This is a genomic window from Nitratireductor sp. WH36-1 (genome assembly GCF_058725515.1).
Genome location: NZ_CM178970.1, coordinates 3,228,960 through 3,285,295 on the forward strand (window position 1 = coordinate 3,228,960; position 56,336 = coordinate 3,285,295).

53 protein-coding genes, 1 tRNA gene and 1 pseudogene (2 of these 55 cut by a window edge) are annotated in these 56,336 nt (G+C 60.8%); 23 read left to right on the forward strand and 32 right to left on the reverse strand.

Annotation, left to right across the window (positions count from 1 at the left end; all coding sequences use genetic code 11):
* The 4 genes in view from AC4PTT_RS15600 to AC4PTT_RS15615 are tightly spaced (at most 46 nt apart) and all read right to left on the reverse strand, a layout consistent with a single transcriptional unit that may run on beyond the window.
* Positions 1-724 carry the 5' portion of a glycosyltransferase family 4 protein gene (locus AC4PTT_RS15600; protein WP_492161590.1) on the reverse strand. The gene continues 587 nt to the left of window position 1, outside the view, so the window shows 724 of its 1,311 coding nt (coding positions 1-724); its start codon is at positions 722-724; its stop codon lies off the left edge, out of view.
* A 9-nt stretch (positions 725-733) separates the two neighbouring features.
* Positions 734-1,648, reverse strand: a complete 915-nt coding sequence (locus AC4PTT_RS15605) for a glycosyltransferase family 2 protein (protein ID WP_492161591.1) — start codon at positions 1,646-1,648, stop codon at positions 734-736.
* On the reverse strand, positions 1,638-3,902 hold the full coding sequence (locus AC4PTT_RS15610) for a GumC family protein (RefSeq protein WP_492161592.1): 2,265 nt from the start codon (positions 3,900-3,902) through the stop codon (positions 1,638-1,640). Before AC4PTT_RS15610 ends, AC4PTT_RS15605 begins: the two co-directional genes overlap by 11 nt.
* Positions 3,903-3,948: 46 nt before the next feature.
* Positions 3,949-5,289 carry a polysaccharide biosynthesis/export family protein gene (locus tag AC4PTT_RS15615; protein ID WP_492161593.1) on the reverse strand — a complete coding sequence of 447 codons (1,341 nt, stop codon included), beginning with the start codon at positions 5,287-5,289 and terminating at the stop codon, positions 3,949-3,951.
* A 337-nt stretch (positions 5,290-5,626) separates the two neighbouring features.
* Between AC4PTT_RS15615 and AC4PTT_RS15620 the strand changes: the two genes are divergently transcribed.
* The 6 genes from AC4PTT_RS15620 to AC4PTT_RS15645 all read left to right on the forward strand — a co-directional run bounded on the left by AC4PTT_RS15620 (position 5,627) and on the right by AC4PTT_RS15645 (position 10,905).
* On the forward strand, positions 5,627-6,826 hold the full coding sequence (locus AC4PTT_RS15620) for a glycosyltransferase (RefSeq protein ID WP_492161594.1): 1,200 nt from the start codon (positions 5,627-5,629) through the stop codon (positions 6,824-6,826).
* Positions 6,827-6,833: 7 nt separating this feature from the next.
* Positions 6,834-7,214: a hypothetical protein gene (locus AC4PTT_RS15625; protein ID WP_283799208.1), complete on the forward strand. Its 381-nt coding sequence runs from the start codon at positions 6,834-6,836 to the stop codon at positions 7,212-7,214.
* A 468-nt stretch (positions 7,215-7,682) separates the two neighbouring features.
* Positions 7,683-8,672, forward strand: coding sequence for a hypothetical protein (locus tag AC4PTT_RS15630; RefSeq protein WP_492161595.1), 990 nt, complete (start codon positions 7,683-7,685; stop codon positions 8,670-8,672).
* A gap of 119 nt (positions 8,673-8,791) precedes the next feature.
* Positions 8,792-9,637, forward strand: coding sequence for a 3-methyl-2-oxobutanoate hydroxymethyltransferase (gene panB / locus AC4PTT_RS15635; protein ID WP_206547202.1), 846 nt, complete (start codon positions 8,792-8,794; stop codon positions 9,635-9,637).
* The gene (gene panC, locus AC4PTT_RS15640) at positions 9,634-10,491 is read left to right on the forward strand and encodes a pantoate--beta-alanine ligase (protein WP_297563120.1); all 858 of its coding nucleotides are present in this window, start codon (positions 9,634-9,636) and stop codon (positions 10,489-10,491) included. Before panB ends, panC begins: the two co-directional genes overlap by 4 nt.
* Positions 10,492-10,665: 174 nt before the next feature.
* Complete coding sequence (locus AC4PTT_RS15645; protein WP_297558248.1) at positions 10,666-10,905, forward strand: hypothetical protein; 240 nt, start codon at positions 10,666-10,668, stop codon at positions 10,903-10,905.
* Positions 10,906-10,945: 40 nt separating this feature from the next.
* Here the strand turns inward: AC4PTT_RS15645 and AC4PTT_RS15650 are convergent, their stop codons facing one another.
* The 11 genes from AC4PTT_RS15650 to katA all read right to left on the reverse strand — a co-directional run bounded on the left by AC4PTT_RS15650 (position 10,946) and on the right by katA (position 21,266).
* Positions 10,946-11,308, reverse strand: coding sequence for a potassium channel family protein (locus tag AC4PTT_RS15650; protein ID WP_317089942.1), 363 nt, complete (start codon positions 11,306-11,308; stop codon positions 10,946-10,948).
* A 2-nt stretch (positions 11,309-11,310) separates the two neighbouring features.
* Positions 11,311-12,393: an AI-2E family transporter gene (locus AC4PTT_RS15655; RefSeq protein ID WP_206545788.1), complete on the reverse strand. Its 1,083-nt coding sequence runs from the start codon at positions 12,391-12,393 to the stop codon at positions 11,311-11,313.
* Positions 12,377-12,889: an HdeD family acid-resistance protein gene (locus AC4PTT_RS15660; protein ID WP_113154446.1), complete on the reverse strand. Its 513-nt coding sequence runs from the start codon at positions 12,887-12,889 to the stop codon at positions 12,377-12,379. The genes AC4PTT_RS15655 and AC4PTT_RS15660 overlap by 17 nt, the downstream gene beginning before the upstream one ends.
* 10 nt (positions 12,890-12,899) lie before the next feature.
* Positions 12,900-13,418, reverse strand: coding sequence for an HdeD family acid-resistance protein (locus AC4PTT_RS15665; RefSeq protein ID WP_224873405.1), 519 nt, complete (start codon positions 13,416-13,418; stop codon positions 12,900-12,902).
* A 20-nt stretch (positions 13,419-13,438) separates the two neighbouring features.
* Positions 13,439-14,986 carry a phospholipase D family protein gene (locus AC4PTT_RS15670; RefSeq protein WP_492161596.1) on the reverse strand — a complete coding sequence of 516 codons (1,548 nt, stop codon included), beginning with the start codon at positions 14,984-14,986 and terminating at the stop codon, positions 13,439-13,441.
* A 157-nt stretch (positions 14,987-15,143) separates the two neighbouring features.
* The gene (locus AC4PTT_RS15675; RefSeq protein WP_113154443.1) at positions 15,144-15,506 is read right to left on the reverse strand and encodes an ArsC family reductase; all 363 of its coding nucleotides are present in this window, start codon (positions 15,504-15,506) and stop codon (positions 15,144-15,146) included.
* A gap of 7 nt (positions 15,507-15,513) precedes the next feature.
* Positions 15,514-17,076, reverse strand: coding sequence for a glutamine-hydrolyzing GMP synthase (gene guaA, locus AC4PTT_RS15680; protein WP_113154442.1), 1,563 nt, complete (start codon positions 17,074-17,076; stop codon positions 15,514-15,516).
* 125 nt (positions 17,077-17,201) lie between these two features.
* Positions 17,202-17,843, reverse strand: a complete 642-nt coding sequence (locus tag AC4PTT_RS15685) for a 5'-methylthioadenosine/S-adenosylhomocysteine nucleosidase (protein WP_206993789.1) — start codon at positions 17,841-17,843, stop codon at positions 17,202-17,204.
* Entirely contained in the window at positions 17,840-18,307 is a 468-nt protein-coding gene (locus AC4PTT_RS15690) for a PaaI family thioesterase (protein WP_113154440.1), read from the reverse strand. The genes AC4PTT_RS15685 and AC4PTT_RS15690 overlap by 4 nt, the downstream gene beginning before the upstream one ends.
* Positions 18,308-18,341: 34 nt before the next feature.
* Positions 18,342-19,628 carry an RsmB/NOP family class I SAM-dependent RNA methyltransferase gene (locus AC4PTT_RS15695; RefSeq protein WP_299936665.1) on the reverse strand — a complete coding sequence of 429 codons (1,287 nt, stop codon included), beginning with the start codon at positions 19,626-19,628 and terminating at the stop codon, positions 18,342-18,344.
* Positions 19,629-19,760: 132 nt separating this feature from the next.
* On the reverse strand, positions 19,761-21,266 hold the full coding sequence (katA, locus tag AC4PTT_RS15700; RefSeq protein ID WP_492161597.1) for a catalase KatA: 1,506 nt from the start codon (positions 21,264-21,266) through the stop codon (positions 19,761-19,763).
* A gap of 140 nt (positions 21,267-21,406) precedes the next feature.
* Between katA and AC4PTT_RS15705 the strand changes: the two genes are divergently transcribed.
* Positions 21,407-22,318, forward strand: a complete 912-nt coding sequence (locus AC4PTT_RS15705) for a hydrogen peroxide-inducible genes activator (RefSeq protein ID WP_113154437.1) — start codon at positions 21,407-21,409, stop codon at positions 22,316-22,318.
* A 3-nt stretch (positions 22,319-22,321) separates the two neighbouring features.
* On the opposite strand, the gene AC4PTT_RS15710 is transcribed toward AC4PTT_RS15705, so the two are convergent.
* Positions 22,322-22,735 (reverse strand): MAPEG family protein, encoded by a 414-nt coding sequence (locus AC4PTT_RS15710; protein ID WP_113154436.1) that lies wholly within the window; start codon positions 22,733-22,735, stop codon positions 22,322-22,324.
* A gap of 95 nt (positions 22,736-22,830) precedes the next feature.
* Here AC4PTT_RS15710 and AC4PTT_RS15715 point away from each other — a divergent pair, with 95 nt between their 5' ends.
* Positions 22,831-23,511: an MIP/aquaporin family protein gene (locus AC4PTT_RS15715; protein WP_206545781.1), complete on the forward strand. Its 681-nt coding sequence runs from the start codon at positions 22,831-22,833 to the stop codon at positions 23,509-23,511.
* Between the two features lie 56 nt (positions 23,512-23,567).
* Here AC4PTT_RS15715 and guaB read toward each other — a convergent pair whose 3' ends face one another.
* Positions 23,568-25,070, reverse strand: coding sequence for an IMP dehydrogenase (guaB, locus tag AC4PTT_RS15720; protein WP_206547194.1), 1,503 nt, complete (start codon positions 25,068-25,070; stop codon positions 23,568-23,570).
* 302 nt (positions 25,071-25,372) lie between these two features.
* On the opposite strand from guaB, the gene AC4PTT_RS15725 reads away from it, so the two are divergent.
* Complete coding sequence (locus tag AC4PTT_RS15725) at positions 25,373-26,791, forward strand: DHA2 family efflux MFS transporter permease subunit (protein ID WP_206547193.1); 1,419 nt, start codon at positions 25,373-25,375, stop codon at positions 26,789-26,791.
* Positions 26,792-26,804: 13 nt separating this feature from the next.
* On the opposite strand, the gene AC4PTT_RS15730 is transcribed toward AC4PTT_RS15725, so the two are convergent.
* Entirely contained in the window at positions 26,805-27,524 is a 720-nt protein-coding gene (locus AC4PTT_RS15730) for an RlmE family RNA methyltransferase (protein WP_206993791.1), read from the reverse strand.
* Positions 27,521-28,855: a Ppx/GppA phosphatase family protein gene (locus AC4PTT_RS15735; RefSeq protein ID WP_297563139.1), complete on the reverse strand. Its 1,335-nt coding sequence runs from the start codon at positions 28,853-28,855 to the stop codon at positions 27,521-27,523. The genes AC4PTT_RS15730 and AC4PTT_RS15735 overlap by 4 nt, the downstream gene beginning before the upstream one ends.
* A gap of 234 nt (positions 28,856-29,089) precedes the next feature.
* Between AC4PTT_RS15735 and AC4PTT_RS15740 the strand changes: the two genes are divergently transcribed.
* Both AC4PTT_RS15740 and AC4PTT_RS15745 read left to right on the forward strand, forming a co-directional pair.
* A tRNA-Gln gene (locus AC4PTT_RS15740) sits at positions 29,090-29,163 on the forward strand.
* Positions 29,164-29,311: 148 nt separating this feature from the next.
* Positions 29,312-29,921: pseudogene (locus AC4PTT_RS15745) on the forward strand (integrase core domain-containing protein); the annotation flags it as partial.
* Positions 29,922-29,974: 53 nt separating this feature from the next.
* On the opposite strand, the gene AC4PTT_RS15750 reads toward AC4PTT_RS15745, so the two are convergent.
* Complete coding sequence (locus AC4PTT_RS15750) at positions 29,975-30,574, reverse strand: helix-turn-helix domain-containing protein (protein ID WP_492161598.1); 600 nt, start codon at positions 30,572-30,574, stop codon at positions 29,975-29,977.
* A gap of 149 nt (positions 30,575-30,723) precedes the next feature.
* Here AC4PTT_RS15750 and AC4PTT_RS15755 point away from each other — a divergent pair, with 149 nt between their 5' ends.
* The 7 genes from AC4PTT_RS15755 to AC4PTT_RS15785 are packed head-to-tail and all read left to right on the forward strand — an operon-like array spanning position 30,724 to position 38,554.
* Positions 30,724-31,866, forward strand: a complete 1,143-nt coding sequence (locus AC4PTT_RS15755) for an NAD(P)/FAD-dependent oxidoreductase (protein WP_492161599.1) — start codon at positions 30,724-30,726, stop codon at positions 31,864-31,866.
* Positions 31,863-33,146 carry a TRAP transporter large permease gene (locus AC4PTT_RS15760; RefSeq protein WP_113154419.1) on the forward strand — a complete coding sequence of 428 codons (1,284 nt, stop codon included), beginning with the start codon at positions 31,863-31,865 and terminating at the stop codon, positions 33,144-33,146. Before AC4PTT_RS15755 ends, AC4PTT_RS15760 begins: the two co-directional genes overlap by 4 nt.
* A 30-nt stretch (positions 33,147-33,176) precedes the next feature.
* Positions 33,177-34,151, forward strand: a complete 975-nt coding sequence (locus tag AC4PTT_RS15765; RefSeq protein WP_492161600.1) for a TRAP transporter substrate-binding protein — start codon at positions 33,177-33,179, stop codon at positions 34,149-34,151.
* On the forward strand, positions 34,127-34,678 hold the full coding sequence (locus AC4PTT_RS15770) for a TRAP transporter small permease (protein WP_113154417.1): 552 nt from the start codon (positions 34,127-34,129) through the stop codon (positions 34,676-34,678). Before AC4PTT_RS15765 ends, AC4PTT_RS15770 begins: the two co-directional genes overlap by 25 nt.
* Complete coding sequence (locus tag AC4PTT_RS15775) at positions 34,675-36,141, forward strand: M81 family metallopeptidase (protein ID WP_492161601.1); 1,467 nt, start codon at positions 34,675-34,677, stop codon at positions 36,139-36,141. The genes AC4PTT_RS15770 and AC4PTT_RS15775 overlap by 4 nt, the downstream gene beginning before the upstream one ends.
* 38 nt (positions 36,142-36,179) lie before the next feature.
* Positions 36,180-37,640, forward strand: coding sequence for an amidohydrolase family protein (locus AC4PTT_RS15780; protein ID WP_492162620.1), 1,461 nt, complete (start codon positions 36,180-36,182; stop codon positions 37,638-37,640).
* Positions 37,637-38,554, forward strand: a complete 918-nt coding sequence (locus tag AC4PTT_RS15785; protein WP_492161602.1) for a CobW family GTP-binding protein — start codon at positions 37,637-37,639, stop codon at positions 38,552-38,554. Before AC4PTT_RS15780 ends, AC4PTT_RS15785 begins: the two co-directional genes overlap by 4 nt.
* Positions 38,555-38,865: 311 nt before the next feature.
* Here AC4PTT_RS15785 and AC4PTT_RS15790 read toward each other — a convergent pair whose 3' ends face one another.
* The 10 genes from AC4PTT_RS15790 to AC4PTT_RS15835 all read right to left on the reverse strand — a co-directional run bounded on the left by AC4PTT_RS15790 (position 38,866) and on the right by AC4PTT_RS15835 (position 48,123).
* Positions 38,866-39,498, reverse strand: a complete 633-nt coding sequence (locus AC4PTT_RS15790; RefSeq protein ID WP_492161603.1) for a flavin reductase family protein — start codon at positions 39,496-39,498, stop codon at positions 38,866-38,868.
* A gap of 9 nt (positions 39,499-39,507) precedes the next feature.
* A complete protein-coding gene (locus tag AC4PTT_RS15795) occupies positions 39,508-40,455 on the reverse strand; it encodes a carbon-nitrogen hydrolase family protein (RefSeq protein WP_492161604.1) in 948 nt (315 codons plus the stop codon).
* Positions 40,452-41,342 (reverse strand): alpha/beta hydrolase, encoded by an 891-nt coding sequence (locus tag AC4PTT_RS15800; protein WP_492161605.1) that lies wholly within the window; start codon positions 41,340-41,342, stop codon positions 40,452-40,454. Before AC4PTT_RS15800 ends, AC4PTT_RS15795 begins: the two co-directional genes overlap by 4 nt.
* Before the next feature lie 2 nt (positions 41,343-41,344).
* The gene (locus AC4PTT_RS15805) at positions 41,345-42,040 is read right to left on the reverse strand and encodes an ABC transporter ATP-binding protein (RefSeq protein WP_492161606.1); all 696 of its coding nucleotides are present in this window, start codon (positions 42,038-42,040) and stop codon (positions 41,345-41,347) included.
* Positions 42,034-42,810: an ABC transporter ATP-binding protein gene (locus AC4PTT_RS15810; protein WP_492161607.1), complete on the reverse strand. Its 777-nt coding sequence runs from the start codon at positions 42,808-42,810 to the stop codon at positions 42,034-42,036. Before AC4PTT_RS15810 ends, AC4PTT_RS15805 begins: the two co-directional genes overlap by 7 nt.
* A complete protein-coding gene (locus tag AC4PTT_RS15815; protein ID WP_492161608.1) occupies positions 42,803-43,780 on the reverse strand; it encodes a branched-chain amino acid ABC transporter permease in 978 nt (325 codons plus the stop codon). Before AC4PTT_RS15815 ends, AC4PTT_RS15810 begins: the two co-directional genes overlap by 8 nt.
* 4 nt (positions 43,781-43,784) lie before the next feature.
* Positions 43,785-44,699: a branched-chain amino acid ABC transporter permease gene (locus tag AC4PTT_RS15820; RefSeq protein ID WP_204360788.1), complete on the reverse strand. Its 915-nt coding sequence runs from the start codon at positions 44,697-44,699 to the stop codon at positions 43,785-43,787.
* A 121-nt stretch (positions 44,700-44,820) separates the two neighbouring features.
* A complete protein-coding gene (locus AC4PTT_RS15825) occupies positions 44,821-46,005 on the reverse strand; it encodes an ABC transporter substrate-binding protein (RefSeq protein WP_492161609.1) in 1,185 nt (394 codons plus the stop codon).
* Between the two features lie 35 nt (positions 46,006-46,040).
* Positions 46,041-46,985 carry a fumarylacetoacetate hydrolase family protein gene (locus AC4PTT_RS15830; protein WP_492161610.1) on the reverse strand — a complete coding sequence of 315 codons (945 nt, stop codon included), beginning with the start codon at positions 46,983-46,985 and terminating at the stop codon, positions 46,041-46,043.
* Between the two features lie 16 nt (positions 46,986-47,001).
* Positions 47,002-48,123, reverse strand: a complete 1,122-nt coding sequence (locus AC4PTT_RS15835; protein ID WP_492161611.1) for a cupin domain-containing protein — start codon at positions 48,121-48,123, stop codon at positions 47,002-47,004.
* Between the two features lie 156 nt (positions 48,124-48,279).
* Here AC4PTT_RS15835 and AC4PTT_RS15840 point away from each other — a divergent pair, with 156 nt between their 5' ends.
* Together AC4PTT_RS15840 and AC4PTT_RS15845 are read left to right on the forward strand one after the other, a co-directional pair.
* A complete protein-coding gene (locus tag AC4PTT_RS15840; protein WP_492161612.1) occupies positions 48,280-49,005 on the forward strand; it encodes a GntR family transcriptional regulator in 726 nt (241 codons plus the stop codon).
* A gap of 172 nt (positions 49,006-49,177) precedes the next feature.
* Positions 49,178-50,289, forward strand: a protein-coding gene (locus AC4PTT_RS15845; RefSeq protein WP_492161613.1) for an IS3 family transposase whose coding sequence is annotated in 2 segments (ribosomal slippage) — positions 49,178-49,430 and positions 49,430-50,289 — 1,113 coding nt in all. Because the reading frame shifts where the segments join, the coding sequence is not laid out codon by codon here.
* A 164-nt stretch (positions 50,290-50,453) separates the two neighbouring features.
* Here the strand turns inward: AC4PTT_RS15845 and AC4PTT_RS15850 are convergent.
* Positions 50,454-51,215, reverse strand: coding sequence for an ABC transporter ATP-binding protein (locus AC4PTT_RS15850; protein WP_492161614.1), 762 nt, complete (start codon positions 51,213-51,215; stop codon positions 50,454-50,456).
* A 1-nt stretch (position 51,216) separates the two neighbouring features.
* Positions 51,217-51,999 (reverse strand): ABC transporter permease, encoded by a 783-nt coding sequence (locus AC4PTT_RS15855; RefSeq protein WP_492161615.1) that lies wholly within the window; start codon positions 51,997-51,999, stop codon positions 51,217-51,219.
* Between the two features lie 360 nt (positions 52,000-52,359).
* On the opposite strand from AC4PTT_RS15855, the gene AC4PTT_RS15860 reads away from it, so the two are divergent.
* The 3 genes from AC4PTT_RS15860 to AC4PTT_RS15870 form a co-directional block, all read left to right on the forward strand.
* Positions 52,360-53,301, forward strand: coding sequence for a sulfotransferase family protein (locus AC4PTT_RS15860; RefSeq protein ID WP_492161616.1), 942 nt, complete (start codon positions 52,360-52,362; stop codon positions 53,299-53,301).
* 643 nt (positions 53,302-53,944) lie between these two features.
* Positions 53,945-54,982 carry a glycosyltransferase 61 family protein gene (locus tag AC4PTT_RS15865; RefSeq protein ID WP_492161617.1) on the forward strand — a complete coding sequence of 346 codons (1,038 nt, stop codon included), beginning with the start codon at positions 53,945-53,947 and terminating at the stop codon, positions 54,980-54,982.
* Positions 54,983-55,078: 96 nt separating this feature from the next.
* Positions 55,079-56,336, forward strand: partial view of an NDP-hexose 2,3-dehydratase family protein gene (locus AC4PTT_RS15870; protein WP_492161618.1) — the 5' portion only. The gene runs 20 nt beyond the window's last position; only the first 1,258 of its 1,278 coding nucleotides appear in the window; the start codon lies at positions 55,079-55,081; the stop codon falls past the right edge of the window.

Below are 56,336 nucleotides of genomic sequence, written 5' to 3' on the forward strand. Positions count from 1 at the left end.
CCAGCCGCCCGACGAAGAAGAAATCACGCATCGCCTGCGGCCGCGCGCCCGACCGCAGGAACGGCTCGACCGGGTTGCGGATGGTCACCATGCGGCTGTCATCGATGCCCGAACGGGCGAAGTAATCCCGCATCTCCTCATGCACGAGAACGATATTGGCCGGCTGGCTGTGAAGCGCGAAGAAGCGTTGCATCATCATATGCCGTGCCGAGCGCCAGGCCTTTTGATGAAAGCCGCGCTTGTCGCATTGCGTGGTCAGGCAACGCAGCGACATGGGCGCAAGCTTGCACACCGACGCCATCGGGTAGTTGATGAAGCCGCCATTCGGGCAGGCCAGAAAATAGTCATGCGCATGCAGCACGACACGCCCGCGCACCGGCATCAACGCGCGGAAAATGGAGGGTGACAGGATCTTCGACCACCCATGCACGTGATAGATGGTCGAGGGTCGGTCGTGCGCCTCGATCCAGCCTCTGAGTGCGGCATGGGCGTTGCGATTGTAGAGCCCGCCGGCAAAGGCCGCGATCCGCCCGCGCTCCACGAGCGGCCTGTCGCCCAGATGCACCGCGTCTGGCTGGCCTGCCTGCGCAGGACTGTCGCCGGCAAAGAAGGTGACCGGCACGCCGGCCTCGCGCAACAGGCGCGCGGACAGGCACGAAAGGTTGGATGCGCCACCGATCTCGGCTGACCTATCATTGATGATGACGACACGTCCCGGACGCATGGCTGGCTCCTATTCCAGAACGGTGACGTTTTGCGGCGCCAGCCGGCCACGCACGAGATCCACCAGCGCGCGCATATTGCCCGAGAGCCGGCCACGCCGGTCCACCCAGGGTTCTGGCCGGAAGATCTTCACCGTGTTGGCGACAAGATTGCGCATGATCTGCGGCGCGGCATGGCGCGGGCTCATGGTCTTCTTGCGCATCAGATAGACAGGGTTGGCGATCTGCGAATAGCCAAGCCGGATGCCCGATGTGCGCCCCGTCTTGGTGCCCAGATGCACCCCGCGCAGCCTTTGTGAGCGCACGATGCGCCCATGGCGCGCAAGCTGCCGGCTGAAATCCACATCCTCCAGCCAGCCATAGAGCGGCAGGTTTTCATCAAACCGCAGCCCATAACCACGCACCGTCGACATGCGAACGGCCATGTTGCAGCCATAGCCGTTATAGACCGGCTGCTCGCCGCCGCTCGGCGGGGCGTCCGACCGGCTGCGGATGATCCGCAGCCCGTCTTCCAGCGGGATGCCCGGCCCCAGAATGCCGTCGGCATCCACCGTTCCCGTGCTCATGACCACATCCGGATATTGCCGGAAGATGCGCACCGTCTCTTCCACATAGGAGGGAGCGACGAGGAAATCGTCATCAAGAAAGAGCAGAGTGTCGGCCTCGCTCACACATTCGAGAATGCGGTTTCGCTGCCGGCACAGACCACGATCCGAGAAGACCACGCGGGTTCGCCCAGAAAGTGCGCCAAGTGCGGCGGGATCGACGTCATCATCGGCAGCCGCGCAGATGACGATCTCATCGACCGGCTGCGACTGGTGCATGAGATGCGGCAGGACCGAATGAAGGATCGGCCGCCGGCCAGTGGTTGCGATGCCCACGGCCACCCGATGGTGAATGCGCCCATGAGACTGTTCAAAAGCCATGACGCTCTCCCACGGAAACGGAATTCCTGCTGGATGGTCGCCACCATTGCCCGGATTTGCGCTTGTTGAAGACGACGCCCAGAATGCCGACGCGTGACTTGCCGAAGGTCGAAAGCGCATTCGCCAGCCATTCCACCGTCATGTTGCGGCGATTTCCAAGCACGAGAAGAATGCCGTCGACATAGGCGCTCGCCGCGCGCGCGTCGGCAGACGTGGCGAAGGTGGAGAGATCGACGATGATCACATCATAGTCTTGCCTGAGCTCTTCCAGCTTCTTCTTCAGCGCCGGCAGATGGCCGAAGCGGTGCCCCGGATGCGCGGCCTTTCGGATCTGATCGACAGTCAGGACAGGAAGGATCGGCGCTTCATCGTGTCGGGCATGCTTGTCGCCCTTGCGCTTTCCATCGGCAGGCGTGTCCGCCTCCGCCTCATCGCTAAAGATCGCAAGTCCGGCTTTCTGGCCTGCACTGGTCGCCTGGATGCTGAGATATGGTTTTTTGAAACTGGCGTCGACCAGCACCACCCGCAGCCCTTCATTGGCGTAGAGCTGGCCGAGATTGGCCGCGATGGTGCTCTTGCCCTCGCCGCCACCGACCGATGTGAGGCCGACGACAATCGGCCCGCCAGCAGGAAAGGCTGCGTCAATGGAGCTTTTCACGCCGCGCAGCGCCTCGGAGAAACCCGAATAAGGCGCATCCAGAACGAAGCGCAGCGCGCCCTTGCTGCCGGGGGCCTGGAAACGCGTGAAGGGCACATAGCCAAGCGTGGGCAGGCCCAGTTCGCGCCCCAGCCGCTCGCCGGAGCTGATGCGACGGTCGAGCACGTCGCGCAGCCCCGCAAGCCCCAGCCCGCCGGCAAAGCCAAGCATCAGCGCCATCGGCATGATGAGGGTCGTCTTCGGCCAGTTCTTCGCGAGCGGCGGCGTGGCCGCCGTCACCATGCGCGCATCACCAATCGGGAAGGACTGTTTCTGCAATGTGCTGATGAGCTGCTGGAGAACGCTTTCATACATGCGGCGATAGGTGGTCGCGCGGCTTTCAAGCTCCGTCAGTTCGACCCGTGCGAGGTTCTTTTCCGACACATTGCCCTTGATCGCATCGAGCTGCTTCTGAAGAAGCTGTTCGCGCGCCTCAGCCGTGTCGAGATTGGATTTGTAGACCCCCTGAATGCGCACCAGCTCGGTGGTGATGAGACCTTCAAGACGCGCGATCTCGGCCTTCGCCGCAAGCGTCGGCTCACTTTCTGCGCCATAGCGCGTCTGCTGCGCCTCAAGCCGGGTGCGCGCGGCGCCTAATTCGCTGCGCAGCCGGTTGATCTCGGTGTTGCTCAACGCCTCGCCGACATAGCTGTCAGGCAGTTCACCGGCGAGCATGCGGTTGATCGTGGCAAGCCGCGCGGCCTCGCCCGCTTTTGCAGCCTGCGCGGACAGCAACTGGCTGCTGATCTCGGTGAGCTGCTGCTGGTCGAGACCGGACGCGCCCACCTGGGCGATGTCGTTGCGGTTTCTGTATTCCTCGGCGCTGAGTGCGGCCTCATGCGCTTGCTGGCCGACCTCGACCAGCCGGTCCTCAATCCATTGCGCGCCCCGCGCGATGATCTGCGATTTCGCGTCGAGGCTCGACTGCATATAGGTGTTGGCAATGGCGTTGGCCGCCCGCGCCGCCTTGACTGGATCGGTGGAGGTGTAGCCGATCTCAAGCACATAGGACTGACCCACACGCCGAACCGAAACGCGCCCGAGGAAACCCGCCATGGTGCGGCGCATGATGTCTTCTTCATCGGGTTCGCCCGCGGCCGCAGCGCCTTCATCCCCCTGATCGAACACCGATAACAGGGAGGAGATCGCACCGCGCACCGCAGACCGCCATGAAGAGCTGGTCTGTATCTCCGGATCTTCGGTCAGGTTGAGCTGCTTGATCACCGAACGGGCGATGGCCTCAGACTTGACGATCTCCACCTCGCTGGCGATTTCCGCCGTCTCGATGATGATGGTGCCGGTGGAAGCATCCTGCGACGCGATGCGGGCCTGTTCGCGGTCGATCACGATGCGCGCAATGGAGGTGTAGGTGGGCTGGGTCTTGGCGATGTAGAGCGCACCAAGCGCAAGCCCCGCCGCCGAGGCCAGCGCGAGGATGAAGAAATGCCGGCGCAGAAACGCCCATATGTCGCGGAATGAGATGTAGTCCTGTTGCTGTCGGCTTTCCCTGGACGCCATGTCCGTCCCGGTCAGCTTTCTGATTTCCTGCACCACCATGTCCTGTCCCGCCCCGTCTTGTAGCGCCGCCTTAAGGCACGGCGATCTAGCGCGACTGCGCCTGCATGATTCCGTTTTCCAGCGAAGCGCGCGGCGTTGCGGCGCGCAGCAGATCGAGCTGCACGTCAAGAACGTCGCCCGGCTCCAGACGCGTCGTCTCGCTTGCCTCGACCCGCATTGACTGATCACCGCCACGCAGCACGCTGAAGCGCAGCGGCTGCTGTTCCACCGCGCGCTCACCGCGCCGCAGGAGCGAAGCGCCCGTTGCCTGAAGAAGCTGCTCCGTTACCCCGCGACGCAGTTCAAGATCGTCGATTTCCAGATTGACCTTCTGCAGTTCCGCGCCGATTTCGGTGCGCCGCACGCCTTCAAGACTGAGCGCGTCGCGCTCGGTCTCACTCAGCCGCTGCTGCGCGCGCATCGAGGCGACCGCCAGATCGAGGCGGCTTGCCTGCAGATCCGCCACGATGCGTTCAAGCCCGGTTTCGCGCGATTTCGTGACCGTGCCCTTCTTGACGAGCTGGGCCACATTGCCGAGTTCGTCCTGCGCGATCTGGATCTGCCGGTCCTGCGCGACCATCTTCTCGCCGAGGATCTTGATCTCCTCGCGAAAGAGCGTTCCAAGCTCCGAAAGCGAATTGTGCTGACGCTGATAGGCATTGCGCCGGGCCTCGAAAATGGCCTGCTCGTCCCGCACGAACTGGGCTGCATGACCCGCCAGCGGACGGCCCTGCAACGCCGTCTCGAAATCGACCTCGGCGTTCTCGACCAGCTCCGCCTCAAGGCGCGCACGGCGTGTTGAAAGCTGGAGAAGCTGAAGATCGATGCGGCCGATCTCGCCCGCGTAACGGATCTGTTCAAGCTCCGAATAGCCGCCGGACTGGTCGGTTCGGCGCACCCGCCCGCCCGCCATGGCGAGCGCCTGCAGCACGCTGAGCCCCGGTTTGAACTCGAACTCGCCCGGCCGCTCCACGCTGCCGGTGACGAAGACGGACGGATAGCGCACCACCTCCACCGTGGTGTCGGGCGGCGCGAGTAGACCGGTCTTTTCCTGAAGCGCCGCCGCAATCTCTCCGGCCAGCGCCTGCGGTGTCCGGCCTTCGGCCTCCATCGGACCGACCAGCGGCAGCGCAATGCGGCCCGAAGGCGAGATCGCATACTCGCCATTGAGCGCCGTCCATTCGCGATATTCGCCCTGCGCCTCCACCCACTCGACCACCGCGATCTTCACCCGTGTCTGCGGCAGGAGCCGAAACTCCTCGGAAGCGCGGGAAGGAGTGCCCGGCAGGAGAAGGAGAAGAGAAGCGAGGAGAAGCATGAGGGCCGCGATGACGCGCCCTGACAGATGGTCGGTGGAGACTGTGCACTTGATGCTGCGCTGCTTCATCCTGCCCGTTCCGAATAGATGCGGTTCTGGATTGATACGGTTCCGGGGAAGACGCGAGACCTCCTCCCCCACCGTCGATCATCGGGCGAAACGGCGTCAGGTAAATTCGGTTGAAATGCTGTGCGGCTAGTTCCTTTCGGCTAGGGCGTCTAAGCCCATTGGGCTTTTGAGGCAGAGCGGGCAGCCCCGCCCCTTTGCAACCGTCCGATCGGATGATGACCTAGCCCGTTTGCGCGTGGCGCTCCCTCGTTCAGACATGCCTTAAACCGTATTGTCGGCGTGCCCGCGCGCGCGCTTTCACAGCAATATCCCGGAAGACAAATCCGGGAGGAGCACCGTGCGCGTCGCCATTGTCCATTACTGGCTGGTCTCCATGCGTGGAGGCGAAAAGGTCGTCGAAGCCCTGTGCGACATGTACCCCGATGCGGACATCTTCACGCTGGTCTATGACGAGAGCCGGGTTTCGGAGAAGATCCGGCGGCACCGGGTCATCCCCTCGTTTTTGCAGAAAATCCCGGGCTCGCGTCGCCACTACCAGTCGCTTCTGCCGCTGATGCCCTTTGCGCTGGAGAGCCTTGATGTGTCCGGCTACGATCTGGTGATTTCCAGTGAATCCGGCCCGGCCAAGGGCATCACGCCGGGGCCGCAGGCTACCCATGTCTGCTATTGTCACTCGCCCATGCGCTATGTGTGGGATCACTATCATTTCTACCGCGCCAATGCCGGGCCGCTGGCCCGCCTCATGATGCCGTGGATCGCGCCGGCGCTGCGCACCTGGGATGTCACCACCGCCGCGCGCGTGGACGCATTTGTCGCCAATTCGCGCCATGTGGCCGACCGGATCGGGAAATACTATCGGCGCCGCGCAACCGTGCTCAATCCACCGGTGAGCGTCGATGATTTCGCGCCGGCTGCAAATCTTGGCGATCACTATCTCGTTGCCGGCCAGCTCGTCGGCTACAAGCGGGTGGATCTGGCCGTGCGCGCCTTCACCACGATGGGGCGCAAGCTCGTCGTCATCGGCGAAGGGCCGGAGACAGAGGCGCTGAAACGGCTTGCCGGTCCCACGATCACATTCCTCGGCCGCGCCCCCTTCCCGCAACTGAAGGAGATGATGGCGACCTGTCGGGCGCTCGTTTTTCCCGGCACCGAGGATTTCGGCATCGTGCCCGTGGAAGCGATGGCGAGCGGCAGACCCGTGATCGCCCATGCCAGTGGCGGCGTGCTCGATTCCATCGTGCCCGACCGAACCGGCCTTCTGTTCGAAGACCAGTCCGAGGCCGGGCTGATCGACGCCGTGCATCGTTTCGAAGCGATGGAGAGCGCATTCCGGCCAGACCTGATCCGCCAGCATGCCGAACGCTTCAGCGACACGCATTTCAAGGCGCGCCTCCAGAAAATCATCGATGACGAGATCGCCCGGCGAAAGCCCGCGCCCGTTTCGCCGATGCCGGCGCGACGCCCGCGCACACCGCTGCACCCAAGGCTTGCCGGCGTGAAGATGCAACGGGACACCCATTTGAGAAACGGAGCGTGACGGGACCATGTTTTCAGCTCTGCGCATACGCAACACAGAGCCCGACCGGGACAGCGATGCGGCGCGGTTCGCGCAGCTTCTGGCGAACCTTGAGGAGCTTGAGGCGGCTTTGCGGCACGAGCGACAGGGCCTCAAGGAACGCTGCGAGCGCGTGGCGGCCACTGCCGCCTTTGCGCAGGAGCGTTTCGAGGACCACCCCCGTGAGGCACGGCTCTCCACGCAGATCGATGACATGACCTGCGCCATGAAAACCTACACGCGGCGCATGGCGGCGCTGCAACGCCAGATCGGCCTTGTCGGGCAGCTTCGGCTGATGGCGCAGAGCTTTGTCGCCGACCATGACGAGACACCGTCCTACACGCTGGCGCGATCCGAACTGCGCCACTGAACCGGCGCCAAAGCCATGCCTTTCAAAATGATTAGAGGAGAACCGCCGATACGCTGACAAGATGAAAGGCATAAGACCTAAGCGCAGGGGATTTGCACCAACGTTCTATCTGCACGGCGCGCGCGGGCTTTTATGATTTCAGGCAGTTGCAGGCATTGCACAACACAAGTCATTGGGTGTTAAGCCACCGCCTTCATTGAGGTTTTCAGGGAGGCTTTCAGGCTTGACGCAATAGATAAACGAGGCTCCGGATCGTCACGCCGAGGCAATGGCGAGGGATGTCTCCCGGTTCAAACGGAGAGGAGCGAACCGGGGGAGCGGGAGGATATGCGAAACGATGGCAGTGAGCCGGTGTCGGCCAACCAGGCACCGGACGGCGGACCAGGAAAGGTCGGTGAACCGGGCAGAATTCTCATGACAAGCAGTGGCAGTTCAGAACGCGCAACTCAACAAACCGACACAGCCGACATGCTCGCGCTCATCGAAGAGAACATTCGCACCTTCGAGCTGAGCCTGTCGGGAATGCGCGTTGTGGTTCCCGTCGACAACGGGCTTCTGGCCGCCACCGCCACCATCGCACTCATGGCCGGGGCGAGCGCCGTCACCGCCATCACCCCGCCCGCCACGCGTTTCCAGCCTGCAGAAGAAGCAGCAGACGCAACGCGTGCGCTGGCCGAAGCAGCCGGACTTGCAGACGCCCTCTCCATTGAAGAGCGTATAGACGACGAGACCTGTCGAACCACCAACATTCTGGTGAACGGCCCATCCATTCGCCCCATCACACGGTCCCTGATCGAGCGCATGCACGAACACTCGGTCGTGGCGCTTCTCCACGAAGCATGGATGACGCTGACCGGCGAGGTGGATGTGGAAGCCTGTCTGGAACACGAGGTGCTCATTTCCGCCGTCAATGAATCCCACCCCCTCGTGGGCGGCAGGGAATACCAGAGCGCGCTTTGCCAAGCGCTTTTCAGGGATGCCGAAATTCCGCTGGCGGATGCGGACATCGTGCTCATCTGTGACAATCCCCTCTCCGAAAATCTGGAACAGGGCCTGCGGCGGGCCGGCGCGCAGGTGGCTGTCGTCGCCCATGCCAACCAGATATTCGAACACAGCTGGGACGCCATCCTTCTTGCCAAGCGGCCGCATGACGAACCCCGACTGGGCATTCAGGATCTCGGCTGGATCGCCAAGAGCGCTCCCAGTGCAACGGTTATCCAGTATTGGGGCGATGTGGACCGGAAGGCGGCGCGCTACTTCGAACTGAAGGTCTGGCCGCAGCGCACGCCTGGCAAGGGACAATGGGGCCTGCCGCTTGATACGCTCGGCCCCAGTCCGATGCTGCGGCGCATCACAGGCGGCCTGAAAGCGGCCCAGACCGTGCTCGCCGGCCAACCGATCGCACCGGGTGATCTGGCGCAAACCCTTACATCTCCCGACATTTTCAATGGCGATTGACATTCGCCAATCTGCGCCTCACGCCTTCGCAACTGCGAAAAACTGTGTCATATCCCTGTCGCTATCGCACGGATGCGACCTTTTCCGGATCGTCTGGCGAAAGCGAAGGGAGGAGTATATTGAGCGCCACCGCAAGAATTGCAGCTCTCACCCCGCCTGACATTCTGGCGAGAAAGGGGGGCGAACCGCTCGTCTGCCTCACCGCCTACACCACGCCCCTCGCCCGCATCGTGGACCGGCATTGCGACATCGTCCTTGTCGGCGACAGCGTGGGCATGGTTCTTCACGGTCTGCCAAGCACGCTCGGTGTCACTCTCGACATGATGATCATGCACGGGAAGGCCGTACGGCGGGGCGTGGAACGCGCTCTGCTCGTGGTCGACATGCCCTTCGGCTCCTACGAGGAATCGCCGGAGCAGGCCTTTCGCAATGCCGCCCGCATCATGGCCGAAACGGGCTGTTCCGCCGTCAAGCTCGAGGGCGGTGAGACGATGGAAAGGACCATCCGCTTCCTCACCCGCCACGGCATTCCCGTCATGGGGCATATCGGCCTGACCCCGCAGGCGGTGAACAGTTTCGGCGGCTACAAGGTGCAGGGGCGCGGCGATGACGCCTTCCACATTCTGCGTGACGCCGAAGCCGTGGCGGACGCCGGCGCGTTTTCCGTGGTGCTTGAAAAGGTGCCGGCCGCACTCGCCGACCGGATCACCGCCACCACCCCCATCCCCACGATCGGCATCGGCGCATCTGCGTCCTGCGACGGCCAGATCCTCGTCGTCGACGACATGCTCGGGATGTTCGATACGTTCCGGCCGAAATTCGTGAAGCGGTTCGCAGAGCTCGGCCAGACGGCGGATGAAGCCATTGCCGACTATGCGCGCGATGTGCGCGCAAGGCGCTTCCCCGCCGCCGAACATGTTTTCTCCGACACCGTCCCGGCGCTCCACAAGGGAAAGACCGAATGAGCCTCAGCATTCTCCGCACCGTTGCCGATCTGCGCGACCGGGTTCAGACGTGGCGGCGCGCCGGCGAGCGCGTAGCCGTGGTGCCCACCATGGGGGCGCTGCACGAAGGCCATCTGAGCCTGGTGCGGGCCGGCAGGGAGCGCGCGGAACGCGTGATCGTGACGCTCTTCGTCAATCCCAAACAGTTCAACAACGCATCGGATCTGGCAGCCTATCCGCGCACCGAGGCTGACGACGCGGCGAAGCTTGCGCCATTCGGCGTCGATATTCTGTTCGCGCCCGGCGTTGAGGAAATGTATGGCAACGGCTTCGCCACCACCGTTTCGGTCTCCGGCGTCAGTGAGGGCCTGTGCGGTGCGCACCGCCCCGGACATTTCGACGGCGTCGCCACCGTGGTCAGCAAGCTTCTGCTGCAAAGCGGCGCGGACTGCGCGCTCTTCGGCGAAAAGGATTTTCAGCAGCTTCTGGTGGTGCGCCGGCTTGTCGCCGACCTCAACATCCCGACAGAGATAATCGGCTGCCCGACCGTGCGCGAGGCCGACGGGCTTGCCCTCTCGTCGCGCAATGTGCGCCTGACGCCGGAAGAACGCCGCAAAGCGCCTGCCATCGCCAATGTGCTGCAGGAAACTGCCACGCGCCTTGCCTCGGGCATGGCGGCCGCGCCGGTTCTTGAGGCGGCGCGTTCGGCACTGGAAGCTGCCGGTTTCGACCGTGTCGAATATTTCGACCTGAGGGACGCCGAAACCCTGCTTCCGATTGAGCGCGTCGATCAACCCGCAAGGCTGCTCGCCGCCGCCTGGCTGGGTGAAACACGCCTCATCGACAATCTGCCGGTGATACCTCTGGGGAATTGAAGACCGGCTTTTGCTGATACGGATTTTGCAATAGCGATCACGTCACAGCTGCGTGATTTTCAATCCCAACCACTTGATTTCACAGTGATCGCCCGCCCTGCGATACTCCGCGCTTCGGCAAGTGTAAGATCGCGCCGAAGTCCGTAAAAAATCACCATCTACAGGGAGGTCGTTATGAAAACCCTCATTCTGACGGCATTGGCAACGCTGTTTCTCGCCGCGCCTTCAGTCGCCGTGGAACCGATCAAGGGAAGCCTGAATTACGAAACCAGCATGTCAACGCTGGACAACACCCCTATCGGCTCGGTGACCTTCAATGACTTCTACAACAGGGGTACCCACTACCGTGAAATCTACATCGTCGGTCCGGACCATCGCCTGAACCTGGTCAACCGCACGGTGGTCAGCGATTGATGCAACATTGTCTGTTTCCCAGCTAAAACGGCCCTGACATTCAGGGCCGTTTTTTTGGGTGCCTTGCCCGCCTTTTCCTGTCCGCCCCGTCTTCATCCTTGAGACGATGGGACAAGATGGCGGTGGCGACGGTGGTGGCCGTGGCAACGAAGACACCGAGGCCAATCAGCACATAGACGATGGTGAACATCTTGCCTGCAAAGGTTTGCGGGGAGAAGTCTCCATAGCCCACGGTCGAGATGGTGATGACCGAGAAATAGACTGCATCCAGAAAAGACCAGTCTTCAGCCCAGGAATAGAAGATCGCGGCACACAGAACGATGGTGCATGTGAAAGCCATCAGGCTCAGAACATTCCTGTCGGAAAAGGCCGCACGCACCCCCCGCCAGAGTTCCGCGATCATCCTCATTTTTCTTCGCCGTTTTGCAGCACTGCCTGCACGTCTTCGGCAAGAAGGAGTGCAATCGGTCGCGTGCCCTCAAAGTTTGCCAGAATGATTGCAAACATCGAAGTGAGCGGAATGGCCAGAATGGCGCCCGGAATGCCCCACAGGGACGACCAGAGCGCAAGCGACACAAGCACCACGAAAGGCGACATGTTGATCCGCCGCCCGATCATTCGCGGCTCCAGAGAATTGCCGACCCACATCTGCGCACCCGTGAGCAGGATCGCAACAACAACCGTCGTCTGGATCGAACCGAACTGCGCAAGCGTCAGAAGCACGGGGAAGACCACGCCAAGCAGCGACCCCACATAGGGGATGTAGTTCAAGAGGCCGATAAGCACCGCCCAGAACAGCGCAAAATCGACGCCAAACAGCTTGAGGACCGTAAAGGACATGACGCCCAGAATGACGTTCACAAGCGTTTTGACGGTAAGGTATTCGCCGATATTGCGGTTGATGTCGCGCACCATCATATGCGCCTGGCTGGCCCGCTCCTGAGGCAGGACAGCAGCGATCTTGCGCGCGAAGCCGCCACGCTCGGCCATCAGAAAGGTGGAATAGATCACGGCCATGAAGATCACGCCGGCCAGCGAGCCGACCGAGCCGATGCCGACAGCCGCAATCCGCTGCAGGTTGATCCGCCCCCAGAGCGTCTCGATCAGCGTGCTGAGATTGGGAATTTCTTCAATCTCGAAGCGGGCCGATATGCTCTCCAGCATATCCGTCAGGTTCTTCTGGTAGACGGGCAGGCGCGCCATCACCTGCTCTGCCGTGCCGACCAGAACGCTCGCCAGAAGCAGCAGCACCAGAACGAAAATCGCCAGCACAACGCCCCTGAGCGCCCATTCCGGCAACAGGCCGATCAGCGGCACCCGGGCAAGCGCCGCTGTCGCGGTGAGCAGGACATAGACGGAAATGATCGCGATGAAGATCGGCATCAGAACCGATTTCCCGACCACAAGTATCCACCCGATCAGGACCGCCAGTACGACGGCCATGACCAGTGTGGTGAAGGCACGAAGCGGATCAGCCTTTTGGAGCATGTTGTCTCAGACGCAGCGACAGAAGCACGAGTGCAGCGCCGCTTGCGAGCAGTTCGAGTGCAACGATCAGCCCGAAATTGAGGCTGAGGCCCATGAGCACGATCAGGCCGAGAACGGCCGATACGCCGCCCGCCACGAGCAGCGCGGGGAAAACCGTGTCACCGCGCAGGCTGCGCCCCATCCACACCTTGCCGAGGCCCGACGCGAGCAGGAACACACCCAGCAGGACGCGCAGTATGCTGCCATCGCCAAACGGTCCGAACAGAAGCGACACGCCGAGAAAAAGCGCGGCTGCCGCCAGCAGCCCTGCGCCGGTCATCGTGCGAACGTCCTTCGCCTTGTAGGCTGCCCAGCCCTGAAGGGCGCCGACGATGACCAGCGCCCAGCCACCCAGCGTGATCGTCAGGTTCGAGGCCGAGTTCAGGTTGAACAGGGCAGCCAGGCCACCGACCAGCGCCACAACGCCGGCCAGGAGCCACAACATCCAGTGCTTCATTTTATCTCTCTCACGCTGCCGGGCTTTTGCGGGAAAGCGCCAGCACAATCAGGGACACGCCATTGGAGATGAGTTCCACGGCGAGGAAAATGCCCAGAACGACCAGCGCCGACTGCGGGAAGTTCGCGAGAATCATGCCACCGAGCACCAGCGAGACGATGCCGGCCAGGATCATGATCCAGCGCAGACGCGAATCCGATGCGCCAATGCCCAGGAAAATGCGCATCACGCCCATGGCCAGAAGCATCGCAGCGACCACGAAGGTCAGTGAGACCATGCCGCCAAGCGGATTCGCGATCAGGCTCACGCCAACGAAAAGCAGCGCCAGCCCCAGCAGGATGGACAGAAGCCGTCCGCCCCACCCCTGATCGTTGAACACCGACAGGATCGTCAGAATGCCCACAACGATAAACACCCAGCCGGCCAGAAGCTCGGCCGTGAGCGTTGCGGCCAATGGATTGGCCAGCGCGATAAAACCACCGACAAGCGAGATAATGCCCGCGAGCAACCACCAGAACCAGTTCTTCATTTTACTCTCCTTGAGGCCGCCTAGAGCAGCCATTCCACCGGCAACCAGCCGATAACAACTGTAGCAATCTGCTGGAACCATGTAGCGCCAGGTTCTTCCTGATAGATTACCGGATCGCCCTGCCGCTTCTCCTCTACCCAGATCATCTTGTTTTCCGGTGTGAGTTCAGGCTGATAGCTTACCAGATCGAGCGGACCATCAAAGCCGGCGCTCACCTGCTGCGCCATGGACGGACTGTCGATCAGGAAACCCATCTCGCAATTCAGCATCGCCGAGCGCGGATCGAAGTTGAACGACCCGATAAAGACGCGCTCGCCATCCATCGCGAAGGTCTTCGCGTGCAGGCTCGCGCCCGAAAGCCCCAGCGGCTTCAACTGGATCGCCGATTCAGGCGTCACCCCGCCACGCAGCTTCAGCTCATAGAGATTGACACCGGCCTCCAGAAGCTCGCGCCGGTATTTGGCATAGCCGCTGTGAACGAGAAGCACATCCGTGGTGTTGAGCGCGTTGGTCAGGATGTTCACCTGCCTGTCGGTGCGCGCCAGATCCCCGAAATAGGCGGCCCCGATCTTTCCCGGCACGAAATAGGCCGAGATCAGATCAAGCCGCTCGCGCGTTTCGCCGAGAAGCGCGCCCAGCCGCATGATCATGAGTTGATCGCGCGTGGCGATGCCCTGCCCCTTGACCGGATCGTCGGCCACGAGCTGCACATTGGTCCATTCAAGCGCCTCGCCGCCCCCGGCATAACGCGCCGCACTGCTTTCCAGTTCGGCCAGAACCGCGCGGGCTTCCTCGCTGCCCTCCACCTCCGCGACACGCGTCTCGAAGCCGGCCATGTCGCCCGAACCATTGATGATCGTCTCGACGCCGAACACGGAAGCGCTGTTCCAGTATTGATCGAACACGGCCGCCGTCTGCGGCAGCACATGGCCCGTCGCCAGCACGTCCATGTCCACATAGAAGGCGTCGCCGATCTGGAAATATTCATCGCCGATGTTGCGGCCGCCGATAATCGCCGCCGCACCGTCCGCGATCAGTGCCTTGTTGTGCATGCGCCGGTTCATGCGGAAAAAGTCGAACGTATATCCGAAGAGCTTTGGCCGGCGCACCGTGGAAGGATTGAACAGCCGGATATCGAAATTCGGCAGCGTGTTCAGCGCGGCCATGTAGCCGTCGAGCCCCGGCACGCCATTGTCGTCGAGCAGGAGGCGCACCCGCACTCCGCGGTCGGCGGCCTCTTTCAGAGCCGCCAGAAGCAGGATGCCGGACGTATCGTCATGCCAGATGTAATATTGCGCATCGATGGAGACTTCGGCCCGCTCGATCAGCGCGAGCCGGCTCGCCAGCGCATCCTTGCCATCGGCCAGCGGAAGAACGCCGGTCTTGCCGGGGTGGCTCGAGGCCCCCTGCGCCATCAACCGCCCCAGTGGTGTGGCGGGATCGACCGCAATCGTCTTTTCCGGCGCGCGATTGGAAATGTCTGGGAGCGGGAACAACAGGCGCAGAACGATCACCGCCACGGTGGCCGCGATCGCGATGGAAATCAGAGTGAGTATCACCCGCTTCATGCGCAAGGAGCTCCCGGCCGCGTGGATAGAAGCCCCAATGTATCCCAACTATATGAAGAATTGGCAAGAAACCGGCTTTGCGTGTCGAGAAACGGAATGAAAAAGGGGCTCTCGCCGGTGCGGGAGCCCCTTGTTTTTCTCGCCGATGCGCCTTCGTTCAGGAGGCGAAGGCGGTCTCGTAGATTTCGGGCTTGAAGCCAAGGATGCGCTGATCGCCGAGATCCAGAACCGGGCGCTTGATCATGCTGGGCTGCTCCAGCATCAGCTTGACGGCCTTGTCGGCGTCGAGATCCGCCTTGTCCGCATCGGACAGTTTGCGGAACGTCGTGCCGGCGCGGTTGAGAACCTTTTCCCAGCCCAGCTCGCGGACCCAGGCTTCCAGCCGCTCACGGTCGATGCCGGCGGATTTGTAGTCGTGAAACGCATGCGCAACGTCATGAGCCTCAAGCCAGGACCGCGCCTTCTTCATCGTGTCGCAGTTCTTGATGCCGTAGATCACGACAGGGTTCGAAGCGTTCATCGCCGGATCACTCCCACTCGATGGTGCCGGGCGGCTTGGACGTCACGTCGTAAACGACGCGGTTGATGCCCTTCACCTCGTTGATGATGCGGGTCGCCGCGCGGCCGAGGAATTCCATGTCGTAATGGTAGAAATCGGCGGTCATGCCGTCGACCGACGTTACCGCGCGCAGCGCGCAGACGAACTCATAAGTGCGTCCGTCGCCCATAACGCCCACGGTCTGCACCGGCAGAAGCACGGCAAAAGCCTGCCAGATCGCGTCGTAGAGACCGGCCTTGCGGATTTCGTCCAGATAGATCGCATCGGCGGAGCGCAGGATCTCGAGCTTCTCGCGGGTCACGCCGCCGGGGCAGCGAATGGCGAGGCCCGGTCCCGGGAAGGGATGGCGGCCGATGAAGCTGTCGGGCAGGCCGAGCTCCTTGCCGAGCACGCGCACCTCGTCCTTGAAGAGCTCGCGCAGCGGCTCCACCAGGCTCATGTTCATGCGCTCTGGCAGACCGCCTACATTGTGGTGCGACTTGATGGTGACCGAGGGACCGCCGGTGAACGAGACGCTCTCGATCACGTCGGGATAAAGCGTGCCCTGCACCAGGAAGTCGGCGCCGCCGAGCTTCTTTGCCTCTTCCTCGAACACTTCGATGAACAGGCGGCCAATGGTCTTGCGCTTCGTCTCCGGGTCGCTCTCGCCTTCCAGAGCGCCGATGAAACGGTCGGAGGCGTCCACCAGGATGAGCGGGAGATTGTAGTGCTCGCGGAACATGGCGACGACTTCCGCCGCCTCGTTCTTACGCATCAGGCCGTGATCGACCAGAATGCAGGTGAGCTGATCGCCAATGGCTTCATGGGTGAGCAGCGCGGCCACGGAGGAATCGACGCCGCCGGAAAGCGCGCAGATCACCTTGCCGTCGCCAACCTGCTTGCGGATGGCTTCGACGGCCTGCTCGCGATAGGCGGCCATCGTCCAGTCGCCCTGAAGGCCGGCAATGTTGTTCACGAAATTCGAAAGAAGCTTCGCGCCATCCGGCGTGTGCACCACTTCGGGGTGGAACTGCACGCCGTAATATTTGCGCTCCTCATTGGCGATGGCCGCGAAGGGCGCGCCCGTGGAGGTGCCGACAACGCGGAAGCCGGGCGGAATTGCCGTCACGCGGTCGCCATGGCTCATCCAAACCTGATGGCGCGTGCCCTTGGCCCAGATGCCTTCGAACAGCGGGCAATCGTCCTCGATTTCGAGGAAGGCGCGACCGAATTCACGGTGATCGCTGCCTTCGACCTTGCCGCCGAGCTGGGCGCACATGGTCTGCTCGCCATAGCAGATGCCGAGCACCGGAAGACCGGAATCGAAGATCACCTGCGGCGCGCGCGGGCTGCCGATATCGACCGTCGAGGCCGGGCTGCCGGAGAGGATGACCGCCTTGGGCGCAAGGCGCTCAAACGCCTCTTCCGCCGACTGGAACGGTGCGATTTCGCAATAGACTCCGGCTTCGCGCACCCGCCGCGCAATGAGCTGCGTGACCTGGCTGCCGAAATCAACGATGAGAACTGTGTCGGGATGGGATGTCGTTTTCATGGCGAGCCTTTAGAGAAAGATACGGGTGGGCGCAAGCGGGCGGGCAAAGTTTTCCCGGTGCCGAAACGCCGCATCCGGGCCTGAAGCGGCTGGTCTGTTTTTACTGAAAATCATGCAGCGCGCCATCACAAAAGCCCCTTGGCGAGGGCTTCTTCCAACTGATCCACGGCCGATGCGAGCTTCTCGTCGATGACGTGCAGATACTCCGTCCAGTCGGCCACGTGCTGCAGTTCGGCAGCGCCATCGGAGATGCCGCGCAGCGCCACCAGACCGAGACCGAAGCGCTGGCAGGCGCGCAGCGCCGCAAACGTCTCCATGTCCACCATCTCGGCGTCGATGGCGTCATAGGCCGCGCCCGAAACGATATTCGCGCCGGTCGAGAGCGTTGCCTCGCGAATGCCGGGAATGCGATGCGGCAGGGGCATGACCGCCGGATGATCAAGGAACGGCGTCACGCCCTTCTCGAAACCGAGCGGCGAGGCATCCATGTCGCGGTAGGACACGGCGGTCGCCTGATAAACCTCGGTCTGCTCCAGCGTGCGGCTGCCGGCCGAGCCAAGCGACACGAGCAGGTCGGGCAACTGCCCTTCCGCGTCAAGCAGCGCAAGCTCGGCGCCCAGAACAACGCCGGCCTCGACCGGGCCGATGCCGGTCATCAGCGGTGTGAAGCGCTTCTTGAGATGCGGGCCATATTCGGCATCCGCCGCCATCACGAAGAGAACGCGCTTGCCGGAGAGGATGGCCGGTTCCACGGGAGCCCGCGTCATCCTTCCAGCCCTTCCCGTCCGACGATGGTCATCATGGTTCCGGTCATGGTGGCGATCAACTTGGCATCTCCTTCAGAAGAATAGGCATAGGCCTGGCCGTCAGCGACAATGATGGTGCGGCCGGGCTTGGTGACCTCGCCGCGAAACAGAAAGCGCTCTCCGCGCCCCGGCGCAAGCAGATTGACCTTGAATTCGATGGTCAGCACCGCAGCATCCACCGGCATCAGCGAAAAGGCGGCATAACCGCAGGCAGAATCGAGCGCTGTCGAAATCACGCCCGCATGCAGAAAGCCGTGCTGCTGGGTCAGCCCTTCGGCATGAGGCATCTCGATCTCGACAATGCCCGGCGTCACGAGCGTCAGCTCCGCGCCGATGGTCTGCATCATCTTCTGGCGGGCAAAGCTTGCGCGCACCCGCGCTTCGACATCCGTGGGATTGGTCTCGTTGGGATTGGTCCCGTTCATAAGCAGACCTCCTGTGCCGCGGTTCCGGCCTCTCTCAGACGCGCTCCAGAGCGGCGAAGTGGAAACCGTCCGTTGCAGTGCGGTGGGGCGAAAGCGCGATGCCGGTCGCCTGGTCTATTCTTGCCCTGGCCGCCTTGCCGGGGAAGTGCCTTTCCCAGAGCGCCTCATGGTCCACCGGGCGAAACGCCGGATTTGCCTCGATGAAGGCGCGGACCTGATCTTCATTCTCTTCGGCAAAAACCGAGCATGTAATGTAGGCGAGACGACCGCCGGGACGCACAAAACGCGCGGCCTTGGCGAGAATTTCGGCCTGCTCGGCCTGACGCTGTTCCAGCTGCTTCTCACCCAGCCGCCATTTGGCGTCGGGCCTGCGCCGCCAGGTGCCGGCCCCGGTGCAGGGCGCATCGACCACGACCAGATCGAGCCGTCCCTCGAAGGGCGCAAGGGCAGCCTCATCCGCCACCGCCTGCACATTGCGGCACCCTGCCCGCTTCAGCCGGTCGATGATGGGGGCAAGCCGTTTCCTGTCTGCATCGAATGCGTGGATCTGGCCGGTATTGCCCATGGCTGCCGACATGGCGAGCGACTTGCCGCCAGCGCCGGCGCAGAAATCGAGCACCTGCATGCCCGATGTCGCATCCGTCAGCTCTGCGACGATCTGCGATCCCTCGTCCTGCACTTCGAACCAGCCATCGCGGAAAGCCTGCTCGGACTGCACATTGGGATGCCGCCCCTGCCCTTCGATGGCCGGAACGCGCAGGCCCTGAGGCGCGAGATCGCAGGGCAGCGCCCCGGCGCTGGCGAGCGCCTTCGCCACCTGATCGCGCGTCGCCCGGAGCGTGTTGGTTCGCATGTCGAGCGGCGGGCGTTCCGAAAGCGCTGCGGCTTCCGCCACCCAGTCATCGCCCCAGGTGCGTTTCAGAAGCGGCTCGCACCATTCAGGGCTTTCCGCACGCACGCCATCGGGCGCGGCATCAAGCGGGTGATCCGCAATGCGGGCAATTTCATCGGTGGAGAGCAGCGGCGGCGCGAAACTGTCTTCCGCCAGCGCGGCGTTGAGCATGTCCGGCGTGCAATCGCCCTGCAAAAGCAGAGCGCCGAAGGCCAGCGCGCGTGGCGTTTCTTCCTGAAAAATCCAGCCGGCGGAGCGTTTGCGGCGCAGCGCATCGTAAACAATGTTGCCGATGGCGGCGCGATCCTTGGAGCCAGCGAAACGGTGGGACAGTCCCCAGTCTCTCAGCGCATCCGCTGCCGGCCTGTAGCGCCGGTCAATATCGTCCAGAATCTCAATGGCCGCAGCCAGCCGTCCGCCAAGTCGCATGTCTTACCTTTGCCGGTTACCCGAATGGCGAACAGCTAGCCGGTACAGGCCATTTGCACAAGTGAAACGGGCGTGGATCGCTCCACGCCCGTCACTTATCCCCGGTACTGATCCGAGCCTTTTGCCGGTTTTCTATTCCGCAGCGTGCTGCGGTGTCTTGCCGGTCACCGGAACCGCATTGGCCTCATAGCCGTGCGCTTCCTTCAGCGCCCTGCGCACACCGTTCCCGTAATCGGGATGCACCTTGTCGAAATGCGCGAGCTGGCGCTCAATGATTTCGCCCGGCACCCCGCCCATGGCGGCGGCGATGTTGGAGAACAGCCGGTTTTTCTCGCCCTCGTCGAAGAGGTTGAAGAGCGCGCGCGGCTGGCCGTAATCATCATTGCCGATGCGGTGGTTGTAGCGATCCGCATCGCCCGAGATCCTGAGCGGCGGCTCCTTCGCAGCCGGGCTTTCCACCGGACCGCCAAAGGAATTGGGCTCATAGAATGCATCCGGGTTGCCGGTCTTGATGCCACCGAACGTGTTCATCTCGCCATCGCGGTGATAGTGGTGAACCGGGCATTTCGGCTGGTTCACCGGGATCGTCTCATAATGCGTGCCCAGCCGGTAACGGTGCGCATCGGCGTAGGAGAAGATGCGCGCCTGCAACATCTTGTCCGGCGAGTAGCTGATGCCCGGCACGATGTTGGAGGGCGAGAACGCCGCGTTCTCGATCTCGGTGAAGTAGTTGTCCGGGTTGCGGTTCAGCTCCATCACACCGATGTCGATGGGCGGATAGTCCGCGTGCGGCCATACCTTGGTGAGATCGAACGGATTGTACTCGGTCTTCTCCGCATCGGCCTCGGGCATGATCTGCACCTGCACCTTCCACTTGGGGAATTCGCCGCGCTCAATCGTGCCGAACAGAGCTTCCTGATAGCTTTCGCGGGTCTTGCCGACCACGTCTTCAGCCTCGGCATTGGTGTAATGCTTGTGGCCCTGCATGGTCTTGAAGTGGAATTTCACCCAGAAGCGCTCACCCTTGTCGTTCCACAGCGAATAGGTGTGTGAGCCGTAGCCGTTCATGTACATCGGCGCGACCGGCAGGCCGCGGTCGGACATGAGGATGGTCACCTGATGCAGGCTTTCCGGCGACAGCGACCAGAAATCCCACATCGCCGTGGGCGACCGCAGATTGGTGCGCGGGTGACGCTTCTGCGTGTGAATGAAGTCCGGGAATTTCAGCGCATCGCGGACGAAGAAGACGGGCGTGTTGTTGCCCACCAGGTCCCAATTGCCGTCCTCGGTGTAGAATTTGAGTGCAAAGCCGCGCACGTCGCGCTCGGCGTCGGCTGCGCCCGCCTCGCCCGCAACGGTGGAGAAGCGCGCCAGCATCGGCGTTTCAGCGCCCGGCTGCAGCGCCTTGGCGATGGTGTATTTCGAAATGTCGCCGGTGATCTTCAGCACGCCATGCGCGCCCCAGCCCTTGGCGTGCACCACGCGCTCGGGAATGCGTTCGCGGTTCTGGTGCGCAAGCTTTTCGATGAGCTGGTAGTCCTGAAGGAGAACCGGTCCGCGCTCACCCGCAGTCACGGAATTCTGGTTGTCGCTGACGGGGGCGCCAGCGGACGTGGTCATCGTGGGTTTGTCTGCCATGAAAGATACTCCCTTGCTTGCTCTCCGGTGCCTGACCGGTTGCCGGTTGGACTGCGGCATGGCTTGGAACAAATTGAAGGTAGTCACGCCGCCTCATAAATTCCAATTGTCTTTCATATTCGATGCGATAATCTGAAGTTATGATACGCCTCACCATCAGACAGATGCAGTATTTCGAGCGACTGGCCGAAACGCTTCATTTCGGACGCGCGGCCACGAGCTGCGGCGTGACCCAACCTGCCCTTTCGGCGCAGATTTCCGAAATGGAGGCGCAGCTCGGTTTCAAGCTGTTCGAACGCGGCAGCGGGGCCGTGCGCCTGACCGCCGAGGCTCATACGCTGCTTCCGCGCGTGGTGCGCATTCTCTCCGAGATCCGGGAGCTGGAGGGCGAGGCCCGGCGCGAGCGCCAGGCGCTTGAAGGCCGTTTCCGCCTTGGCGTCATCCCCACGATTGCGCCTTACCTGCTGCCCGAGCTTCTGCCGCTGCTCAAACAGCGGTTTCCCAAACTGCGGCTTGAGGTGCGCGAGGCGGTTACCGAGACGCTGGCCGAGGACACGGCGACCGGCAGGCTCGACGCGATGATCGCGGCGCGGCCCATCAATGACAACCGGTTGCTGCCCGAAGCGCTTTTTGACGATCCCTTCTATCTCGCCGTGCCGAGCGAAGACGCCGAACGCCTTGCCCCGCCCGTGGCGCAGGAGAGCATGGCGCTCGAACGGCTGATGCTTCTGGAAGACGGGCACTGCATGCGCGGACAGGCGCTGGAAATCTGCGGCAAGGTGAAACCGGTCACCATGGAGACCTTCGGCGCAACCAGCCTGACGACGCTTTTGCACATGGTGTCGCATGGGATGGGCGTGACCCTCATACCGCAAATGGCGCGCGCTTCGGCAAAGCTCCTGCCCTCCGTCAGCGTGCTGCCGTTTCTCGCCCCCGGCCCTTCCCGCAGCATATGCCTGGCCGGGCGAAAGTCCAATCCGCGCAAGGCCGATTTCGCGGCCCTGCACGAGGCGATCCTGCAGGCTCACACGGCGCTTCTGGCGCGCGGCTGAACCTCAGATCGCCAGCCGCAGGGCGAGCAGAAGCCACATTGCGCCGAGCGCGAAGAACCCCAGAACAAACAGCGGCTGGCGGTGGCGTATCCTGTTCGACGTAACATGCACATAAGCATGACCGCAGCGCGACAGAACGAAGACCCAGGCCAGCGAGACCGCCGCCACACCGGCACCCCCGGTCACGAACAGCGCCAGGCAGACCGCATAAAAGAGCACCGGCAGCTCGAACTGATTGGCCAGATTGTTGCGCACATAGAGGCTTTCCGCCGGCTCATCGCGGTTTTCGCGAAACTGCGAGACCGTGGCGCTGCCGCTTTCCACCGCCTTCTTCCGCCGCATGCCGATCAGCAGATAAACCGCATAGACCAGCGCCACCTGCGCGATCATCGGCCAGAAAATGGCGGTCTGGGACATGGTCTTCCCCCTGTGTGAACTGTGAATCCTGATTTCCCCATCAGCTCCTAAATCCAGAGCCTTTGCAAGGTTGCCCACATTGCAAGGATCGAATCATGAAAGCTTATGCCGCCGAGTGTTTCGGCACGTTCTGCCTCGTCTTTCTGGGCTGTGCGAGCATCATCGCCGGGGGATTCGGCAATCTTCTGCCGCTGGGCGGCATCGGCATCGCCCTGTCATTCGGCGTTGCCGTCATTGCCATGGCCTATGCCATCGGCCCCGTTTCCGGCGCGCATATGAACCCGGCGGTCACCGCCGGCGTTTTCCTTTCGGGCCGCATGCCGGCCCGCGACGTGCTTCCCTACATTCTGGCGCAGATTGTCGGCGGAACGCTCGCTGCAGCAGCCCTCTGGGGCATTGCCCAGGGCAACAACGCGGTCGCTCCCGTTTCACGCGCCGCAAACGGCTGGGAATCCGCCGGACTTTACCCCACCCCCACCGCCTTCGCGCTTGAAGCGCTCGGCACCTTCATTTTCGTGACGGTCATTCTGGGGGTAACCGCGAAGAAACACCGCACCGCGCTTTCCGGCATGGTGATCGGACTGACGCTCGCGGTCCTTCACCTGTGCCTCATCCCGGTGACGGGCACGTCCATCAATCCCGCGCGCTCAATCGGCCCCGCCCTGTTTGCCGGCGCGCGCGAGATGAACCAGCTCTGGCTGTTCATCGCCGCACCGCTTACCGGGGCGATCCTCGCCGGCATTCTGGGAAGAACAGGATACCTGGAGCGCGCCTGACGCAATAAAAAAGGGCCTGAGCGGCCCTTTTCCAAACGCGTAGATGCCTGAAGCGCTCACACGCCGCCCGGATAATTCGGGCTTTCACGGGTGATCGTGACGTCATGCGCGTGGCTTTCACGCAGGCCCGCACCGGAGATGCGCACAAAGGTCGCCTTGCGGCGGAACTCTTCCAGATTGGCCGCGCCGACATAACCCATGGCCGCCTTCAGGCCACCGGTGAGCTGGTGCAGAACACCGCCAGCCGGTCCCTTGTAGGGCACCTGGCCTTCGATGCCCTCAGGCACGAGCTTCAGCGTATCGCGCACTTCCGCCTGGAAGTAGCGATCCGCCGACCCGCGCGCCATCGCGCCAACGGAACCCATGCCGCGATATGCCTTGTAGGAACGGCCCTGGTGCAGGTAGACCTCGCCCGGGCTTTCATCCGTGCCGGCGAGCAGCGAACCAACCATTGCCGCCGATGCACCGGCGGCAAGCGCCTTGGCGAGATCGCCGGAGAACTTGATGCCGCCATCGGCGATCAGCGAAACGCCCGCCTTGTCCGCCACTTCCACCGCCGACATGATGGCCGAGAGCTGCGGCACGCCCACACCGGCGACGATGCGCGTGGTGCAGATGGAGCCCGGCCCGATACCGATCTTCACGCCATCCGCACCGGCGTCGATGAGCGCCTGTGTGCCTTCGGCGGTTGCGACGTTACCGGCAATGATGCGCACATTGCTGGAGAGCTTCTTGGCCCGCGCCACTGCGTCGAGCACGCGCTGGGAGTGGCCGTGGGCGGTGTCGATCACCAGAAGGTCGACGCCGGCATCGATCAGGCGCTCGGCGCGCTCGAAACCATCCTCGCCGACGCTGGTTGCGGCGGCGGCGCGAAGACGGCCCTGCGCATCCTTGGAAGCATGCGGGTTGAGCTGCGACTTCTCGATGTCCTTGACGGTGATGAGGCCGACGCAGTTGGACGCGTCATCAACCACGAGAAGTTTTTCGATGCGGTGCTGGTGGAGAAGGCGCTTGGCCTCGTCCTGAGCCACGCCTTCCTGCACGGTGACGAGATCCTGATGCGTCATCAGCTCGCGCACACGCTGCTCGGGATCGGAAGCGAAACGCACGTCGCGGTTTGTCAGGATACCGGCAAGACGGCCCGTTGTGTGACCGCCAGCACCGCCATTCTCGACAACCGGAATGCCCGAAATGCCATGGGCGCGCATCAGCGCCTGCGCCTCGGCCAGCGTTGCGTCAGGGCCGATTGTGATGGGGTTCACCACCATGCCCGACTCGAACTTCTTGACCTGGCGCACTTCCTCGGCCTGCTCGATGGGCGAGAGGTTGCGGTGAATGACGCCGATGCCGCCGGCCTGCGCCATGGCGATGGCGAGACGCGCTTCCGTCACCGTATCCATGGCGGCGGAAAGGATCGGAATGTTGAGATCGATGTCGCCGGCAATGCGCGTGCGCACGTCCGTCTGGCCGGGCATCACTTCCGAGTGGCCGGGCTGCAGGAGCACGTCGTCGAAAGTAAGCGCCTCGGCGCCGGTTGCAGTCTCGATGATTTTAGCCATGGCCGACCCTTTGGAATAAGAGGACACGCGACCTCGCCACTCAAAAGCAAGGCCTCGTCTGTGTGATTCCCTTTCAGGATTGGCGCTGGCTGGTACCACGTCAGCGCCGACTTGAAAAGGTGGTGCTTTGTAAGCGTAACAATTGTTGTCCACATGACATGACAGCACCAACACAGCTCCGCCACTGCCACAGGACAGGCCGCACGCGCCGTGCTAAAGCCTCCAACGCTGATCCGGTCTGCCCACAATTCCCCCTCTCCGCGGCCCCTTCCCGCGACAGACCGGCACAGGAACATAAAGCCTTGAACCGCACACTGCCGCTCATACTCGCCGTCGCGCTCTTCATGGAGCAGATGGATTCCACCGTCATCGCCACCTCGCTGCCGGCCATCGCTGCCGACCTCGACACCAGCCCGGTCACGCTGAAACTCGCGCTGACCAGCTATCTCGTCTCGCTGGCGATTTTCATTCCCATCAGCGGCTTCATGGCCGACCGCTACGGCGCAAAGCGGGTCTTCCGCATCGCCATCGGCGTGTTCGTGATCGGCTCCATCGCCTGCGCCTTTTCCAATTCGCTGGCTTCGTTCGTTATGGCGCGCTTCCTGCAGGGTATGGGCGGCGCAATGATGACGCCCGTCGCACGGCTGGTGCTGGTGCGCGCCGTGCCGCGCGAGAAGCTCGTCAGCGCCATGGCGTGGCTCGCCGCCCCCGCGCTGATCGGCCCCGTGGCCGGCCCGCCGCTGGGCGGCTTCATCACCACCTATTTTTCCTGGCACTGGATCTTTCTGATCAATGTGCCCATCGGCCTTCTGGGCATCTATGTCTCGGGCCGCGTGCTGCCGGAGTTTCCCAAACAGGAGACCGGCCGGCTGGACACGATCGGCTTCATGCTCTCAAGCATCGCCGCCTCCGGTCTGGTGTTCGGCCTTTCGGTCATCAGCCTGCCCGCCCTGCCGCCGATCGTGGGTGTCTGCACCGTGCTCATCGGCGCGCTTGCAGCCGTGCTTTACGTGCGTCATGCACGGCGCACCTCGCATCCGGTTCTCAATCTCGGCCTGTTCGCCAACCGCGCCTTCCGCTCGTCGATCATCGGCGGCTCGCTCTTCCGCATCGGCGTCGGCGCAGTGCCGTTCCTGCTGCCGCTGATGTTCCAGGTCGTGTTCGGGCTCACGCCCTTCCAGTCCGGCCTTTTGACCTTCGCTTCAGCCTTTGGGGCCATTGCCATGAAATTCATCGCCAGCACGGCGCTGCGCCTTGGCGGCTTCCGCGTCGTTTTGGTCACCGCATCCCTGCTGGGTGCGGCCAGCATCGGCGTCAACGCCTTCTTCACGCCGCAGACATCGCACTGGACCATCATCACGGTTCTGGTGTTTTCCGGCCTTCTGCGCTCGCTCTTCTTCACGTCATCCAACGCGCTCACATTCTCAGAGCTCGGCGACCGGGAGGCCAGTCAGGCCGCCACGCTTTCTGCGGCTTTCCAGCAGGTGAGCATTGCAATGGGCGTGGCCGTGGGCGGCGGCATTCTTGAGGCAACCGCGCTTGTTACCGGCACCGCTCTGGGCATCGATGCGTTCTTCAACGCCTTCCTGATCGTGGCTGGTCTTTCAGCACTGGCGGCCATTCCGTTCCTCAGCCTCCCGCCAGAGACGGGCAGCAGGGTGTCGGGCCACAAACGCCGCAGAAGCGCCGCATCAGCGACGCCGGCTCCCGCAGCAGAGTAAGGCGTTTTGCGCCTTACGCTTCCTCTTCAGGTTCTTCCTTCTTGCGGCCCTTGAAGCCCTTGGCGAGCAGATAAAGCTCCACCGATTCCGCCCGCGAGGCCTGCGGCTTCACATGATGAACCGACTTGAAGTTGCGTTTCAGCTGATCGAGCAGGCCGGTTTCCGCACCGCCCTGAAAGGCCTTGCAAAGGAAGTGGCCGCCGGGCTTGAGCACTGACAGGGCGAAATCCGCCGCCGTCTCGCACAGATGCATGGTGCGCAGATGATCTGTCTGACGGTGCCCGGTTGTCGGCGCGGCCATGTCGGAGATCACCAGATCCGGCTCTGCGCCAAGCGTCTCCATCAGGCGCTCTGGCGCATCATCATCCAGAAAGTCCATTTCCAGAACGATGGCGCCCGGCACCGCATCCATGCCCAGATAATCGATACCGACCACCAGCGGGTTCTCCGGCGTCGAGTTGACGCGCTCGGCCGCCACCTGACACCAGCCACCGGGAGCCGCCCCCAGGTCGATGACCCGCGCGCCCGGAAACAGGAGCTTGTGGCGGTCATCGATCTCGGTCAGTTTGTAGGCCGCGCGCGAACGCATGCCCTCGGCCTGCGCCTTGTGCACATAGGGATCGTTCAGATGGCGTTCGAGCCAGCGGCGCGACGAATTCTTGAGCTTGGTCTTCTTGATGCGCGTCTTGAGCGCGCGTGCGCCACCGCTCTTGCCTGCCGGTTTCTTGGTCATGCACTCCGTCCCGTCCGCCGCCGGCGACGCCAAGCGCCATCGGCCGCCATCATTTCACTCAACATGCCTTCGCGCAGGCCCCGGTCGGCCACTCTCAGCCGTTCCGAGGGCCAGCGGCGGCGTATCGCCTCAAGGATCGCGCAGCCGCCAAGCACCAGATCCGCCCGGTCCGCGCCGATGCAGGGATTGGCCTTGCGCTGCTCGAAATCCCACGAAAGCAGCGTGTCGATCATGCGGTCCACATTGTCCCGCTCCATCCAAAGACCGTCGACCTGACGGCGGTCATAGCGCGCCAGCCCCAGATGAACGCCCGCCAGCGTCGTCACCGTTCCGGACGTGCCGATCAGGTGGAAGCGCCCGCCGGCAGCGACCTGCGCCAGCCGCCCGCCATCATCGAACCGGTCGAGCATCTCGCTCACCGCATCGACCATCGCAGCAAAGCTCTCAGGCGTCACATGGTGTCCACCAAAGCGTTCGGCAAGCGACACCACGCCCACCGGCAACGATGTCCAGGCGACGATGTGATCGGCGAGCCGTGGCGTGCGGTGGCGCGAAATGTCCACCAGCGCGATTTCCGACGAGCCGCCGCCAATGTCGAACAGGACCACGCCTTCCGTGCCACGCTCGACCAGCGTGCTGCAACCGGCCACCGCCAGGCGGGCCTCGGTCTGCCGGTCGATGATTTCGAGCCTGAGCCCGGTTTCCTTCTTCACGCGCTCGATGAAGGCCGCGCCATTCTGCGCCGAGCGACAGGCTTCCGTCGCGATCAGCCGCATGCGCTTGGGCCGGCGATTGCCGAGCTTGTCGGCGCAGACGCTGAGCGCCGAGACCGCGCGATCCATGGCAGCGTCGCTCAGACGGCCTTCGATCGAAAGCCCCTCGCCCAGGCGAACGATTCGCGAAAAGGCGTCGACGACACGAAAATATCCCGGCCGCGTGGGCGTCGCCACGAGAAGCCGGCAATTGTTCGTGCCCAGATCGAGCGCCGCATAGGAGGCGCGCTGGCTTTCCTGCGATGATTCGCGTCGACGGGCCTGTTGCGGGCGTTTTGGTTTTTTGGGTTCGCTTTGGGGCGCTTCCTGTGCGGCGACGCCTTCCTGCGCATCACGCACGAAAGCCCGGCGTTTCCGCCGTTTTCTGCGCTTCCGCTTGCGCACGGGCTCATCGCCATCGCGCACATCCGCGCTGCCGGATGATGCAGACGCACCATCCCTGCATGCAGAGGGGCCGGCCGACCGATCGTCGAAGCCGAGGGTTGATCCCCCATCCGACGCGGCATCCCGGACGACCCTCTCAACCGGCGAAACATCGCCGTGGTCGTGGTTTTCCACCGCTATTCCTTCGCCGCCGCGCAAGCCTCGGGGGCGCGTCAGGCAGCTTATTTCGTTTAGTTGCCGCCAACGTATCAGCCGGCGTCGATTTCACCAATAGCGGTGTTTGCCTGAAACGCACTGTTCGATGATTACGAAGAAAATTGCGCAATCGCGAAATTGAATACGCATGTGCCCTTGACTATGAAATTCAGCTTGTTAAATAGCGTGTCGAAAGCGGCCACCGCCGCCCGCTGGGGAATAGGTTAACGGTAGACCCACGGACTCTGACTCCGTTAGTCCTGGTTCGAATCCAGGTTCCCCAGCCATTTCTTCCCAAACATTGACAGTCACCGCTTTATCGCGCTGTTTTGCGTGACATTGCAGCGGCTTGCGCGGCCGTCGGGCAGACGGAGACAGTGTTCCCCGCCCAAACCGAGGCCGGAATGGCCCGCAGTCTCACCAGACTCATTGGACGTTGCCGACCCGACACTCGACAAGGCCATGCTGCAGGACGTTCTTGCAAAAAAGCTCTGAAGCCTGCTCGCCGCCGCCTTCTTGTGGATGAGGTTCGTCAGGACTGGAAGGTATCGATCCGTCGTGCCTGCGCCTGCCTGAGGGTTGATACCTCGCTTTATCACTACAAGTCGAAACGTGGCGACGAGGCTGCCTTGAAGGCAAGGATCAAGGAGATCACGGCAACGCGGGTGCGCTACGGCTACCGGGGAGAAGATGTCGTGGCGACGCTGGAACGGACATGTCGGCTGGTCGGCTACCCGAAGACGATCCGGGTTGACCAGGACTCGGAGTTCATCTCCCGTGATCTTGACCTATGGGCCTATCAGCGTGGCGTCGATCTCGACATTCGCGTCCGGGCAAGCCCACGGACAATGCGTTCGTCGAGTCCTTCAATAGCAAGTTCAGGACGGAGTGCCTCAATGCGCACTGGTTCCTGACGCTTGACGACGCCCGCTCGAAAATGGAGGAATGGCGTAAGGACTACAACAATGTCCGCCCGCACAGCGCAATCGGCAACAAGCCGCCGATATCGCTCATGAAAGGCTCATCGGCACATCCTGCCGCCTGAGCTAGCCCCCCCCGGAAGTTCCGGTTCGGGCCGGTCCAAAAACGGGGTGCGCGTCACTCAGCCTCAGTGTCTTTTGAAACCCGTAACGGCTCCGTGCAGATGCAAAAAACCTCGGCGTCCCGATCCCCTGCATTGACGTAGGCATGCCCCATTGTGCTGTCGAGATAGATGCTCTCGCCAGGTCCCAGCCTCACAGGTGCATAGAACTCCGAATGCACAACGACCTCCCCATCGATAACGACCAGAAACTCTTCGCCGCCATGCTTCTCCAGCGGGCCAAACTCCTTGATGGATGATGCTTTGATGCGCGCGTGAATGGGAACCATTCTCTTGTTGGTCAACTCTCCACAAAGATATCTGTACACATAGTTCTTGGTATCGATCACAACACCATCGCCATCCCTCGACGGTGCGAAGCGGCTATTGGGCGACGACTTCTCGCTTTTGTCATCCCCGATCAACTGCCCGATTGTCAGGTCAAGCCCCTCCGCCAGGCGCAGGACTTTGTCCAGCGTCGGGGAAAGCGCGCCATTTTCAATTTTGGAGATTGTGGAAACGGCAACGCCCGAGAGTGAAGCAAGGTCACTGAGCGTCAATTGACGGGACTTGCGCAAGTGTCTGAGCCGTGCCCCCAGTGCCTGGGTGGTGGTCATGAGCCGGTGTTCCTCCTTCAATCTCAGATGGTTGTATCAAGCCTCCAGTCGATTGGAAATTATTTTCGCATAGGAAAACTTTTGTTGATTTCCGAAAATTCTTCGATAGCGTTGGGGCAATGGAATAGCTGTGGAAGGGCTAACACTACATGCCGGATCGCTCCGTTTCAGCAGACGCAATCGTCATCGGTGCAGGCATTGCAGGCGCTTCTGTGGCCGCCGGGCTTTCAAGAACCATGCAGACGGTATTGGTCGAAATGGAGGCACAGCCGGGATACCACACGACCGGGCGATCCGCTGCCGTGCTTGCCCCCAGTTACGGTCCGCAAAGCGTCCGTGCCCTGACCCGGGCTTCCCGAAGCTTTTTCGGCGCCCCTCCAGACGGATTCACGGACAATCCGCTTCTGACCCCGCGAGAGATCCTGATGCTCGCAAGGGAGGATCAGCTGGAGGCGCTTGACAGACTGATCGACACGGCATCCAGCGAGACAAGAGTGGAACGATTGGTTCCTGAGGCGCTAAGAGCGCTTCAACCCCTCGTACGAGCGGGCTACGCAGCAGCCGGAATGCTGGATAAAGATGGCCAGGATATTGATGTTGCCGCGCTCCATCAGGGATTTCTGCGCGTTTTCAAGGCCCGCGGCGGCCAGCTTCTAAACAATGCGCCGGTGCAGGCGCTTGAGCGCATCGGCAATGACTGGGAAATTCAAACAAAGATCGGCACTCTCACCGCGCCTTTGGTGATTAATGCCGCCGGCGCCTGGGCGGAAGAGATCGGCCAACTCGCCGGCGCTGAGCGCATCGGGCTCGTTCCGAAGCAGCGCACTGCAATGGTCGTGGCCGAACCGGAAGGTTTCACGCGTCGCGATGCTCCAATCACTATCGATGTCGAAGAACAGTTCTACCTCAAACCGGATGCAGGACGCCTGCTGATCTCACCAGCCGACGAGACGCCGACGGTTCCGTGCGATGCGCAGCCTGAGGAGATTGACGTCGCAATCTGCGCAGACCGGATCATGACGGCCTTCGATCTCGATATTCGTCGGATCGACAACAAATGGGCGGGGCTGCGCAGCTTCGTTTCGGACAAGGAGCCGGTAATAGGTTACTCAAAGGTGGCGCCCGGCTTCTTCTGGATGGCAGGACAGGGAGGGTATGGCATCCAGTCCGCTCCTGCGGCAGCGGAGTTGGCAACCGCCCTGGTGCAGGGCACGACCCTTCCGGCCCATATTCTCGATCAGGGACTTGACCCTCTCTGCATCAAGCCCGACCGCATGGCGTATTCGGCATGATCTGGCTCATCCCGATAGTTGCCATTGCAATGTTGGCTGCTGGGCTGGCACTGGCCTACGTCATCGGCGGCGCGGCTGTGATGACCTTCATTCTGACCGACAACACCCGCTATCTGGCAGTCCTGCCACAGAAGGTCTTTTCGCAGATCAGCGTTTTCTCGCTTCTGGCGATGCCGCTCTTCATTCTGGCCGGCGAGTTGATGAACCGCGGCGGCGTCACAAAGTCACTGATCGACCTTTCAATGGCGTTGATCGGGCGCCTGCGCGGAGGATTGGGACATGTGAACATCATGACCTCCGTGTTCTTTGCAGGCATCTCGGGTTCGGCTGTCGCTGACGCAGCGGCACTCTCCAACACGCTCGTTCCGGAAATGCGCGAACGAGGCTATACGGCAGAGTACGCGGGAGCTGTCACGGCAGCCTCATCCATCATCGGTCCAATCGTGCCACCGTCGATCATCCTGATCTTCTACGGTGCCCTGATGCAGACTTCGGTGGCGGCACTTTTTGTGGCCGGCATCGTTCCGGGCTTGCTCCTTGCCGCCGCGCTGTTCGTCGTGAACGGGTGGTACGCATGGCGTGAAGATCATCCGCGCGTCGAGAAGTCTGATACGCGACCTTTGTTGCCAGCGATTGTTGCTGCGATACCGGCGTTATGCCTGCCGCTAATCATCGTCGGCGGGATCATCTTGGGCTGGATGACGCCTACGGAAGCAGCAGCAGTCGCCGTGTTCGCAGCTGCAATCGCTGCCTTCTTTTATTCGCCGCTCACGCGCCAGGACATCTGGGAGAGCTTTTCACGATGTGCCGTTCTGACGGGATCGATCTTCATGATCCTTTGCGCTGTCGCCGCTTTCGGCCATCTGGCCGCGCTGGAACGCATCCCTCAGGCCATCGCAGGACTGGTTGAGGAAATGGGGCTTGGGCCGATCGGGTTTCTGATCGCGATGAACCTGCTCTTCATAGTGGCAGGCATGATCATGGACGTGCCAGTTGCACTGGCGCTTCTCGTACCCCTTCTGGCCCCTGTCGCCCTGGCCAACGGCGCTGACCCGGTCCATCTGGGCATCATGATCTGCTTCAACTTGTGCATCGGCCTGGTAACCCCTCCGCTAGGAGGCTGCCTCCTGATCGTGTCGACGGTCACGGGTGTCAATTACTGGAAGCTGGCCCGCGCCGTCGTTCCCTTCATCATTGCAGAGATCATTGTATTAGGAGTGCTTGTTTACGCCCCGGAGATCAGCCTTTGGCTGCCCCGAACCCTGGGACTTTGGGAGTGATGCAAGAACCAATTCACTGGGAGGAATACCATGCTGAAACTGACCAACGTCCTCAAGGCATCGGCAGTTAGCCTCGCGCTGACATTTCCGGCCGTGGCGGAAGTGAAGATCGCCCTTGACAGCCCACCGGATCTGGAAAATTCCGGAACATACATGTGGGCCCACACCTTTGGCGAATATCTCAATGAAAATGGCATAGAAGCCGTGGAGTTCGAGCGGAACTCCCTGGGAGAAGAAGCTGAACGTCTCGATCAGGTCAGCCAGGGCCTGCTCGAAGTATCGATGTCGGACGCAAAATCTGCCGGCACACTGGATGGAACGATCTTCGGCGCGATGATGCCCTACTTCTTTGAAGATCTCGCACAATTGGACAAGGCGCTTGGCGAAGGCGGAATGCTGGCCAGGATGAACGAAGGCACGACACCCAAAGGTGTTCGCATACTGGACGTTGTGATGACCGGCACCCCCACGGGCATCTTCACCACGGAGGTTCCGATCCGCACCTTCGACGATATCAAAGGCGTTCGCATGCGAGCGCTCGATGAGGTGCAGATCAACACCTTTGAGCAATGGGGCTCGAAAGGAACGATTGTCTCCTGGTCGGAGGTGCCAAACGCGCTGCAGACCGGTGTCGCCGGAGGCTATATCAACCCTGCCTTCGTGCCAGTGACCTACGGACATACGGCCTTCATCAATTATTTCACCAACGCGCGACTGAGCCAGTCTGTGCGCGTCGCGATTGCGTCAGAAGACTGGTACCAGAGCCTTACGGACGAAGAGCGCGAAATCGTCCAGCAGGCGGTCGAGAAGGCTCACCAAGCCAATCGCAAGCTGGTGTCTGACGACACGGCCGTTCTGAAGCAGCTGGAAGAAGCCGGGATCGAAGTGATCGAACTTCCGGTTGAGGAACGCGCAAAATTCCGTAAAGCCAGTCAGCCCATCTACGATTCAACGGATATGCCAGAAGGCGCTCTGGAGGCATGGAACAAAGCGGTGGGGCGCTGACAGTGACGGCGATCGCGGACGGGCTGAACTGGTTCTCCTGGCGTCTGAACCGACTTGCACTTCTTGGCGCAACACTTGCTGTGGCAATCATGCTTGCCGCAGCCGGTTGGCAGGTGATCGCCCGCTACCTCTTGAACCAGCCTCCCATCTGGACGGAGGAGCTTGCAAGATTTTCGATGGTCTGGGGCGGACTTCTGGGTGCGTCCTGCGCCTACCGGTTTCGTCGCGACCCCAATCTGTTTCCAGATGCACTGGAAGCCTCCGGGTTTCGGGGGCTGGCGTTTTCTCTTACACGCTCGTTCGGCGTGCTGTGCTTCATCCTGCCTATTCTGTGGTTCAGCTTTATGGGGCTGGGTGCCAACCCGGCACGGAGCTATATCGCGCGCCTCGCCGGTCGACAGACCGAGACAATGGATCTGCCCATGGTGGTGTTCGGCATTGCAATCCCCCTGGCCTTTGCGGTGATCCTTTTCCATGTTCTGGCGGATATTGCGACTGCGCTGGCAAATTTCGGGAACAAAGAATGAAACTTTTCATGGCGTCGCTGGCGACGGAAACCAATTCTTTTTCGCCTATCCCCACTGGCTGGAGTGGGTTCAAGGAACACCTTTACACCAAGTCCGCGTCTCGCGGTGAGGCGGGGCTTTACGCGGCGGCTGTGACCCGTTGGCGTGCAATGGCAGAGGCTCGAAGCTGGGAGGTTGTCGAGGGGCTTTGCACGTATGCACAACCCGCAGGCCCGACTGTGCGCGCCGTATACGAGACGATGCGTGACGATATCCTCAGCGACTTGCGTGCGGCCATGCCGGTCGACATCGTCCTCATGTCCATGCACGGAGCAATGATCGCGCAAGGCTACGACGATTGCGAAGGCGACATGATGGCCCGTGTGCGGGAAATCGTGGGTCCCGACGCCATCATAGGACTGGAGCTTGACCCGCACTGTCACCTGACGAACCAAATGCTGGACAATGCGACCGCGATTGTCTGTTACAAGGAATACCCGCACGTCGATGTTGTCGAACGGGCGGAAGACCTTTTCATACTCTGTGCCGAGGCTGCTGCAGGCAGGGTGATACCGGTCATGCGGGACTACGACTGCCGCATGATGGCGATGTATCACACCCCTTTCGACCCTATCCGCGGCTACGTCGACCGCATGTCCGCCATGGAGGGCAAGGACGGCATTCTCTCCGTCTCACTGGTGCACGGTTTCCCATGGGGAGACAGCCCGCGCTGCGGCACCCGTACGCTGGTCATCGCAGACGGGAACGCCAGCCTGGCCGAGCGTCGCGCCAGAGAACTCGGACAGGAGCTCTGGGCGATGCGCGGCGATCTGCGACGCTTCCCCAACATGGAGGATGGTCTTGATCTGGCGGTGAAGCTTGATACCAATCCGGTTGTCCTTGCCGATTTCGCGGACAATGCGGGTGGCGGCGCACCCTCAGATTCGACATTTGTCCTGCGGGCGGCACTGGAACGTGGCCTCAGGGATATCGCGTTCGCAACATTCTGGGACCCGGTTCTGGTCGCCATGTGCATGGACGCGGGGGTCGGTTCTGAAATGGCTGTACGCCTGGGCGGGAAGATCGGGCCGATGTCGGGAGACCCGGTGGACTTGACAGTGACCGTGCGCGGGATCGTCACCAACGCCGTACAGCATTTGGGTACAGCAGAAATGAACATGGGCGACTGCGTCTGGCTGGAAGCTGACGGTGTTCATATCGTGATCAACACGCTGCGCACGCAGACCTTCCATCCAGAGGCTTTCGAGAATTTGGGTATCGACCTCTCCAAAATGAAATATGTGGTCGTGAAGTCGTCGCAACATTTCTATGACGGGTTTGCGCCCATTGCAGCGGAGGTCATACATCTGGCAACGCCCGGTGCGATCACCCCGGATTACACCATCGTGCCCTACACCAGGCGGGACGGAAACTTCTGGCCCAAGACGGAAACCCCCTTTGCCGAAAAGGACGTCGCACCGTGACCGAAACCTATGACATCATACTGCGCAACGGTCGCGTGATGGACCCTGAAACCGGATTGGACAGGGTTTGCAACGTGGCGATTTCAGCCCACAAGATTGCCAGAATTGGACATTTCGAAGGTAACGCTGCCCGCGAAATCGACGCCACCGGACTGATCGTGGCACCCGGTTTCCTCGACCTGCATGCTCATGGGCAATCCGTAGCCGCAGACCGGATGCAGGCCTTTGATGGTGTGACTACCACTCTGGAGCTCGAAGTCGGCGCGCTGCCGGTAGCGGGATGGTATGAAAGACAGGCCACGCTGCCCCGTGCACTGAATTACGGCACTGCTGCCGCCTGGATATTCGCACGCAAGGTCGCCTTCCGCGCAATCGAGCTCGATGCAGATGTGCATCCAATCGACCAGATGGGTGCCGGTTCGGAAGATATGTGCTGGTCCACGGAAGCTGCCGATGCCCAGCAGACGGACGAGATCGTTTCCCTGGTGCGACAGGGGCTTGATGAAGGGGCTATCGGCATCGGATTGCCCAACGGCTACGCCCCCGGTGCCGGGGTGAAGGAGATGGCGGATATCTGCGATCTCGCCTTTCAGTACGGGACGCCGACCTTCACGCACATCGCATATCTAAGCAATATCGACCCGAAAAGCTCCGTCGACAGTTATGTCCGCCTGATAGGGCTGGCCGGCGCTACCGGAGCGCACATGCATATCTGTCACCTTAACTCAACCTCGTTGATGGATATCGAGCGCGTGGTCGAGTTGGTCAGCAAGGCGCAGGAGCAGAATCTACCGGTCACGACAGAGGCGTATCCTTATGGCACCGGTGCGACCGTGGTCAGCGCAGGGTTCTTCATGGAACCCGATTTCGTCAAACGCACCGGAAGCAACTACTCGAACATCGAACTGATCCGCAATCATCACCGCTTCACCGGGCGAGAAGATATGCGCCGGGCCAGAGAAACATCTCCTACGGATCTGGTGATGTGGCACTTTCTGGATGTGGATGCCAATGACGAGCATCGCCGTCTTCTTGACCTGTCGGTCACCTACCCCGGTGGTTCCATCGCTTCGGATGCCATGCCTTGGATAAATGAAGACGGCAGTATTTACGAAGGCCTCGAATGGCCGCTACCCGATGATCTCTCCGCTCATCCCAGATCGTCCGGAACCTTTACCCGGTTCCTGCGGGAACATGTCCGCGAACGCAGGACCATGTCCTTGATGGATGCATTGGCCAAATGCACTATCCTGCCCGGCAAGGTAATCGAACGCTGCGCCCCGCAGATCGCAAAAAAGGTGCGCCTTCAGGAAGGCTGCGACGCGGACATTGTGGTCTTCGATCTTGAGACCCTCACGGACAGGGCAGAATTCAATGCGATGAACAGACCATCGGAAGGTGTTCGGCAGCTCCTGGTCAACGGTCAGTTCGTTATTCTGAACGGGGAATTGGACACCGGCGCTGCGCCCGGACAGCCGATCCGACGTGAGATGCCGTGAGTGTTCCTGTTCTTCTGGTTACCGGGTTTCTGGGCGCAGGCAAGACGACCTTCATTAATCGGCTGCTTCAGGCAGATCACGAGCTGCGCATCGCGGCCATCGTCAACGACTTCGGCTCGATCAACATCGACGCCGAACTGCTCGCCCAGACGAGCGAGGATGTTATTGGCCTGAAGAACGGCTGCATCTGCTGCTCCTTGCAGGGCGATCTCATGCGCACACTCAAGGTGGTTCTGTCCCGCACGCTGAAACCCGAGTTAATCATGATTGAGGCGAGTGGCGTCGCGGACCCGGCCGGCATCGTCCAGTCGCTCATGGATCCGGTCATCTGGAAGGAAGCACGTCTGGAAACCGTGATCGGCGTTGTTGACGCTCCCGATTCGGCCTGGCGTGCAGATGACCCGCTTTGGCAGGCACAGCTGCGGGGCTCTGATATCCTGCTCCTGTCTAAGACTGCGGAATGCTCGGACGATGAACTGAAGGCGGTTCGCGCTGATCTGGCCTCATACGGAAAAAACTGCATCCTCGACATGGATGATGCACCCGTCCCGCTGAGCGCCCTTTTCATTAAAGACGACAATCCCCGCGCGATGCTGGAAGCAGACCTCCAGGATGACGGCCGGTTCCTCCACGTGGAGTGGGAGTTCGAAGCCCCCCTGGATCTGCACGCCTTTCAAGAAGCGATTTTATGGATCTCCGACACCGCGCTGCGCGGCAAAGGCCTTCTAAGCTTTGCAGGTCGACACGGCAGGCATGTTTTCCAGCTCGTTGGAAAACGCGCCACCCTATCCTCTGCACCATGGGATCAGGAGAAAGGCTGCAGGCTGATACTCATTGGGGAACGCAACACATTCGACGCCGACGCAGTATTGCGCAAACTAAACGAGCTGCGAATGAGTGCACCTGACGTCTAAAGCCCCTGCCACAGCCACGTAAATTGTCCCCAACACGGCATCAGACTACCCGACAAATGCTATCCTCTTTCTCCGTTGAGAACCTCGGAACTCTTGGGCATAGTCGTACCCACAGGTGCATGCCTATGCCTTATCGGCTATGCTGGCTGTCCGGTCAAAATGGGGTGCGCTGCGTAGACCTCGCTATTCGCTTGGTCTGAATAGAGACGTTGTGCTTTATGTATCCATCGAAGAAAGGCCCGCTATTGGACATGCGCCCCCTCTCTTCCGGCAGCGCCAAAAGCAGGTTAACGCGACATGCTCTTCTAACGCTATCGCTTGGCAAGCCAGTCGGCATAGCTCCGGCGGTCGACCTGGAACGTGTCGCTCGAGCGCGCATACCAACCGCGCCCGTGCATTCGGGCAATGAGACCTAGCGCCGGGGTGTCGATATGGCCGCGCTCGGCGTCTAGAACGAAATCGTCGGCGACACGGATTTCCACGACCCGGCCAACCACCAGTGCCTGATGGGCCCCGGTGACAAGAACGCTGTGGCTGACACATTCGAAGGATACCGGCGCTTCGGCGATATGCGGCGACGCCACCTGCTGTCCGGGCAAGGCCGTCAGTCCCGCGCATTCGAGTTCGCTGATATCCTCCGGTGCGTCCATCGATGTGATGTTCATCGCCTCCGCCAGATGCTCTGGCACGAGGTTCACGACGAACTCGCCACCGCCCACGATATTGCGCGCCGTATCCTTGAAGCCGCGATCCGGATCCGCCATCACACCGATGGCGACGGTGGGCGGTCTGTGCCCCATCACATTGAAAAAACTGTAAGGCGCGGCATTCACCACGCCTTGCGGCGACAGGCTCGTCACCCAGGCAATGGGGCGCGGCGTGACGGTTGCCGTCATCACCTTGTAGCCGATCTGCGGGTCGAGTTCGTCAAGCTTGAAGCGCATGGGATGGCGTCATTCACTCAAGGGTTCATCGCTCATGTTTGAGACCGCCCGTTTGGGACGGTCATCAACCCTGAGCTGAAAGATATCGGGGCGCGCATAGTGGCCTGTCACATCGAAATCATATTTCCCGCGCGCCACGGCGCTCATGTCGATATCGGCGTAAAGCACCGTCTCGCCCTCGAAATTCGGACCCGCGAGCACGTTTCCAAGTGGGTCGACGATGGCGCTGCCGCCACGCATCAAAACGGTATCGGGATCATCTCCCAGCGCGCATTCATGATCGTCGGGAAATGCGCCGCGCGTGATGTGCTGACAGGCGCTCAAAACGAAGCAGCGGCCTTCCAGCGCAATGTGCCGCATCGAGGGGAGCCACGTGTCACGGTCATCGGCGGTGGGCGCGCAATAGAGGCTGACCCCCTGGCTATACATATGCATGCGCAGCATGGGCATGTAGTTCTCCCAGCAGATCACGGCGCCGATGCGGCCGAGCGTGGTTTCGAAAACCGGCATGGTGGAGCCGTCGCCAAAGCCCCAGATCAGGCGCTCGCTGGCAGTGGGCATCAGTTTGCGATGCTTGCCGACAAGCCCCTTCTCCCCATCGAAAAACAAGACCGTGCAATAAAGCGTGCCGCCGTCACGCTCGATGCAGCCCACCACGGCAAAGAGGCCGGTTTCCGCCGTTGCCCCGGCTATCGCGGCGACTTCCTCACCGTTCAGATCGATGGCGCGTTCATAATAATCACTGAACGCCGCGCGGCCTTCAGGCTTGCGAATGCCTATGGGAGCGCCGAAGGAAGCACCCTTGGGATAGCCGCCGAGAAACGCTTCCGGAAAGACGATGAGTTCCGCCCCTTGGCCCGCCGCCTCGCGAATGATGGCTGCCGCCTTTTCGGCGGATGCGAGCGCGTCGACGGGATTGGACGCCGTCTGTGCAACGGCTGCCTTGAACGATTTCATACGGTTTCTCCCTGAGCATCTCGGACGATCGAGGCGCACACGGCCTCAACCAGAACTCCATCGGGCTCGCAAAGGCTGAGCGCAATATTGAAATGATTGTGCGACGGCATGTCGATCACCCGCGCTGCATGACCAGCAGCTTGCCAGGCCGCTGCGTAGTCCTGTGTCTGACGGATGAACTCGCCGGTTTCCAGCCCGCCGACCGAAGCGATAAGCCGCGCACCCGATTTTTTGGGGATGCGGCGAATGGGCGAATTTTCGGCGATCGAGGCCGCGTCAAACCGCATCCATCCGTTCACTTGCGTGTGCTGCAAAGGAGAAAGCTCGTGCAGCCCGCTCAGCGCGAGAACCGTGCCGATCACACCCGGCGGCAGATCGAACGCATCAAGCCAGTCATCGGCGAGCACCATGCCCGCAAGGTGGCCGCCGGCGGAAGAGCCGCCCACATGGATTTTCCCTACATCGAGGCCGTGTTCCGCACCATTCTTTCTGAGCCACGCGACGGCGCTTCGCACCTGACGCACAATTTCGCCAATACCGGCCTCAGGCGCCAGCGTGTAATTCATCACAGCGACGGAAATGCCGTGCGCCGTCAGACCGCCGGCAGCAAAGGCATTGTCATCCTTCGAGCCGCCGCGCCAGTAGCCACCGTGAATCCACAGGAAGACGGGGCTGCCTTCGCCCGCCGGATAAAGGTCGAGCATCTCGCCGCTCTGCCGGTCATAGACAATATCGCGTTTGGCAACATGACCTTGCCGGACGCGTTCGCTCTCGGCAACGTAGCGGGCGTGTTCCGCCTCGTAGGAGGCAACGCTTTCGCGCGCATTGTATTCACGCTCCAGCGTCGGCTGGTCCATGCCCCGATAGAGCGGTGAGGCTGCATCCATCTTCATACCCCCAAATAGCGATGGGCGAGGTCGTCATTGGCCGAAAGCTCCTCCGGCGAACCTTGCCAGACCACCCTGCCCTTCTCGACGATGTGGTGCCGGTCGACCAGCGGAGCCATTTCTTTCAAGTTCTTGTCGACCACGAGGATCGATTGTCCGACTTCCTTTAGCTGGCGCAGCGTCGCCCAGATATCGGCGCGGATCACGGGTGCTAGCCCCTCCGTCGCCTCGTCGAGGATCAGGAGCGCGGGATTGGTCAGAAGCGCGCGGCCCACGGCCAGCATCTGCTGCTCACCGCCAGAAAGCGTGGCCGCAAACTGGCCGCGCCGCTCCTTCAGGCGCGGAAAGAGATCGTAGATGCGTTCAAGGGTCCAGCCATCCGCCCCGCCGGGCCGGGATGTGGCGACCAGGTTTTCCTCCACCGTGAGCGATGGGAAGACCCGCCGCCCCTCAGGCACCAGCCCGATGCCCCGCCGGGCGATGGCGTTGGGTTGTAGGGCGGTGATGCTCTCGCCTTCAAGCTGAATGTCGCCGCCGCGCGCGCGCACCATTCCGAGAATGGTGTGGATGGTCGTGGTCTTTCCCATGCCGTTGCGGCCGATCAGCGAAGTCACCGAACCGCGCGGCACTTCGAAATCCATACCGAACAGCACCTGGCTAACGCCGTATCCCGCTTCGAGCCCGGTTACTTTCAGCATGTTTCGTCTCCCAGATAGGCGCTGCGCACTTCCGCACTCTGCCGCACCTCCTCCACCGTGCCGGTAAAGATCACGCGGCCATAGACCAGTACGCTGATACGGTCGGCGAGCGTGAAGACAGCATCCATGTCGTGCTCGACCAGGAGCATGGGGTATTCGCCCTTCAGTTCCTGAAGCAGGTCGACCATACGGGCAGATTCCTCCGCCCCCATGCCGGCCATGGGCTCGTCCAGAACCAGCACATGCGGCTTGCGCGCAAGCGCCACCGCGAGTTCGAGCTGGCGGCGCTCGCCATGGGCTAGATTGGCAACCTGCCGGTTTTCGCGTCCCGCCAGCCCTGCCTTGCCGATCCAATGAATCGCCTCGTCACGCAGCGCGGCATCATCGCGCGGATTGGTGAAGAGATTGAACGATCCCCCTTCCATGCAATCGAGAGAGAGGATGACGTGTTCGAGCACGCTGAATTCGAGACATAGCTGCGTCGTCTGAAAAGAGCGTCCGAGCCCAAGCCGGGAGCGTTTGAAGGCGCTCAGATCGGTGATGTCGCGCCCCTTGAATCCGACACGGCCCGCATCCGAGCGCAGCTCGCCGCAGATCTGCGCGATGAGCGTGGATTTGCCGGCGCCATTCGGCCCGATCAGAGCGTGGATTTCGCCGCTGCGCACATCGAGTGTGACATCGTCGGTGACTTTGAGTGCGCCAAATGCCTTGTGCAGGTGGTCGAGCGAAAGGATTGCCTCGCCCGTCTTGATTGCGGCTCCATCAGTCATGGCGTCCTCCCTTCAGGAAGCGGCCAAGCATCCCCTGCTGGCCGAACAGTGCGATCAGCACCAGAATGGGGCCCATGACGATCATCCAGTGTTCGGTCCAGATGGTGAGGATCTGTTCAAGCCCGATGAAGGCGGCAGCACCCGCGATGGGGCCGAGAAGCGTGCCCAACCCGCCCAGCGTAACAATGGCCATGAACTCGCCGGACTTCGCCCAGGTGGCCATATCGGGCGTGACGAACTCGGCATAATTTGCCCACAGCACGCCGGCGAGCCCTGTGCCGACGGCAGAGATTACAAAGGCCGTGAGCCGGAAGGGCAGCGGGTTGACGCCAAGATTGACGGCGCGGCGTTCGCTCTGCCGCAGTCCCTGAAACACCATGCCGAAACGCGAATTGACGATGAAACGGCAGAATACGACCCAAACGACGAGCAGGCCGAGGGCGAGATAATAGAACGCGAAAGGGTCATCGAGATCGATGCCGGGCATGGCGTTGCGCATGTCCATCATCAACCCGTCATCGCCGCCATAATATTGCAGGGAAACGAGGATGAAATAAACCATCTGGGCGAAGGCGAGTGTGATCATGATGAACTGCACGCCGCGTGTCTTGAGCGCCAGATAGCCGATCACGAGACCGAGCAGCGCACAGGCAAGAAGCGCCAGCGGCCAGAGGACAAGCGCCGAATTGCTGCCCTCCCAGCCAAAGATCGTGTCACCCATATTCGTGTGGTATGCGAGGACCGCCACCACATAGCCACCGAGGCTGAAGAACATGGCGTGGCCGAAGCTCACCAGCGCGCCGTAGCCGATGATCAGATCAAGGCTGACCACCGCCAGCGCGTAGATGACGATACGGGTGAGGAGCGGCAGGCCGCCATGCCAGCCCGTCTGCGCCACCACGAAGGGCGCGACGATGAGCAGGATCAGCATGACAAGGCCGGTCAGCGTGAAACGGTCGAATTTGGACATCGGTTCAGCTCCGGGCAGGAAACAGGCCATAGGGCCGAACAAGGAGAACAAGCGCCATCAGGACATAGATGCTCGCTGAGACGAGACCGGCAGCAAGCGTGTCTGCCACCGAATGGGGCAGAAGCGCCGTGAATATCTGCGGCACATAGGCCCGACCGAGACTGTCGACCATGCCAACCAGCATCGCGCCAACGAATGCGCCACGTATGGAGCCAACACCGCCGATGACGATGACCACGAAGGTGGTGATGAGGATGCGCTCACCCATGGCGATCTCGACGGCGAGCAGCGGCGCCGCCATGATGCCGGCAAGCCCGCACAGGATCGCGCCGAGACCGAAAACGCTCATATAGAGCACGCGCATGTTGACGCCGAGCGCATCGACCATCTGCCGGTCATCGGCGCCGGCGCGCATGAGCATGCCGAAGCGCGTGTGGTTGACGAGCAGCCAGAGGCCAAAGGCTACGGCAAGACCGACCGCGATCAGCGCGACCCGCATCAGCGGATAGGCGAGCCCAGGGAAGAGCGTCACTGAACCTTCCAGGAAGGGCGGAATGTTCATGAAGATCGGGGAACGGCCGACAATCAGCGTCACCGCCTCATTGGTAAACAGGATGAGGCCGAGCGTCGCCAGAACCTGGTAGAGATGGTCGCGATTATAGAGCCATCGCACCACGACGCTTTCGACAAGAAGGCCATAGAGGCCCGCGCCCGCCATGGCGGCCAAGAGCCCCATGAGAAACGAACCCGTGGAGGCAACGGTGAGTGCGCCGCAATAGGCGCCGATCATATAGAACGTGCCGTGGGTGAGGTTGATCACCCCCATAATGCCGAACACGAGGGTCAGGCCCGAGGCCAGCAGGAAGAGGAACGCGCCATATTGCAGGCCGTTCAACAACTGTTCAATGAAGAGGATCATGGCGTTCCAATGCTCGCCGGTCTGGAGTCGATGGCTGCCCGCCCCGAACGCTTCGGGGCGGATGGAGCGCACGGCAGCGTTTTGCCGCCGGGCAATTCCGTTCAGGAAACGGCTTTGGCCATTAATCCATCTTGCAGTCTTTGGCGTAGGCGTCCTGATGGTTCTCGGCAATGCGCTCCACCACCGTCTGGACGATCTCGCCATCGGCGTTCTTTTCGAACCGCGTCAGATAATAGTTCTGGATTGGATGCTGGTTCGGACCGAACTTGTATTTGTCGCGGATCGGTTCGAAATCGGCCTTGGCGAGTGCGGCGCGGAATGCGTCTGCATCGTCGATGTTTCCGCCCACCGCGTCGAGCGCCGAGGCGATCAGATTTGCCGTGTCGTAGGCCTGTTCGGCATACATGGTCGGCGCGCGGCCATAGGCTTCCTCGAAGCGTTTGACGAAATCACGCGAGGCGTCGTTGTCGAACTCGGTTGTCCAGAGCGCCGAGGCATAGACGCCATCGGCGGCATCGCCCGTCGCCTTCACCATCTGTGCATCCAGTGAGAAGGCCGGCACGAGCATGGGCACGCTGTCCTTCAGGCCAGCATTGTCGTATTGCTTGGCGAAGTTGATGCCGGCGCCCCCGGGATGGAACTGGTAGATGGCATCGGGTGCAGCCGAGCGAATGCGCGCCAGTTCGACGGAAAAGTCGGTCTGGTTTAGGTTGGTGTAGATCTCCTCCACCACTTCGCCCTCATAGGTGCGCTTGAAACCGTTCAGCGCATCGCGGCCCGCCTGATAGTTGGGCGCGAGGATCACGACCTTGCCATAGCCGAGCTTGTTGGCCGCCAGGCCCGCTGCCTCATGGAACGCATCGTTCTGGTAGGAGGCGACGAAATAGTTCGCGTTGCACTTCTCGCCGGCAAAGACGGACGGGCCCGGATTGACGCTGACGTAGAAACCACCCGATTTCATGACGGTCGGCTGCACGGCGGCAAGCACGTTGGAGAAGTTCACGCCGGTGAACAGCTTGACGCCCGACTGCACAAGACGGTCGGCCGACTGCTTGGCATTGGCCGGCTTCAGGCCATCGTCCTCGACCTCGAGTACCACCGGCGTTTCGCCCAGCTTGCCATCGTCGCCGATGGCCAGCATGAAGGCGTCGCGGATGTCCTCACCGATATAGCCCGCCGGTGTCGAAAGCGTTGTGATGAAGCCGATGCGCAGCTCTTCCGCCGATGCCTGCGCGGCCATGACCGTTGCCAGCGCAGTGGCCAGAAGGCCGGTCCGCATTGCCTTGCCCTTAAGTCCCATTGTCATGTTCTCCTCCCTTGGATGGCTTGGACGCAGCCGGATCAGCCGGCTTTGCGCTGACGCGAGAAATCATTACCGACAGCCACCACCGGATGGCGGATCGTGCCGATACCCTCGACGCAGGCTTCCACCACGTCGCCAGGCCACAGCCATTCCTGCGGATCGCGGCCCGCACCGACGCCTTCGGGCGTGCCGGTGGCAATGATGTCGCCGGGATCGAGCGTGATGGCGGCCGAGATGTCGGAGACCAGCATCGGAATCTTGAACAGCATGTGCTTCGTGTTCGATCCCTGCTTGCGCTCGCCATTGACGGTCAGCCAGAGGTCGAGATCGTGCGGGTCCCCCACCTCGTCGGCAGTGACGATACAGGGACCGAATGGCGCGTAGCTGTCCTGTCCCTTGGAATAAATCCACTGACCGGCGCGGCGGTTGTCGCGCGCGCTGACATCGATCATCACGCTGTAGCCAAACACGTAGGAAAGCGCGTCTTCCTCGCTCACCTTGGTGGCCTTGCGCCCGATGATAGCAGCGAGTTCTACTTCCCAGTCGAGCTGCTGCGTGATCGAGGCGTTGTGCTCGATCGCATCATCCGGTCCGATCACCGCCATAGGCGGCTTGCTGAAGATGACAGGCTCCTTGGGCAGGTCCTGCGACGTGTCGAGCGTGCGGCTCGATTCCTCCACATGCTCCACATAGTTGAGACCAATGCCGAAGATGTTCTTGCGCGGCCGCGGGATGGGGGCCAGCAGGCGTACATTGGCGAGTGGGACGGTGGTGCGCACCGGCCAGGTGCCGCGCGCCTCATCAAGAAGCCGCCGGAGCGCGGCAAGGCCGTCCGGGCCAAGGTCGATCAATTCCAGCATCGAGGCGGGAAAATCCTCGCCAAAGGCGATGCCCAGCGCTTCCACGTCGACAACGCTTTCACCCTCGATGACACCAAGACGCGCGGGCGCCTCGACCGAGGCCCTGTAGGTAACCAGTCGCATTCAGATATGTCCTTGATCAGTCTTGTGGTTGGTGACCGCCATTATTGGCCAGCGCTTCTTCCCGGTAGAGACCGAGCGAGCGCATCACCGGCAGGTCGTTGAAACAGAACAGGCACGCATCGTCGCCATCGGACAGATTGGCATGCTCGTGCCAGGCCCAGGAGGGAACGCAGAAAATGTCGCGCTCCTGCCAGTCGAACCGTTTGCCGCCAATGACCGAGTAACCCTTGCCCTTGGCCACCTGATAGAGATAGCTGCCCGTGTGGCGGTGAGCTTTCGTCTTCTCGCCCGGCCGCAGCATCTGCATGCTAGCGCCGATGGTCTGCATGACCGGACCGGAGTTGACCGGATTGATATATTCCATCAGCACACCATCATAGGGTGAGCCGTCGGTCGCGTCGGCATAGCGCTTCAGCGCTTCATAGGTACGCTCCCACTCATATTTGTAGAGCGGCGAATAGCCCTTTTCCCACACGCCGCCGCCTGGCGTCAGACCCGGATTGCCCCAGGTTTTGGTCATATCATCGACCGCAAAACCCACGGCCTGTCGTAAATCGGGGTGAACTTCGTAAAAATTCGCTTCAAGTGCGTTGACCAGCGGAATGTCGAGCCCATCCTGCCAGATGCAGGGGCTGCCGCTTTCCTCAACGCCGTGTTCGTGCCAAGTGCCATTCGGCGTCAACACGAAATCATTGGCATTAAGCGTCATCTTGTGGCCATCGACGATGGTGTAAGCGCCCGAACCCTCCATGATGAAGCGCAGCGCCGAGGCCGAATGCCGGTGCGCAGATGCCGCCTCGCCCGGATGCATGACCTGAAGCCCCGAATAGAGCCAGCCGACGGCAGCGGCAAATTCGCGCCTGCCCGGATTGTTGAGGTAGATCACACGACGGCCGGCCTTTTCCGGCGTCACCAGTTCGACCGAGCGCAAGACATGCTCGCGCAGGTCGCGATAGCGCCAGATCATCGGTACGGAAGAGGATTGCGGCTCCCACGGCTCGATCTTGTTGGCGACGGTCCAGAGCGCGCCAGCCTCCAGAGACTCCAGCTCGTCGTAATAAGCCAGAAGCTCCGGCGTATCCTCCACATTGGCACGGCCCGCCACGTCCTCGCGGTAGTTCTCCCTGCCCGACGACATCTCAACCTCCACTTTTCAATGGGGGAAGGATAACAGCAGGATTTTCGCTGTAAACGCTTATTTTCGAAAATATGAATTTTTTCGTTTTTTGCTTGCATCGATGTGCTATGCTGCTCTCCATCCAAGAAGGCGAAGCAGCGCGAACAGGAACAGGACGTGTCGGGGAAGAAAAATCCGCGTGAAACCACGCTAACGGAAGAAGCGTATCAGAAGCTGCGCTGGGACATCGTCAGCGGCACGCTGCAGGCGGGCAGCCCGTTGCGGCTGGATAACCTCAAACAGCGATACGGACTGGGATACTCTCCGCTGCGCGAGGCTTTGAACAGGCTGCACAGCGAGCGGCTTGTCATGTCTGTCGCGCTGCGCGGCTTCACCGTCGCGCCTTTGTCTCTGACGGAAATGTGGGACGCCGTAGACACACGGATCCACATTGAGGCGGAGGCGCTGCGCCGCGCCATCGAGTTCGGAGACGACGACTGGGAGACAGGGGTGATTTCGGCCTTTCACGGCCTCTCCCTGAAAGCCAGGAAACTGGAGCAGATGGACGCGCCGCCAATGGATGAGATGAAGGCGCTGGAAGACCGGCATCACCGGTTTCACCATGCGCTCATCAGCGCTTGCCGATCAAACTGGCTTCTCGATTTCTCTAACAAGCTCTATGTGGAAACCGAGCGCTACCGGTTCCCGGTTCTGGGCGGCCCGCTGGCTCGGCCATCGCGCGATCTCGCGCTGGAGCATCAGGAGATCATGGAAGCGGCCATCGCGCGCGACACAGATAAGGCGATCTCCCTCTTGTGCAGACATTATCGGCGCACGGGAGAGACCCTGTCCACGCGCTACGAGCAGGACAAGCAGCCCGTCGCAACTGTAGTAGGTGCTTAACCGCAAGAAAGCCCAACCCACGCGTCACTTTCAGACATTCACCACCGTCGGAGAACCATATGAGTAGCACGCCACTGACAAGAATGCGTGACACCAATATCTTCGACCTGACGTTGCCCCAATGAATTAATCCAGGTTGAAGTAGGCTCTGGCCCCACGCGAAGGACCAGAGATGAAGCGCAACCGATTTTCCGAAGAACAGATCATAGGCATATTGAAGGAGCACGAGGCCGGTGTTCCGGTTGCGGATTTGTGCCGCAAGCACGGCGTCAGCGACGCCAGCATCTACAAGTGGAAAGCCAAGTATGGCGGCATGGACATCAGCGAGGCGAAGCGGCTGAAGACGCTTGAAGACGAGAACGCCAAGCTAAAGAGGCTCCTTGCCGACAGCATGCTCGGCAACGCTGCGCTGAAAGACCTTCTGTCAAAAAAATGGTGCCGCCCGCAGTCGAGCGAGAGGCCGTCGCACATCTCCAGATCGCGTTTGGAATGAGCGAGCGGCGGGCGTGCAAGATCCTTGGCTGTTGCCGCATGACGATGCGCTATCAGACCAGGAGAACGGACGACGTGGTTCTGCGCGAGCGGATGAAGGCGATTGCCCATGAGCGGCGACGGTTCGGCTATCGACGGCTACAAGTCCTGCTGCGCCGCGAAGGGCATGTGGTCAATCATAAGCGCCTGTTCCGCATCTACCGGGAAGAGAAGCTGTCGGTACGTCGACGAGGTGGCCGGAAACGGGCAATGGGCACAAGGCGGCCGATGCTGATCCCCATGGCCCCGAACGAGAGATGGTCGCTCGACTTCGTCTCGGACCAGTTGACCGATAGCCGGCGCTTCCGGGTCCTGACAATCGTGGATGACTGCACCCGCGAGTGCCTGGCCTTGGTCGCCGACACATCGCTCTCGGGTCTTCGCGTAGCCCGCGAACTGGATGCGATCGCCGAACGGCGCGGCTACCCCTGCATGGTTGTCAGCGACAACGGCACGGAGCTGACGTCCAACGCCATGCTCGCCTGGCAGCAGGATCGCAGCGTCGAATGGCACTACATCGCGCCGGGCAAACCCATGCAAAACGGTTTTGTGGAGAGCTTCAACGGCAGACTGAGGGACGAGTGCCTCAACGAGCACCTGTTCCGCAGCTACCGGCATGCCCGCGAGATCATCGAAGAATGGAGGATCGACTACAACCTGAACCGACCCCACACGAGCCTCGACGGGCTCACCCCGAACGAGTTTGCAACCCGGTCACGAATGGACCACAACGTGAACAGCGCTAGCCTGTGAACGGGTACATTCAGGGGAGCAGGCCAGGAGCTGTGCTGGCCTTGGTTGTCCAGCACCATCAGCACCGCGTACTCGCGGACCTCAGGAGAATAATTGTCTGTAGTTTTATTCATCGTGGCTTCATCCTACTCAGGAGTTGAAACCTCCGGCAAACCCGGTGCGGTTCACCGAGCGCTTTTTCTGCTTTCTGTCCAATGCTTGTATTCGCGGAAAACTTCTTTGAAGTTGCCGAAGCCTTTGACTTCCCCCTGGTCCAACCAAAGAAGCGAATCCGTCCAGTCGCGCAGGACACGCTGCGAGTGGCTGGCCATCACCAGTATCGATGCTGACTCAATCAGTCGCGACTGGAGGTCATTGACTACTGCGTTGACGCTAGCATCGGCCGCATTGATCCATTCATCCATGATGAGAATATCCGCCTGCACGAGGCTCATAAGGCTCATTACGAGACGTGACTTCATCCCCGCAGAATAGGTGTGCACCGGCAGTTCAAAATATCCGCCAAGGTCGCTGAGCCGCTTCACCTCTTCTACGCGAGCCTGAATCGTGCGCTGTGATATTCCCATATAGAGACACTTGAGCTCAGCATTTCGCCGACCGGTCAGATTGGGCTTGATACCAGAACCTAGGGCAAACTGCGGCGAAACGCGGCCGTCGATTTCGAGGCTTCCCGATTGAACGGCCAAGGCACCCGAGCAAAGCTTGAGCAATGTCGACTTTCCAGATCCGTTGATGCCGACTAGGCCGACGCGATCACCAGTTTTCAGGGACAGCGAAATGTTCCGTAGTGCGTTGATCTCCAGATAGTGATCGCCGACTACGATGCGTCCTCCGACCGCACCACGACTAAGCTGCTTTTCAGCTTTTCCACCCCGCCTGCGCAGGAAATAACTTACGGACACGTCCTTTATCTCGATACTTGCCATGCTATTTGACGTTTCTCACAAAGCCCTCGGTGCGGCGGTAGGCGATCATGCCAACGGCTGCCAAAAAGAGCGTTAATAAGGACGAGATCAGCCAGATATGAAGCGCAAACGGCTCTATTCCAAAAACTTGGCGAGACATCGACAGGAAATAGGCCGCAGGATTGTAGGTGCTCAATAGACCACGCACCCCCTCCGCATCGTCCGCAATCCAAAATATCGGAGAGGCGAAAAACACAAAGCGGACAGCAGTCTTGATCATCAAAGCCATATCCGGAAAGTAAATCGTGATCACGTTCACTAGGTAACTGGTCGAAACCGAGGCGGCGGTAATTATGATTGCGAATGGCACGATCAGAAAGAGCTGATAACCCAGTGCACTCCACTTGAGGAGCACAACGCATATTGCCAGCGACAGGACATTTATGGAGTAGACGAATAGCCGATCTGCGAGCGTTTTCAGGAACAATCCAAACAGGGTCAGGTTGTTATGCAACGCGAATTCGAGGCGCTTTTGGATGATATCAACACTGCCGGCGATGGAATCCGAAATGAAATTCCAAAGCACGTATCCCGCCAGGACATATAGAAAAAAATCGACCTGAGTGCCAGCCTCGGACTGGCGAAACACCAAAGCAAGCATGGCGGTAAAGATCAAAGTCGATACCGGCACCCACGCCAGCCCCAACTTCGTCCCTTGGTATTCCGATTTCGCTTCGAGGTAACTGATCCGCAAAAAGCGGACAGCGACCGACAGTTTCGATCTTACTCGTTGCCAAATGCCCATAAGGTCTCCGTGAATATCGGGTGCGCCGCTACTTAGCCCATCCGGCCTCTCAAGCAAACGGCATTCGTCGCAGGTACGCGGATCACCTGGGCGCAGTGCATGTGAAGGCTATGCGGTCCGCCGCTGCCTCCAGACCGCCGGACAACGCTTCACAACTAGGGGCAGTGGTCGCATAGGGAAGATGTCCTTAGCAACATCCACCGAATCGCAGGCAACTTAAAGGTGCATTGTACCGCCGCAGATCGCCAGCCTTGCTCACCAATCCGCCTTTAGCTAAAGCAAGATGACATCCGGACTATCGGGGGTTCGCATCGCTCGGGAGAGCATGAGGCCTCAACTGGCTAGGCAGGAGAACACACCTTGGAAGAGAGCACGGGTTTGATCGTTGTGGGCATGCACAGGTCTGGCACCTCTGCACTGACAGGCGCACTACATTCTCTAGGGACCAGTGTTGGCCAAAGTGGCGAACTCACAGGGGCTAGTGTTGAAAACAAGAAGGGATTTTTCGAGCGCAGGGATGTCCGTCAGATCTGCGACGCGCTCCTGCATTCGGCAGATGCGGACTGGTGGAAGATTTCGAACTTCGAGATCAGCCAGATGGAACAGGCACAGCTTGCACAAAAACGCCAGACGTTCTCCGGTATTGTCGAAAAGCTCTCTCAGGAGACAACCTGGGTTATCAAGGAGCCTCGGCTCTGCCTCCTGCTTCCCCTGCTTGTCGACCTTATCCCCAACCCGGTCTGCATCCTGATCTATCGCAACCCCATTGAGGTCGCGAAATCCCTTAGAACACGAAATCAGATATCACTTCAGCAAGGACTTGCTCTCTGGGAGGCCTACAACCTGGCCGCCCTGCAGTCGATCAAGGACCGCCCGTGCATTGTGGTTTCGTACCACGACCTGATCGCAGACGCTGCAACCACCCTCGAAAACGTCGTCGAGCAGCTTGCCAATTTGGGCGCTACGGGGCTTCAGAGGCCGAAAGAGTCGGCGGACTTCATCGACAGATCGCTTCAACGAGCTGTCGTCCAGCCGGAAGAGATGGAGATACTCACGGCAGAGCAACGCGCGCTATGGGACTTCCTGGAACACAAGTCACCGCCGACGGGTGACCTCGCTCTCAAATCAACCCGGGGCCATAAATTTGTCCTGCAGGACTTGGAACATCTTTTCGCAAGGCAAAACCAGGCATCAAGGGGGGGCGATCCCTCAGGCGCCGCCATTCGTTCACGAAAGGTGCTGAAGCTCGCACGCTTCCTGGATAGGATCGCTTTCTCCCTGACTTCAAGAGTCAAGAGGTGACCACCGCGTTGTGACCATGAGATCCCTTCTGTTCGTAATACGGTAGGCAAAATCACGTTTGGCAAACACTGTATTGCAGTCGTAGATCGAACAAATTAATGTCTGCGCCGTTTTCCGTGGGGCCCTATGGCAACCTCCCACCTCACATCACGATGCGTCGACCAGAACCCTGTGTCATCGTTGCCATAAAATGCTGCCTCCCCATAACGGGCGCGCACTCCCCCGTCAGAACAGAGCCACCGGAGGGCAACCTACTATGGGAATTGAATATTTTTGCCACACCTGAACTTGCATCCCCACCGACGAAATAGGGTTACGAGCATGGGGCACACGATAAACTTGCAATGACCACAACTAAGTGGCAATAGGTCTCTACGAATTGGGTATGCTGAGGTCGCCTAATTGCGGATCACCCAATAATTCACACGACTTTTCACTGCACAAAAATCTGTATTGGTAGGCTATGAGCGGCAATATAGTTCTGGAACTAAAGTATAGCCCTAAATATGGGGAGTACGGATCAAAAGAACACTTCTTCCATTTCTTTTGGGGTTATGTGCTTCCTGGGATGCATGTAGCCATTACAACGACAGAGCGCGAGCCCGGCGCTTATAGCCTCATTCTTGAGGACTGCGGCCCAGTCATGAACACTGTGTCCAAGGACCTGTTCAGCCTGATCACAAACGACATTACGTTCAAAAAGGCCGAGGAATTCAGCGCAAATCCAACGCATGTGCCGCGCTGGGACATCATGATCAACTTCGACAGCGTTCTGTTTGAAGATGAGCACAGCTTCCGTGGCTCCACCAAGGTATACCGCGAAAACGAGTTTCTGAAGAGCGTGTTGAACGAACAGGGCTTTCTGCAGAAATTCCAGAATGAACTGCGCTTGGTTCGCACGTGGGTGCTTGGCCGCGTCATCGGTTCCGAAGCGGCAGAGTCGACCATGCTTAGGCCCGCTGAGGGCGAATTGAACGTAAACGGCCCTGTAGTCACACATGGGCTGAAGAAGGCCATCATCAGGTTTCTTCAAAGGCCCGGCCCGGCGTATCTCAGGGTTTGCCAGCAGATGCTTCTGCACAGCATTAACGTTATCCGCGCCATCGTAGGCAAGACACCTATCGCCATTTCGCCCAAAAAGCCGGTCGCGGCCTCTCGCAAGGAGCCAACAGCGCCCTCGCGCAAGCACGTTGCTGCTGCACAGGCAGCGCCGACAGCTGGCTCGCGGAAGAAGCGGAAGAAAAAGCGCGACCTTAAGTGCCTGCTCCTATGCCGCTCCCCTGAGCCGGAATACTACAGCGAAAACGGACAGGCCGAAGCCAAAAAATACGGCGCGTCACGTCGCACAATGGTCGACATTGACGAGGCTTTCGAGTTCTTTAAGGCAAAAGGGCACAATATCGAAAAGTACGAGCCAGGCTCTGACAACATCTTTACCCAGATTAGGAAATTCTACGATGTCGATACCGTTATTGGCATCAAGGGCGCCGAGCTTTCGAACACCTTCTGGATGAAGCCGGGATCCAAGATGTTTGTCGTCACGCCAAGCACCATGCGCTCGACGCCTGTTTATCAGCGTTTTGGGCGCTTCCTTGGCATCTCCTCGATTACCGTTTTTGCCGCGGACGGAAACAATCCAAGTCTCTATCGCCTGCGGCGGGAGATCGATGACCAGCTCTAAGCTTGATACTTGGTCAAAAATCAAACTATAACCGCGGGCACACGTAACGACCCGCAGATCCCAGAAAGTCCCGTAGGCGAATTTGGTGGTAAAATTATGATCCATACTTGCGAAACAGCTGACGCGCTCCGGCAGCATCGCGACGACAATTTGGCGAAGAGCAACTTCTCGTTGAAAGTCATCCCCTTCGAAACCAGCAAAGACTGGTTTGTGAAGGATGGCGCTGTTTCGCACCGGAGCGGCGGCTTTTTCCATGTGCTCGGGTTAACCCAGGCGAATGCGGAAGACTTTGAGTCGATCCTCCTATATCAGCCACAGAGCGCGCTCACCGGGTTGCTCATCACCAAGCACGAAGGCGTGGTTTACACCTGCGTTCAGGCGCGCGCAGAGCCCGGCAACACTGGCGTCGTGCAGTATGGTCCCACGATCCAATCGACGGCAGCCAACTATATGAAGTTGCACGGCGGTAAGGACACCGACTTCCTGAACCATTTCCAGTCTTATCCCTCTGGGTCGCGCCTGATGAGCTTCACCATGCAGGTGGACCTGGGTGAGCTCTACTACCAGAAGAGCAAGACCCACAATTACATCGAGACCGACACGTTTCTACCCACGACGCTGAACACAACCTGGGTGCCGGTCTCTGTTCTGGCGGAAATGTCGCTCGAGCCATTCTTCCTCAACACGGACCTGCGTTCGCTCACGGCCATGTTCGACTGGGACTACTACGTCACTGGCGAACGTTCGACCGATGCACCGCCGACAGCACTCCTGGAGTACTACTTCAAGAGAAAGTCCCAGGCGAAAGAGCAGTACCTGCTGACCTCCATTCACGAGCTCAAGAACTGGCGTGTGGTTCCCTCGGGCCTTGAGCCCACCGGTACGCACAAGCGCAATCTCAATCTCTTTGAATGCACAGCACTCACCCGTGAGGTCTCCACCTGGGTGCAGCCACTGATCGGCGTTGAGTCAGCTGGTCTTGTGGTTCTTTACCGCAAGGAAACAGCTGCCGGCCCACAATACTTGCTTAGCGTACGCGAGGACTATGGCATAGATAATCAAACGATTATCGCGCCGAGCCGCGTTGTGCATCCAGGCGGTGACACTTCGGTTGTTGATCGGGTGGGCACGCTCTACCGCACATTCGAACACTCCGAAGAAGGCGGCCGCTTCATCAACCACGAAAGCACCTTCGAGATCCGCAACGTCGATGACAGTTATGTGCCGGCCGCCAACGAGTTCTGGGTGACGCCTGGTCAGATGAAACAGTTGTTCCTTGCCTCGAATATCATCTCCATCCAGCTGCGGGTCATGGCCTGCGGTATCGTGGATGAGCTCAATCCAAAGACCTTGG

Excerpts from the sequence above, each read along its gene's own strand:
- AC4PTT_RS15605 (WP_492161591.1), bottom strand. The coding sequence starts at position 1,648 with ATGGCTTTTGAACAGTCTCATGGGCGCATTCACCATCGGGTGGCCGTG.
- AC4PTT_RS15610 (WP_492161592.1), bottom strand. The coding sequence starts at position 3,902 with ATGGTGGTGCAGGAAATCAGAAAGCTGACCGGGACGGACATGGCGTCC.
- AC4PTT_RS15615 (WP_492161593.1), bottom strand. The coding sequence starts at position 5,289 with ATGAAGCAGCGCAGCATCAAGTGCACAGTCTCCACCGACCATCTGTCA.
- AC4PTT_RS15625 (WP_283799208.1), top strand. The coding sequence starts at position 6,834 with ATGTTTTCAGCTCTGCGCATACGCAACACAGAGCCCGACCGGGACAGC.
- AC4PTT_RS15630 (WP_492161595.1), top strand. The coding sequence starts at position 7,683 with ATGCTCGCGCTCATCGAAGAGAACATTCGCACCTTCGAGCTGAGCCTG.
- panC (WP_297563120.1), top strand. The coding sequence starts at position 9,634 with ATGAGCCTCAGCATTCTCCGCACCGTTGCCGATCTGCGCGACCGGGTT.
- AC4PTT_RS15645 (WP_297558248.1), top strand. The coding sequence starts at position 10,666 with ATGAAAACCCTCATTCTGACGGCATTGGCAACGCTGTTTCTCGCCGCG.
- AC4PTT_RS15650 (WP_317089942.1), bottom strand. The coding sequence starts at position 11,308 with ATGATCGCGGAACTCTGGCGGGGGGTGCGTGCGGCCTTTTCCGACAGG.
- AC4PTT_RS15655 (WP_206545788.1), bottom strand. The coding sequence starts at position 12,393 with ATGCTCCAAAAGGCTGATCCGCTTCGTGCCTTCACCACACTGGTCATG.
- AC4PTT_RS15660 (WP_113154446.1), bottom strand. The coding sequence starts at position 12,889 with ATGAAGCACTGGATGTTGTGGCTCCTGGCCGGCGTTGTGGCGCTGGTC.
- AC4PTT_RS15665 (WP_224873405.1), bottom strand. The coding sequence starts at position 13,418 with ATGAAGAACTGGTTCTGGTGGTTGCTCGCGGGCATTATCTCGCTTGTC.
- AC4PTT_RS15670 (WP_492161596.1), bottom strand. The coding sequence starts at position 14,986 with ATGAAGCGGGTGATACTCACTCTGATTTCCATCGCGATCGCGGCCACC.
- AC4PTT_RS15675 (WP_113154443.1), bottom strand. The coding sequence starts at position 15,506 with ATGAACGCTTCGAACCCTGTCGTGATCTACGGCATCAAGAACTGCGAC.
- guaA (WP_113154442.1), bottom strand. The coding sequence starts at position 17,076 with ATGAAAACGACATCCCATCCCGACACAGTTCTCATCGTTGATTTCGGC.
- AC4PTT_RS15685 (WP_206993789.1), bottom strand. The coding sequence starts at position 17,843 with ATGACGCGGGCTCCCGTGGAACCGGCCATCCTCTCCGGCAAGCGCGTT.
- AC4PTT_RS15690 (WP_113154440.1), bottom strand. The coding sequence starts at position 18,307 with ATGAACGGGACCAATCCCAACGAGACCAATCCCACGGATGTCGAAGCG.
- AC4PTT_RS15695 (WP_299936665.1), bottom strand. The coding sequence starts at position 19,628 with ATGCGACTTGGCGGACGGCTGGCTGCGGCCATTGAGATTCTGGACGAT.
- katA (WP_492161597.1), bottom strand. The coding sequence starts at position 21,266 with ATGGCAGACAAACCCACGATGACCACGTCCGCTGGCGCCCCCGTCAGC.
- AC4PTT_RS15705 (WP_113154437.1), top strand. The coding sequence starts at position 21,407 with ATGATACGCCTCACCATCAGACAGATGCAGTATTTCGAGCGACTGGCC.
- AC4PTT_RS15710 (WP_113154436.1), bottom strand. The coding sequence starts at position 22,735 with ATGTCCCAGACCGCCATTTTCTGGCCGATGATCGCGCAGGTGGCGCTG.
- AC4PTT_RS15715 (WP_206545781.1), top strand. The coding sequence starts at position 22,831 with ATGAAAGCTTATGCCGCCGAGTGTTTCGGCACGTTCTGCCTCGTCTTT.
- guaB (WP_206547194.1), bottom strand. The coding sequence starts at position 25,070 with ATGGCTAAAATCATCGAGACTGCAACCGGCGCCGAGGCGCTTACTTTC.
- AC4PTT_RS15730 (WP_206993791.1), bottom strand. The coding sequence starts at position 27,524 with ATGACCAAGAAACCGGCAGGCAAGAGCGGTGGCGCACGCGCGCTCAAG.
- AC4PTT_RS15750 (WP_492161598.1), bottom strand. The coding sequence starts at position 30,574 with ATGACCACCACCCAGGCACTGGGGGCACGGCTCAGACACTTGCGCAAG.
- AC4PTT_RS15755 (WP_492161599.1), top strand. The coding sequence starts at position 30,724 with ATGCCGGATCGCTCCGTTTCAGCAGACGCAATCGTCATCGGTGCAGGC.
- AC4PTT_RS15760 (WP_113154419.1), top strand. The coding sequence starts at position 31,863 with ATGATCTGGCTCATCCCGATAGTTGCCATTGCAATGTTGGCTGCTGGG.
- AC4PTT_RS15765 (WP_492161600.1), top strand. The coding sequence starts at position 33,177 with ATGCTGAAACTGACCAACGTCCTCAAGGCATCGGCAGTTAGCCTCGCG.
- AC4PTT_RS15770 (WP_113154417.1), top strand. The coding sequence starts at position 34,127 with ATGGAACAAAGCGGTGGGGCGCTGACAGTGACGGCGATCGCGGACGGG.
- AC4PTT_RS15775 (WP_492161601.1), top strand. The coding sequence starts at position 34,675 with ATGAAACTTTTCATGGCGTCGCTGGCGACGGAAACCAATTCTTTTTCG.
- AC4PTT_RS15780 (WP_492162620.1), top strand. The coding sequence starts at position 36,180 with ATGGACCCTGAAACCGGATTGGACAGGGTTTGCAACGTGGCGATTTCA.
- AC4PTT_RS15790 (WP_492161603.1), bottom strand. The coding sequence starts at position 39,498 with ATGCGCTTCAAGCTTGACGAACTCGACCCGCAGATCGGCTACAAGGTG.
- AC4PTT_RS15795 (WP_492161604.1), bottom strand. The coding sequence starts at position 40,455 with ATGAAATCGTTCAAGGCAGCCGTTGCACAGACGGCGTCCAATCCCGTC.
- AC4PTT_RS15800 (WP_492161605.1), bottom strand. The coding sequence starts at position 41,342 with ATGGATGCAGCCTCACCGCTCTATCGGGGCATGGACCAGCCGACGCTG.
- AC4PTT_RS15805 (WP_492161606.1), bottom strand. The coding sequence starts at position 42,040 with ATGCTGAAAGTAACCGGGCTCGAAGCGGGATACGGCGTTAGCCAGGTG.
- AC4PTT_RS15810 (WP_492161607.1), bottom strand. The coding sequence starts at position 42,810 with ATGACTGATGGAGCCGCAATCAAGACGGGCGAGGCAATCCTTTCGCTC.
- AC4PTT_RS15815 (WP_492161608.1), bottom strand. The coding sequence starts at position 43,780 with ATGTCCAAATTCGACCGTTTCACGCTGACCGGCCTTGTCATGCTGATC.
- AC4PTT_RS15820 (WP_204360788.1), bottom strand. The coding sequence starts at position 44,699 with ATGATCCTCTTCATTGAACAGTTGTTGAACGGCCTGCAATATGGCGCG.
- AC4PTT_RS15825 (WP_492161609.1), bottom strand. The coding sequence starts at position 46,005 with ATGACAATGGGACTTAAGGGCAAGGCAATGCGGACCGGCCTTCTGGCC.
- AC4PTT_RS15830 (WP_492161610.1), bottom strand. The coding sequence starts at position 46,985 with ATGCGACTGGTTACCTACAGGGCCTCGGTCGAGGCGCCCGCGCGTCTT.
- AC4PTT_RS15835 (WP_492161611.1), bottom strand. The coding sequence starts at position 48,123 with ATGTCGTCGGGCAGGGAGAACTACCGCGAGGACGTGGCGGGCCGTGCC.
- AC4PTT_RS15850 (WP_492161614.1), bottom strand. The coding sequence starts at position 51,215 with ATGGCAAGTATCGAGATAAAGGACGTGTCCGTAAGTTATTTCCTGCGC.
- AC4PTT_RS15855 (WP_492161615.1), bottom strand. The coding sequence starts at position 51,999 with ATGGGCATTTGGCAACGAGTAAGATCGAAACTGTCGGTCGCTGTCCGC.
- AC4PTT_RS15865 (WP_492161617.1), top strand. The coding sequence starts at position 53,945 with ATGAACACTGTGTCCAAGGACCTGTTCAGCCTGATCACAAACGACATT.